Here is a 54,623-nt window from a genome sequence, read left to right as displayed (position 1 = left end):
CCACCCCTCGTCCGCGAAGCCGCCGAGCCCCGAGAACAGCAGGAACACCACCAGCCAGAACAGGAACATCCGCCGCCGCCCCAGCAGGTCGGCCGCCCGGCCGCCGAGCAGCATGAAACCGCCGTAGCCGAGCACGTACGCGCTCACGACCCCGCTCAGCATGCCGGTGGACAGCCCGAGGTCGGCCCGGATGGACGGGAGGGCGACGTTCAGCATCGCCACGTCGATGCCCTCCAGGAAGATGGCCCCGCACAAAACGATCAGTACGCCCCAGGTACGGGCAGGGACAGACACAACAAACCCCCGGTTACTTCTAGGAAGGTCGGTTCTCTCTTGTAACCGCCCCACATCATGCGCCAGCATGGTTTCTTGTGGAAGAAGGCACTTCTCGATCACTCGGTTACTGCGAAGGCACCGTGGACGACGACTACGACGTGCGCCAGTGGGACGTGCGGGAGGACTGCGAGGTCCGCCAGATCCTCGACCGCATCGCTGACAAGTGGTCGCTGCTGGTGATCGCGCTGCTCGACTGCCAGAGCCTGCGCTTCACCCAGCTCCGCCGCGAGATCGACGGCATCAGCCAGCGCATGCTCAGCGTCACCCTGCGCCAGCTCGAACGCGACGGCCTGGTCAGCCGCACGGTCCACCCGGTCGTGCCACCCCGCGTGGACTACGCGCTGACGCCGCTCGGCCGCACCCTGCACCAGACCATCAAGTCCCTGGTCACCTGGACCGAACAGCACCAGGAGGAGATCATCGCGGCGCGTGCTTCCTACGACTCGCGACGCGAGATGATGGAGTCATGACCGTTCCCGAGATCGAGGCCAGCGCCGTTCCCGCAGACGCCTACCTGCTCGACGTCCGCGAGCAGGACGAATGGCTCGCGGGCCACGCGCCCGAGGCCGTGCACATCCCGATGACCCAGATCCAGGGCCGGGTGGACGAGGTGCCCGGCGACCGCACCGTCTACGTCGTCTGCCGGGTGGGCGGCCGCTCCATGAACGTGGCGGCCTGGCTCAACCAGCTCGGGCGCGACGCGGTCAACGTGGGGGGCGGCATGCAGGCGTGGGAGTCCGCGAGCAAGCCGATGGTCAGCGAGACGGGACAGCCTCCGTACGTGGCCTGAACTCGCCCACTATGGCGGTTTCGCCGTCATTGAGGCATGATGAGGGCGCCAACTACAGATCGTCGCGGGAGCTCGGGGTGCCGGGCTGAGAGGGCAGCTACTTGATCCGCTGCCGACCGCCTGAACCTGTCCGGGTAATGCCGGCGTAGGGAGTGTGCGATGACGCATGTCGCCGACGAAGTTCCGCTGACACTCGAAGGCCGGCCGCCGAAGACGCTGGGCGTGCTCGACCAGGGCGCGCTCTGGGCGAACCTCGGCGTCAGCCTCCTCGGCTTCTCCGGGGCGATGTTCCTGGTCAACCCGCTCGGCAACGCCCCGCTCAGCCTGGCGGCGGCGCTCGTGGCGACCGTGGTCGGCAGCCTGATCGGCACGGCCATGGTGGGGCTGTCGGCCATCCCGGGCACGCAGACGGGGCAGCCGGCGATGGTGCTGCTGCGCGGGCTGTTCGGGGCGCGGATCTCCTACATGCCGACGGTGCTGAACATCGTGCAGATGCTCGGCTGGGGCGCGTTCGAGCTCTGGGTGATCGCCACGGCCGCCGGGGCGATCTTTCCGGCGGTGCCGTACGCGGTGTGGGTGGTCGTGGCGGGGGTGCTGACCACCGCGCTGACGATCTGGCCGCTCGGGGCCGTCCGGGTGCTGCGCCGGTACGTCACGATCGGCGTCATCATCGCGATGGTCTGGTTCGCCTGGTTCTTCCTGCGTGAGGCGCCGGCGCAGGAGGGCGGCTCGTGGACCGCCTTCCCCGCCGCGGTCGACTACGTGATCGCGCTGTCGGTGTCGTGGGTGCCGATGGCGGCCGACTTCGCCCGGCACTCGCGCTCCACCGGCGCCGCCTTCACCGGGGTGGTCGGCGGTTACACGCTCGCCCAGGTGGCCTGCCTGGGGCTGGGCGTGTACGCGGTGGCCATCGCGGGCAACGCGGACGCCGTGTTCGGCACGTTCGTCGCGGTGCCGCTGGGCGCGCTGTTCTTCGCCATCCTGGTGCTGCGCGAGACCGACCAGTCCTTCGCCAACGTCTACTCCACCACGGTCTCGCTGCAGAACCTGATGCCGCGCGTGGACCGGCGCGCCTTCTCGGTCGCCATCGGGGTGCTCACCGTCGTGATCGCCCTGCTCGTGGACGTGACGTCGTACGGCGCGTTCCTGGGCGTGATCGGGGCGGTGTTCGTGCCGATGTTCGCGGTGCTGGCCGTGGACTACTTCCTGCTGGGCGGCTCCCGCCGCTGGAACACCGAGGAGAACGCGCCCTCGCGCTGGTCCATGCTGGTGCCGTGGGCGCTGGGCTTCGCCGCCTACTGGCTGACGACCTCGACGCCGACCATCGCGGCGTGGGACGGGTTCTGGGCGTCCGCGCGCGAGGCCATCGGCTTCACCCGGCAGGTGTGGATGAACGGCGCGCTGGGCGGGGCACTGGTGGCCGCGCTGGTCACGCTGCTCATCGGCCTGCTGGTGCGGAAGCCTTCCGTTCGACGTTGAGCAGGTGCTGCTTGGCGGACGCGCCGCCCGCGTAGTCGCCGAGCGCGCCGTCCTCGCGCACCACCCGGTGGCAGGGCACGATCACGCAGACGGGGTTGGAGGCCAGCGCGTTGCCGATCGCCCGCAGCGCGCGCGGCCGGCCGATGCTCTCGCCGATCCGCTCCAGCGTCGTGGTGGTGCCGTAGGGCACGGCCATGGTCTTCTGCAGCACCGTGCGCGCGAACGGCGTGGCCAGCGCCAGGTCCACCGGCGTGGCGAACGTGCGCAGCCGCCCGGAGAAGTACGCGTCGAGCTCCCTGCGCACCGGGTCGAGCCGCCTGGCTTCGGGCCCGATGAAGCTGCCCACATGCCTGGTGACCAGCTCGAACACGTCGTTCTCCGCCTCGAAGCTGCACGCCGCGATGCCCTTGCCCGTCACGGCCAGCACCAGCCTGCCCACGGCGCCGTCGTAGGTGCCGAAGGCGATGTCGGGCGGCGTCTCGCCCCGATAGGTGCTGGAGGTCACCCGCAACAGGGCATCGAGATCGTTGCTCGACATGCCTCGCACCCTCCCACCGCCGGGAATCACCGTGACCGCAGCGTATCGGACGGATCTCCCGACGCACCCACCGCACCGCGTGCACTATGGAGTAGTGGGGGACGAATGGGCCGGTAGTGACGATGAGATCGCACGCGCTGCGCTCGCCAGCTCACCCAACGCCGTCGTGGCGCTCGACAGGGACCAGAGCGTGCTGGTCTGGAACGCCGCGGCGGAGCGGGTGTTCGGGTGGAGCGCGGAGGAGGTGGTCGGGCGCAGGGCGCCCATCGTGCCGGACGAGCTGACCACCGAGCACACCGCCGCCCTGGAGCGGGTACGCACCGGCGAGCCCGTCTCGCTGCGCACCAGGCGCCTGCACAGCAACGGCACCCTGCTCGACCTGCGGGTGGACATCAGCGCGTTGCGCCTGGGCAGCGCCGTGGGCGGCTACGTGTGCGTCTACCACCCGGCGCTGGCCGACCACGTGGCCAGGGAGCGGGTGGCCCGCCGGGCCAGGCTCGTGCGCCGGCTCACCGACGTGGTCGGCGACATCAACTCCGAGCTGGAGCTGTCGGCCGTGCTGGACCGGATCTCGGCCAGCCTCACCGAGCTCACCGGCGCGGACGCGGGCGGGTTCGTGCTCATCGAGGGCGAACGGCTGCGCCTGGTCAGCACGTACCAGCTGCCGGCCTCGATCAGGGGCACCACCACCGAGCTGCGGACGAGCCTGGTGGACAAACTTTTACGCACCGGGAAGACCGTGCTGCTGGAGTCCCACGGGCTGGACGACCTGGTGTGGGCCCGGCTGAGCGGGCTGCACACGATCGCGCTGGGGCTGGCCGCCGTGGGCGGGCGGCCGTACGGCGCGCTCTACGCGCTGTTCGCGAACCGGACGCCGGGCCATCTGGAGCTGGAACTGCTGGAGCTGCTGGCCGGGCACGCGGGCATCGCCGTCGGCAACGCGGTGGCCTACCAGGAGGCGGTGCGGCAGCGGGCGCACGAGCGGGCGGTGTTCGACGCCAGCGCCGACGGCATCGCCCTGCTCGACCAGGCCGGGCGCGTCGTGCGCTGGAACCCGGCCGCGGCCGAGCTGACCGCGCTGCCCGGCGAGTCCGTCATCGGCGGGCCGCCGCCGTTCCCGGTGCCGGGGGCGGGTGAGAAGGGCACCTTCCAGCTCGACAACGGGCGGTGGCTGGACGTGGTCAGCGCCCAGATCGAGGAGACGGGCGAGGTCGTCGTGGACTTCCGCGACGTGACCGCGGCCAAGGAGCTGGAGGAGGCCAAGGACCTGTTCCTGGCCACGACCAGCCACGAGCTTCGTACGCCGATCACGATCGTGCGGGGGTTCGCCAGCACGCTCGACTCGCGCTGGGACAAGATGAACGATCCCGAGCGCCGCTCGGCCGTGCACACGATCGCCGAGCGGGCCAGGTCGCTGGGCGAGCTGATGGACCACCTGCTGCTGGGGGCCAGGGCGGGGGCCGACGAGCTGAAGGTGCGGATCGAGGAGTTCGACCTGGCCGAGCGGATCGAGGGGGCCACTCTGGGGCTGCCCGCGCTGTCGGACAGGCACCGGGTGGAGGTGGACCTGGCCGAGGGGCTGCCGTACGTGCTGGGCGACGCGCTGGCCACCGACATCATCCTCGGCCAGCTCCTGGAGAACGCGTTCAAGTACTCGCCCAGGGGCGGGCTGATCAGCGTCGGGGCCTGGCCGGAGGAGGACAACGTGGTCGTGGTCGTCGACGACGAGGGAGTCGGAATCGCCCCGCCTGACCGGGAGCGGATCTTTGAGCGCTTCGTCCAGGTGGACAGCGGCGACCGGAGACGGTTTGGTGGAGTAGGGCTCGGTCTCTACATCGTCCGCAGCCTCGCCAGGGCACAGGGGGGAGATGTCAGCGCGCATCCGAGGCCGGAAGGGGGCACCAGAATGCGACTCGTACTCAGGTGTGCTGCCCCTATCCGATCCGACACACCGATGCGGTAACGAGGTGGTCACAGTTGAGCTGATCTATCGTCCAATGTGTACAAGCTGTGATCGAGATGCGGTTTCTGGGATCGAGTAACGGGGCATTTCGGTCGTACCGGGGAGTGTTCCCGCGGGGGGCACAGGTAACGGGGAGGTGGGTGTGTCAAGCGTGGTGCTGCTGCCGTACGCGCCGTCCAGCGTTGCCGTCGCCCGCCAGCGTCTGAGCACTGACCTGCAGGACAGTGGGGTCTTTGCCGCCGCGATCGACGATGCCGTGCTGGTGGTGAGCGAGTTGCTGAGCAACGCGCTGCGGCACGCGCATCCGCTGCCGTCGGGCATGGTGAGGGTCGCCTGGCTGCGCAGCGACGATCACATCGAAGTGGCGGTGAGCGACGGGGGAGCGGCCACCGAGCCACGGGCAGGCCGCCCGACCCTGTCCTCACTCGGGGGCCGGGGGCTGGGCATCGTGGAGTACGTGGCGGAGAGCTGGGGGGTCAGGCACGACGGTGACACGACGACCGTCTGGGCCATCCTGCCCGCTCCGAGCCAGTCGATGAACGGGCAGGTGGCGGCCCTGCGAGAGGTCAGTTAGGCAGGCTGGAGCCTGCTGTTGAGCACTGCTCGTTCGGTGACGGCCCATGCCTGCGAGACGAGCAGGTAGAGCCCCGCGGCCAGGGGCAGGAAGAGCACGGCCAGCACCGAGCCGTACGGCAGCAGTCGCATGATCCTCTTCATCAGCTCCGGCTGCTCCTCGGCGATCTTCATCTGCCTGGCGGACAGCCATGCCGCCGCTGCGACCAGCACGATGACCAATACAAAGACCAAAAATGGTGCGCTGACCAGACCGTAATTAGCGATCACCCCCGCGACCTGCTGCCCCAGCGGTGCCCCGAAAAGCTGGTGACCGACGAGCGCGGTCGGATGCGTGGCGACGCTGTACATCAGCCACATGAACGGCAACTGCGCCAGCATCGGCAGGAACCCGGCGAACGGCGAGGTGCCCTCCTTGGCGTAGAGCGCGCTCAGCTCCCTGGACAGCCGCTCCGGGTTACGTGCATGCCGTTTCTGCAGCTCGCGCAGCTTGGGCGCGAGCCTCTCGCGGATCTTCATGGTACGGGCCTGGCGGACGTTGAGCGGCAGCAGCAGGAGCCGTACGGCCAGCGTGAACAGCACGATCCCGAGCGCGGCACTGCCGCCGGACATGCCGATGACGAACGTGACTAGAGAATCGATCATGAGCCCTGTTTCCTCGTAGGGGAATGTCCGGGCTCGCTCGAGGTCGAGAGAGCCCCGCTTGACGTGACATGACGTGGAAGCGGGGCACGCCTAAGGCGCTCGTGGACGCGACCGGCCGGCCGCGTCGGGGTCACGCTGCCGCTGGAAGGCCGTGCGGCGCGCGTAGGACAGCGGGAAGCTCGGCGGCTCCCCGCTGAGGATGGGCAGCAACGTGGCCGCCCACGTGGCCAGCAGCAGGATCGCCACCATGGTGATCCCCACCAGCCACGGATCGAACAGGAACTGCATCGAGCGTCAGTGGGAGCGGGACGACTTGCCCACCACGGCGACGGCCACGAAGACGAGGACCGCGATGACGCCGATGATCAGAGCGAGCTTGATCAGGCCTGCCAGCATCGGCAGCAGGAAATTGAACAGCACGAAGAGACCCAGCAAGGTCCCTATGACGAGCATCACGACTCTACCCATGGGGCCACCGTACGTCCTCGGGGCATGATCCGCGAGCCTTACGAAGCGATGACGCGTACATCACTCCCGGACCGCCCGGCCGTACCGTTGAGGGGTGAACACACGCATCCTGGTGGTGGACGACGATCCGACCGTGTCCGAGGTCGTGGCGCGCTATCTGGAGCGTGACGGGCACGAGGTCGAGTGCGTCGGCGACGGGGCCGAGGCGCTGCGCAGGGCGCTGGCCCGGCCGCCCGACCTCATGGTGCTCGACCTGATGCTGCCCAAGCTCGACGGGCTCCAGGTGTGCAGGAAGCTCAGGGAGCGCTGGCCCGTCCCGGTGATCATGCTGACCGCGCTCGGCGAGGAGATCGACCGCGTGGTCGGGCTCGAGACCGGCGCCGACGACTACGTGACCAAGCCGTTCAGCCCGCGAGAGCTGGCGCTGCGCGTGCAGTCGGTGCTGCGGCGGGCGCGCGGGGCCTCGGTCACCGGGGGCACCGGGGTGCTGCGTGACGGGGACCTGGTGGTGGACGTGGGGGCCCACGAGGTGCGGCTGCGGGGCGAGGAGGTGCTGCTGACGGCCCGCGAGTTCGACCTGCTGGCGCACCTCATGCGCAACCCCCGGCAGGCGTTCAGCCGGTCGGCGCTGCTGAACCAGGTGTGGGGGTGGTCGTTCGGCGACTCCTCGACCGTGACCGTGCACGTGCGGCGGCTGCGGGAGAAGATCGAGCCCGACCCGACCGAGCCGCGCAGGATCGTCACGGTGTGGGGGGTCGGCTACCGGTACGAGCCCATGGACGAGGCCTGATGCCCCGGCCGGGCGACCTGCCCATGATCGTGGCGGTCACCGCCGGGCTGGGGCTGCTGATCGCGCTCTCGGGCATCTGGCTGATGTGGCGGCTGCGTACCAGGTCGATCGGGGCGATGCTGGCCGTGGTCGTGGTGGTCGCCGTGACGGCCACGCTGGCCGGCGTCGTGGCGATCATCAACAAGATGATCATCGAGGGGGCGACCAAGGACTTCGTGCTGAGCGTGGTGGCCGTGGGCGGGCTGGTGGGACTGGGGGTGGCGTTCGTGCTGGCCAGGCGGGTGGTCGGGGAGAGCAGGCGGCTGGTGGAGGCCGTACGGGTCGCGCCGTTCACGGCCCCCCGTGGGCTGCCCGCCGAGCTGCAGACGATCGCGAACACCCTGGAGGAGGCGTACGCGCGGGAGCAGGCCCTGGAGGGCGCCAGGCGCGAGCTCGTCGCCTGGGTGAGCCACGACCTGCGTACGCCGCTGGCCGGGATGCGGGCCATGGCCGAGGCGCTGGAGGACGGGGTGGTGTCCGACCCGGAGACGGTCGCGCGCTACCACGGGCAGATCAAGCTGGAGGTCGAGCGGCTGTCCGCCATGGTGGACGACCTGTTCGAGCTGTCACGCATCCACGCGGGGGCGCTGCGGCTGTCGCGGGCCAGGATCGGGCTCGCGGACCTGGTCGCCGACACGCTGGCCGGCGCGGAGCCGCTGGCCAGGGCCAAGGGCGTGGTGCTCACGGCCGAGGCGTCGGCCGCCGTGCCCGTGGAGGCCGACGCCGGAGCCCTCGGCCGGGCCCTGGGGAACCTGGTGGTCAACGCCATCAGGCACACGCCGTCCGACCAGACCGTGGTGCTGCGGGCCGAGGTGGACTCCTCGGGGATGGCCTGTCTGTCGGTCACGGACTGTTGCGGGGGGATTCCCGAGGAGGACCTGCCGCGGGTGTTCGAGGTGGCCTTCCGGGGGGAGGCGGCTCGTACCCCTACCGCTGACGGAGGGGCCGGGCTCGGGCTGGCCATCGCGCAAGGGATCGTCGAGGCGCACGACGGGGTGATCGAGGTGGTCAACGACGGGCCGGGGTGCCGGTTCGAGATCCGGCTGCCCCTGGTCGGCAGTTGACGTCCCCTCTTTCAAGCCCTCTTTCAGGCGCTCTCCGGCAGGTCCCGGGGCTCGCCGAACGACTCGGCCATCGCCCGGAACGTCGGGCACGGCCAGCGCCACATGCAGCTCCGGCACCGCAGTATCGGGTGGGCGGTGTCGCTCGTGATGCCCCCCGCGTCCCGCGGCTGATGGAGGTCGAGCAACCTGAGCCCGAGCTCCGAGAACCTGAGCAACTCGGTGCGCGCCTCGGCGAGGAACTCCAGGTCCTCGATCGCGAGCCGGGTGCGGATGGGGACGTAGCCTTCGTGGTTCACCAGGCCGCGCAGGCGCCCCGCTTGGTCATGCCATGACGTCGCCTTCTCTGTGCTGATTTGGATGGACTCCAGGCGTTCTCGAAGCCCCTGGCGCTGAGCGTCTTCGGGTTTCTCTGCTTTCATCGATGCGGGGCCCGTCGGTCGTGCCCCAGCCCCTCCTTCTCCACGAAGCGGTGGCGGTTCCCGTGTCACGCTGTCAAGCTTCGCGTACTCTCCGTTTTCATGGAGCCCAAACGGAGGACAAAAACCTGTGGTTCCCCTATCGGCGTGACAACGTGACCGGAAGCGCTCGCGCCGCTAGCCTGCCCATGTGGAGCTCAAGGTCTCGACTCGATCACATGCCGGGTGCGCACTTGTTGCCATCACCGGAGAAATCGACCTCTATACGGCACCCCACCTGCAGTCCGAGTTCACTCGGCTGCTGCAGGACGGGCCCAGCCGGGTGGTCATCGACATGTCCGCCGTGGATTTCTGCGACTCCACGGGGATGAACGTGCTGCTCTCGGCGCTCAAGCGGATGAAAGAGCAGGGAGGGGCGCTGGAGGTGGCCGCGCCGCGTCCCGCCGTACGCAAGATCCTGCAGGTCACGGGGCTCGACTCGGTGTTCACCGTGCATGATGAGGTGCCGCAGGAGTTCCTCATCGCAGAGGGCTCATGACGGGTTCGTACGTCGCCACGGAGGCGATGACCGGTGAGGGGGACACCACGGGCCACGTGTGCTTTCGGTGTGGAGGCGATGACCGGTGAGTGGCGACACGGCGGTCATCATTCCCGCCGTCAACGAGGCCGATCGCATCGCGGCCACCGTCGAGGCCGCCGCGGCCCTGCCCGGCGTCGACCTCGTCGTGGTCGTGGACGACGGCTCGACCGACCAGACCGGCCGGGTGGCCCGCGCCGCCGGGGCCCGGGTGGTGCGTCACAGCCGCAACCGCGGCAAGGCCGCCGCCATGGAGACGGGCGCCGAGGCCGTACGCCTCCTCGACGAGGACACCACCCCGCGCCACCTCCTCTTCCTCGACGCCGACCTCGGCGCGACGGCCCAGGCCGCGGCGCCCCTCATCACGCCCGTACGGGAGGGTGAGGCGGACATGACGATCGCCGTGTTCACCACGAGGGTGAAGCTCGGAGGGCACGGCTTAGTCGTACGGCTGTCCAGGGAGGGCATCCGCCGCGCCACCGGCTTCGACCCGGCCCAGCCGCTCAACGGGCAACGTTGCCTCACCCGGGCCGCGTTCGAGGCGGCGCGGCCGCTGGCACACGGGTTCGGGGTGGAGACGGCGCTGACCATCGACCTGCTGCGCAAGAGGTACCGCGTCGTCGAGGTCGAGGTGGACATGGCACATCGGGCCACGGGGACCGACTGGCGGGCACAGCTGCACCGGGCCCGGCAGTTGCGGGACGTGGCCCGGGCGCTGGCGGTGCGGGAGCCCGTGGTCGTACAGAACCTCGACAAGCTCCGGCATCGACGCTGACGACGCGCCCGTACCGCCCCTACAATTCCGGCATGCCTGACATCGACGAGCAGGGCCGTCCGGAGCCTCCCCTCGACGGCGACGAGCTCGCCACCCTCGTGGGTTACCTGGAGTTCCACCGCGCCACCCTCACCTGGAAGTGCGCCGGGCTGGACGCGGCCGGGTTCAAGGCCACCGTCGGGGTGTCGTCGATGACGCTCGGCGGGATGCTCAAGCACCTGGCGTACGTGGAGGACTACTGGTTCTCCCGGCACCTGCACGACCGCGAGGGCCAGCCCCTGTGGGCGACGGTCGACTGGAAGAGCGACCCCGACTGGGACTGGCACTCGGCCGCCGGGGACACGCCCGAGGAACTGCGCGACCTCTGGCAGGACGCCGTCTCCCGCTCCCGCCTCCTGCTCGACGAGGCGCTGGCGGACGGGGGGGTGGGGCGGATGTCCCGGCGCGCCTGGGCCGATGGGCGGCGGGTCAGCGTGCGGTGGATCCTCGTGCACATGATCGAGGAGTACGCGCGGCACAACGGCCACGCCGACCTGATCCGCGAGTCGGTGGACGGGCTGACCGGCGAGTGATCCGGCTCCCGTAACCGGGTTCCGCAGGTGACTGTGCTTCTTCGCCGGAGGGTGTCCGGCTGTCTTCCACAGGCGGCTGTGCTCTTTCTGGACGCCTCGGCCGGCTGTCCACAAGTGGCCGTGCTCTGCCTGGACGCCTCGGCCGGCTGTCCACAGGTGGCCCTGCTTCGTCGGAAGGCCCCTCGCGAGTGTGCTGGAATTTCCCGGTGACTTCGCGGACGCATCGCCATGAGGCGCGGGGCCGGCCCGCAGGGGCCGCCACGGCGGCGATCTGCGTCTCGATCCTGCTGACGATCACCATCGGCCTCCTGGGGCCGTCGCCGATGGTGCCCGGGCTGGGCGGCCCGGCCTGGCTCCCGCCCTTCTCCCTGGGCGTCGATCCCGAGCCACACCTGGTGATCGCCCTGGCGGCGGCCGCCATCATCCTCGGCGGCCTCGGCCTGCTTGCCGCACTCCTCGCCCTTCGAGCGCCGCTCGGCCTGCGGCGACTGCCCGACCCGCGACGGCTCGTCCTCCTCGGCTGCCTCGCCGCAGGCATCCTGGCGTTCCTGCCTCCCTCAGGCTCCGGCGACCACCTCAACTACGCCGCATACGGCCGGATGGTGACACTCGGCCTCAACCCGTACACCCACGGCGCCGTCCACCTCCCGGGCGACCCGATCGCGGACGCCGTGGAGGAGCCCTGGCGCGAGGAGCCGAGCGTCTACGGCCCGGTGGCCACGGCCGTACAGGCACTGGCGAGCTGGATCGGCGGCGACTCGCTCAAGCTGACGATGTTCGTCCTGGCCCTCGTCAACGCCGCCGCGTTCATCGCGACGGCCCTGCTCATCGACCGCTTCACCAGGGACGACCCCACCAGACGCCTCCGAGCGGCCCTGCTCTGGACGGCCAACCCCCTCCTGCTCTACCAACTCGTCGCGGGCATGCACGTCGACACCCTCGCCATCGCCTGCATGGTGGCCGCGCTCCTGGCCAGGAGCCGCCCCGTCGGCGCGGGCGCCCTGCTGGGGCTGGGGGTCGCGGTCAAGGTCAACGCCGGCCTGGTGGCTCTCGGGCCGGCGTGGGAGCTGCGACGACGCCCCGCCCGCCTGGCCCTCATGGCGGGGTGCGCGGTCGTGGTGGTGGTCGTCGGGTACGCGATCGTCGGTCCCGAGGCGATCGGGCCGATGACCCGTACGAGCAAGGCGATCTCCCATGCGTCCCCCTGGAAGCTGGTCCAGGGCTGGCTCCAGTCGCTCGTGGGCACCGGAAGCGCGTACCGGGGAGAGATCCAGATCGGCTCCCTCCTGCTGCTGGCGCTCACCGCCTGGGCGCTCCTCCGCCTGGCCGCACGCAGAGGCCTGCTGGGCGGAGGCCATGGCGACGCAGGCCATGGCAGCGGGGGGCCTGGCAGCCCGGGGTATGGCGGTGCGGGGCCTGGTGGCGGGCTGGAGGCGCCCGTTGTGGCGGTCGGGCTGGTGGTGGCCTACCTGTTCGCCACGCCGTACATCCTGCCCTGGTACGACGGGCTGGCGTTCGGGCTGCTGGCGCTGGTCGCGGCCTCCGCCCTGGACACGTTCGTGGTCGTGCACCTGCTGGTCCTGTCGCTGGCGTACCTGCCTGCCAGGGTGGAGGGGGTGCCGGCCGATCTCGGCTGGCTCAGCAAGGTGGTCAGGCCTCAGCTCGCCTGGGTGCTGCTGGCTCTGACCGCTGCCCTCCTGGTGTGGGCGTGGCGAGCTGCAGGGCACGTACGCAGGCCGCGAGCGTCAGCGGCACGGCCACCGTCAGGGCCATGGCGGGGATGGCGATGCCGGAGTCGTTCATCAGGAAACCGACGAAGGCGCACGTGAGGGCGCCGAACAGGCCCGCCCTGAACGCCGGCGCCTGCTGGTAGGCCAGGCCCAGTGCGGCGGCGCCCCAGCGCGAGGGCCGGGCCAGCACCAGGAACAGGAAGGCCAGCGCGACCAGCGAGAGGAGGGTCAGCGACCAGTTCCCCACGGTCACCCCGATCATGGCGCCGAACTTGCGTGCGACGACGGTCCACGCCTGGCCGTCGATGATCTGCTGCACGAAGTTGCCCAGGTGGGTCCGCTGGGTCTCCGGCCGCAACCAGTCGACGACCGACAGAGCACCCACGATCGCGGCCCCCACCAGGCCCACCACGACGAGCCTCGGCAACGACACCCGCTTGCCCGACAGCAACATCAGGAAGACGGCCAGACCGACCACGAACGCCGGAACGCCGCCGAAGTCCGCTCCCCACGACGGCCACCCGTCCGCGAAGACCGCGAATCCCCCGTACAACGTGCACAACGCGACGACCACGACCCTGGACACCCCCTTGCCGAGCAGCCACTGAGCGATCCCGGCGAGCCCGAGGACGGTGCCCGTGGCGCAGATGGCGAAGGCGATGTTGCTGAAGCCGTAGAAACGTCCTCCGGTCACGGGCTCGTAGCCGGTGACGGCGTTCACCTGGAGCGTCGAGCCGGTCATGACGTCGATGAGGAGGGCGAGCGAGGTGATGGCGGCGACGGTGGTGAGGGGGCCCAGCACATGTGTCCGCCACGGGCCGGCGAAGGCGACGGCGGTGATGAGACCGGCGATGGCGAGGATCGTGAGGATCACCGACAACATCGGCACCGGCAGGGTCCACCAGGGCACGAGCTGGGCCAGGAACGTGGACACGGCGATGGAGCCGCTGATCACCGCGACGATCTGGACGGACCTGAGCAGCTTGGAGGTGCTCGCATGGTGCGTGGCGCTCGCGTCCCGCATGCCGCTCACGTGCTGCTTGGGGGTGCGGCGGCGTAGGGCGAGGGCGGCGAAGGCGTAGAAGAGGAGCTGGACCGTGACCAGGACGGCGAAGAACGGGCCGCGCACGTCGCGCAGGACCTGGCTGGCGAGGTCTCCGTCCGCGAGCTCCGTCACCGTCTCGGACGTGGTGGCGGGGGCGGGGCCGCCGGGTTGCCAGGGGCGGCCGACCACCTCGCGGGCCGCGGGGAGACCGAGGAGCTGGATGGTGGTGGCGGTGAGATCGGTGATCGCGACAAGGGCGTCCTGGCGGGTGGAGGTCGCGGTGAGGTGGCCATGGGGGAACGGGCGGCCGTCCGGGGAGGGGCCGGTGGCGATGGCGACGTGGAGGTGGGCGTTCGGGGTCACGTCGGAGATGCCTGCCAGCAGGACGGTGGTGCCGGTGGGGAGCCGGCCGATCAGGGTGCCGATCTGCTGGTCCGCCTGCGTCACCGCCGTCTGGCGGGCGGTTGTGGAGAGGGGGGTGGGGACGCCGTACTCGTCGAGGGGTTGCTCGGCCCAGGCGTTGGCGAGGTCGGCGGCGTCGAGGACGATCAGGTTGTAGGGGGTGGGGTCGCCCAGGGTGTCGAGGGTTGGGGCGTATTTGGTGATATTTCCGGACTTGTCGGCTGCGGCCAGGGCGGCGCCCGGGCCGATCGCGGCGGTCTTGCCGCCGCTGTCCGCGACGAGCTGGCCCAGCGTGCCGAGCCTGGCGTCGTAGCCGGTCTCCGCCTGGTACGCCGACAGGGCGCGCCAGTTCGGGATCGTGGCGCCCTGGCCGGTCGGCTGGGGAGTGGGAGGCGCCTGGCAGCCCTTGCCCTCCACGCCGGCTCGCTGGCCTGCCGAGACGGTCAGCCAGCCGGCTGTGGGGCAGGTGATGCCGCGATCCGGGGGCGGGACGGCCCGGGTGGAGAGGGAGGCCGAGGCGCCCTCGGCGACCAGGCGCCACAGGTTCGGGGTTCTGGTCTCGTCGAGGTCGCTCCACTGGAGGCCGGGGACGCCGATGAGGGCCACGCGCCGCTGGGGGGAGGCAACCGACGGTCGTGCTGTCTGTGGGGTGGTGCGGGAGTCTGCGAGGGTGCCGGTGCTCGCGCCCGTTCCGGTGGCGCTCAGGGCGGGGCCGGCGGTGAGGGGGATGAGGGACAGGGCGAGGAAGGCGATGGCGAGGGGCCGGGCGGCTCGGTGGCCGAGGCGTGGGCGCGCCCCGTACCGGCCCTGAGGCGGGTACGGCGTGGCGTTCGGCATGTACGGACCCCCAGTAGTCTGCCCCTCGATCAACAACAGCCACGGTAACGTGCCACACCGTGACAAGTGGCGAGGCGCGGGTGATCCGGCGGCAGTGGTGGGCGTGGGCGATCGTGGTGCTCGTCGTCGCGGCGGCCGTGGCGCCCCTGGTGCACACGTGGCTGACCAACCCCGACGACCAGCGGCTCGTTGACCTGGACGTTTACCGTACCGGCGGCCAGATGCTGCTTGAGGGCCGGCCGGTGTACGACTACGTCACGCCCGCGCCGCAGCTGCTGCCGTTCACGTACCCGCCCATCGCCGCGATGCTGGCCGTGCTGCTGGCGGGGATGTCGTGGGAGACGGCGCAGTGGGTGTGGACGGCCGGGATCTTCGTGGCGCTGGCGGTGACGGTCGGGTTCTCCTTCCGTCGGCTCCTGGAGCGGCAGGACCTTCGGAAGTACGCGCCCTGGTTGTTCGCGCTGCTCATGGTGGTGTGCACGTACCTGATGCCGATCAGGGACCAGGTGCGGTTCGGGCAGGTGGACATCCTGCTGGTCGCCCTCTGCCTGGCCGACTGCGTGGCGAAGCGGCCGTGGTGGCCGAGGGGGTTCCTGATCGGGCTGGCCACGGCGGTCAAGCTGACTCCCGGCGTCTTCCTGATCTACCTGCTGGTCACGCGGCAGTGGCGGACGTTCTTCATGGCGTCGTTCGCGGCGGCGGTGCTCACGTTGCTGCCGTTCGCGGTGATCCCGCAGGACGCGGTGGACTTCTGGTTCTCGGCGCTGCTCGACCCCGAACGGCTCGGCGCGAACGCGGCCACCACCAACCAGTCGATCCGGGGCATGCTGATCCGGTTGTACCTGCCGCAGGAGTGGCTGACCTCGCTGATCTGGCTGGTGATCGTGGCCGTGGTCGGCTGGCACGGGTTCCGGGGGGCGCGGGACGCGTACCAGGCGGGTGATTCGCTGACCGCGGTCGCGCTGGTCGGGCTGATGGCGGTGCTGCTGTCGCCGGTCGCCTGGATCCACCACCTGGCGTGGGTGGTCGTGGTGATCGCGGCCATCGTGGGCGACGGGCGGGACCCGGTCAGGCTGCGGGTGGCTGCGGGGGTGTGGCTGTACTACGTGGTGCCGGTCCCGTGGTGGGGCGTCTCGCTGATAGCCGCCCAGATCCCCGGCGTCAGCCTGGTGCTCGGGAAGATCGTCCAGAACGGGTTCGGGCTGGGCGCGGTGGCCCTGGTGTGGTTGTTGGTGTCCTGGCTTCCGAAACGCCGACAGATCGCTTGACGCAACCATTACCCTCTGTGCCGTGCTCGTTACCACATGGGTGATCGTGGGCGTCGTCGCCGGGGTCAGTGGCGTGTTGATCGGCCATCTGGCGCTGCGCCAGGCCAAGGCCACGGTGGAGGACTGCCAGCGCCTGCTCTCCCGGCAGATCAGTGAGGGCCGGGGAGACCTCAAGGCCGTCAGGGACGTCGCCGTGTGCCAGTACGACGCGCTGTCGGAGATGACCGGCAGGATGTCGTTCTCGGTGGCGATGATCAACGGGCTGGGCGACGGGATCGTGCTGACCTCGATCAACGGGCGCAGCGAGACCCGGACCTACGTGCGTACCGTGGTGGGCGGGAAGGGGCAGCAGCCGCTGTCGCCGGAGGAGGAAGAGGCGGTCAGGGCCGCCAGGCTCGGGCACGGGCCGGTGGTCACCTGCCGGGCCTCCGAGCTGCTGTGAGCCGGCAGGTTCGGCCGCCGGGTGAAACGGCCGCGGGCGCTGTCCACCTGCGGATAGCCTGTAAGCATGCCCAGACTCGCCTATCTCGGACCGGAAGGGACCTTCACCGAAGAGGCCCTGCGGCTTCTCGACCCCACCGCCGAGCGGCTGCCCTGCGCGACCGTCAGCGCCGCGCTCAACGCCGCACGCTCCGGCGACGCCGACGGCGCTGTGGTGCCGCTGGAGAACTCCATCGAGGGTGCGATCACCACGACGCTCGACGAGTTCGCCTGGGGCGAGCCGTTGCTGATCAACGCCGAGCTGCTGCTGCCGGTGCAGTTCTCGCTGCTGGCCAGGCCGGACACCGAGATCCCGCACATCAAGCGGGTCTACACGCATCCGGCCGCCATCACCCAGTGCCGCGCCTTCATCTCGCGCGAGCTGCCCGACGCCGTCGTGGTGGCCGCCCCCTCGACGGCCGCCGCCGCGCAGGAGGTGTCGCTGCCCGGCTCGCCGTACGACGCCGCCATCGCCGCGCGCATCGCCGGTGAGCACTACGGGCTGGTGGAGCTGGTCACCGACATCGGTGACAGGTCCGACACCGTGACCAGGTTCGTCAAGGTGAGCCGCCCGGGGCCGCTGCCCGAGGCGACCGGCTCCGACCGCACCACGCTGGTGGTCTTCCTGGCCGACGACCACCCGGGCGCGCTGCTGGAGATGCTGACCGAGTTCTCCGTACGCGGGGTCAACCTGACGCGCATCGAGTCGCGGCCGACCGGTGACGGGATCGGGCGTTACTTCTTCCACTTCGACTTCGAGGGGCACGTCGCCGACGCCCGGGTGGGCGAGGCCATCGCCGGGCTGCACCGGATCTGCGGCGAGGTGCGCTTCCTCGGGAGTTATCCGCGGGCCGACGGCATGGTGCCGCAGATCAAGCGCGGCACGTCCGACCCGGAGTTCGCGGAGGCGGGCGACTGGCTGGCGAGGATCCGGTCGGGACAGGTCTGAGCCGTACGGGAAGGCACGGGTCCGTACGGAAGGCACAGGACCGGCCGTACGGAAAGCAGGGGCGGGACGCCTCTCCGCGCCGGTAGCCTTTCCTTGTGATTGACCTGCGTACCCTTCGTGAGGACCCCGACCGGCTACGGGCGTCGCAGCGTGCCCGCGGTGAGGACGACTCGGTCGTCGACACGCTGCTCGACCTCGACGAGCGCCGCCGATCCGCGCTGACCTCGTTCGAGTCTCTGCGCGCCGAGCAGAAGAGCATGGGCAAGTCGGTCTCCAAGGCGCAGGGCGAGGAGAAGGCCGCGCTGCTCCAGCGGGCCAAGGACCTCGCGGGCCAGGTCAAGACCGCCGAGTCCGAGGCCGAGAAGCTGGGCGCGGAGCTGGACGACCTGCTCCAGACGGTGCCGAACATCGTCGAGGAGGCGGCCCCGCACGGCGGCGAGGACGACTACGTCGTGCTCGAGACGTACGGCGAGCCCCGCGCGTTCGACTTCGAGCCGAAGGACCACCTGGAGCTGGGCGAGGCCCTTGGCGCCATCGACATGGAGCGGGGCGCCAAGGTCTCGGGCTCGCGCTTCTTCTTCCTCAAGGGCGTCGGCGCGCGGCTGCAGCTCGGCCTGCTCAACATGGCCATGCAGCAGGCGATCGAGGCCGGGTTCACGCCGATGATCACGCCGGTGCTCGTCAAGCCGGAGACCATGCAGGGCACCGGCTTCCACGTGTCCCACGACAAGGAGATCTACCGCCTCCCCGAGGACGACCTCTACCTCGTCGGCACCTCCGAGGTGTCGCTGGCCGGCTACCACGCCCAGGAGATCCTCAACGCCGACGAGCTGCCGCTGCGTTACGCGGGCTGGTCGTCGTGCTTCCGCCGCGAGGCGGGCTCGTACGGCAAGGACACCAGGGGCATCATCCGGGTGCACCAGTTCGACAAGGTCGAGATGTTCTCGTACGTGCGCCCCGAGGACGCCCAGGAGGAGCACCAGCGGCTGCTGGCCTGGGAGAAGGAGATGCTGGCCAAGATCGAGGTGCCGTACCGGATCATCGACACGGCGGCGGGCGACCTCGGCATGTCGGCGGCCCGCAAGTTCGACTGCGAGGCGTGGATCCCCACCCAGGGCCGTTACCGCGAGCTGACCTCGACGTCCAACTGCACCGAGTTCCAGGCCCGCAGGCTCGCCGTCCGCTACCGCGACAAGGACGGCAAGCCCCAGCACCTGGCCACGCTCAACGGCACGCTCGCCACGACCCGCTGGATCGTGGCGATCCTGGAGAACCACCAGCAGGCCGACGGCTCCGTGGTGGTCCCCCAGGCGTTGCGTCCCTACGTGGGGCTCGACGTGCTGGAGCCGGCGAAGTAGCTGCTCGCGCGGCGGGCGTCGTTCCTGATGACGGCGGCGCTCGCCAGCACCACCAGCCCGGTCGCCAGTACGGCGACCGCCACCGCGACCCCGTACGAGCCTGGCGCGCCCCGCGACCACCCCTCGAACGGCAGGTAGGCGCCCAGGTAGACGAGCGGCGCGGCCAGCACCCCGACGGCCGCCGGGAGCGGGCGCGCCCGGCCCACGATGGCCAGCACGAGGCACACCACTCCGCAGGACAGGCCCGCGAGCAGGCCGAAGAGCGAGAACGGCGGTTCCAGGAAGGACATCAAGCCGAACACGGAGTCGGCGCTGAACAGGAGCAGCAGGCCGAGGCAGGCGGCCATCGCGAAGCCCGTGTAGAGCACGGTGAACTGCCGCAGCCCCGCCCCCGCCGCGCCGAACACCATGCAGGCCGCCAGGAAGAGCGCCACGCTCCGCTCGGAGCCGAGGTCGACCTCCGCCGGTTCGGCCCCCGGCCACCCCACGCGCCGCCACGTGTCCGAGGTGTCGCGGACCGTGATGCCGTCCACGCCGTTCGCCACGACGACGATGTGCCCGCCCTCCTGCGGCTGCACGGCCAGCGACAGGGAACGCAGTGCGGACGCGTCGTCGTGCTGCCTGGTCAGGCGCTCCAACTCGTCACCGGACGGGGCCCACACGGTGCGCCAGGTGTTGCCGCTGTCGTCCGACTGCTCGACGCCCAGCCGGTCCTTGAGCACCTGGTAGCACCTGGTGGCCTGGTGGGGCACGCACTGGGCGCTCTGCCCCCTCGCGTCCTCGTCGTCGGTGGTGTCCGTCCACGTGCGGCCGCCGTCAGCGGAGGTCATCCCGCTGCCGAGGTTCGTGTGGACGTGGATCCTGCTCCCGTCCACCTCGACGGCCTCGGCGGAGAGCGGCGGGGCCGCGGCGCCGGTGGCGGTGACGGCGAGCACGGCCAGGGGCATCGTGACGATGATCCGCCACCGGGCCGAGGCGGGATGGTGGAGGGTGCGCCGGCGTACCCACCACGCCAGGGCAAGGGCGGGCAGCGCGAGCAGATCCGTAGGATCGGCCAGGACGCGCGAAGGGCCGGCCACGAGGGTCCAAGCCTGGGAAGCGAGCTCCGCGCCCGTCTCCGTGGTTTTGACGGCCGCGAAGAGGGCGCCGGTGAGCACCGTGGCCACCAGGTCGGCCCGACGCCAGAAGAGCAACGCCAGCAGCGCGGGCGCCGCGACGAGCCCGGCGACGTCGCTGAGCTTGCCCGTGACGAAGCCGGGCCAGGCCTGCTTGAGCAGGTGGTCGTTGACCAAAAGCACGAGTACCCCGGCAACGGTCACGGGGTGACACAACCACGCGTACCTCATACTCAGGTCGATGGCGTGGCGAGGCGGACGGTTCAAGGGTTGTGTGAGTCGAGTCACAGCCGTGACCGATCCGACACCGGATCCGTGATCTTTCTCACCTTCGGGCCCGCCCGCGGCCCGGATACCGGGTGACCGTTATGGCCGGCCCCCGGACAGCAAAAGACCGAGGCCCGCTGGGAGCGAACCCCGGTCTATCTCGCTGCTACAGGTTAGAGGGCCCGGACCTGAGAGGCCTGCGGCCCCTTCTGGCCCTGCGTGATCTCGAACTCGACCCGCTGGCCGTCTTCAAGGCTGCGGTAGCCGTTGCCGACGATCTCGGAGAAGTGAACGAACACGTCCGGCGCACCGCCGTCCGGGGCGATGAAGCCGAAGCCCTTCTCGGCGTTGAACCACTTGACGGTTCCCTGAGCCATAAAAGCTCTCCCTCAGGATGTGAATCTATGGGACCCACACCTCGTGGGTCCCGGTGTGTCGTACAGCAAGCACCCGGGGTGGCTCAGACAAAGTCATGCTGGTTTTCACTACGGGATCAGCTAATACAACGCCATCACATCTAACACCATTCTGGAGCGTTGGTGTTCCCGTCCTCAGGAAGATTTCTGTCAGGCGGCATCACCGGGCAAACTGGAACCTGTTATGCAGAGTCTTCCCGCACCGCGTCTAGTGGCCACCGACCTCGACGGAACCGCGCTGCGTACCGACGGAACCGTGTCTCCCCGCACGGTCGCCGCCTTCGGCAAGGTCGAGGAATCCGGGGCTGTGCTGGCCTTCGTGACGGGGCGTCCGCCCCGGTGGATGGGCGGGGTGGCCGCCGCGGTGCGCCACCGTGGCCTGGCCATCTGCGCGAACGGGGCCCTGATCTACGATCTCCATACCGAACGGATAGTGGAATCTCACCTCATCACCGTGGAGGTACTCGAGGAAGTCGTCGCTCAGCTAAGAGCGAACGTGTCCGAACTCGTATTTTCGGTCGAGTATGAAGCCGGTTTTGCGCATGAGTCCGATTTCCGGCTGGGTGGCCTGGACCGCCGCCTCGGCGCGGTGGAGATCGACTCGGTGACCGCCAAGCCGTGCGCCAAGCTGCTGGCCCTGCACCCCGGCATGGGCGCGGACGAGCTGCAGGCCATCGTGCACGAGCTGGTGGGGCACCTGGTGACGGCCACCCACTCCAGCCGGAGAGGCCTGATCGAGATGAGCGCCCAGGGCGTGACGAAGGCGAGCGCGCTGGCGGCGTTCGCCGCCGAGCACGGCATCAAGGACACGCAGACGGTCGCCTTCGGTGACATGCCGAACGACCTGCCCATGCTGAGCTGGGCAGGTACGTCGTACGCGGTCGCCAACGCACACCCCGACGTGCTGGCTGCGGTCGATCACGTGACCGCGACCAACGACGACGACGGTGTCGCGCGGGTGATCGAGGAGCTCTACAGGTAGGGCCCCGTGCCGCCGTGCGGGCGCTGGCCCTCGTCACCGGGCACACCAGGCACGCCGGGCAGCGCCCTGCGCATCTGCTCGAGCTGGGCCCGAGCGGCCATCTGCTGCGCGAACAGCGTGGTCTGGATGCCGTGGAACAACCCTTCGAGCCAACCCACGAGCTGGGCGTGCGCGATGCGCAGCTCCGCCTCGCTGGGCGGCGTGCCGTTGTCGTCGGTGAACGGGAGCGAGAGCCGCTCCAGCTCGTCGACCAGCTCCGGCGCCAGCCCGTCCTCCAGCTCCTTGATGGAGGACTCGTGGATCTCCTTCAGCCGCTTGCGGCTGGCCTCGTCGAGAGGGGCCGCGCGGACCTCCTCGAGAAGCTGGCGGATCATGCTGCCGATGCGCATCACCTTGGCGGGCTGCTCGACCAGGTTGGTGACCGATCGATCATCTTCGCCGTTATCGCCCTGACCTTGGAAGTCGGGGCCCACCACCACGATGTGGGGGGTGTTGTTGTCCTCAGCATTCATAACACTCACCGTACTAGCAGGATCTTGCCGACGTGCTCCCCCGAATCCAACATTCGGTGAGCTTCCGCGGCCTCGGACATGGGGACCTCCGCGTACACGACGGGGCGGACCGCACCCGCTCCGACCAGGGGCCATACGTTGTCGACCACGCTCCGTACGATGACGCCCTTGTCGTCGACGGGACGGGCGCGCAGCGTCGTGGCGTGCACCGACAGGCGCTTGGACAGCATGGCGCCGAGGTCGATCTCGCCCTTGCGCCCGCCCTGCAGCCCGATGATCACCAGCCGCCCGCCGGTGCGCAGCGCCCGGACGTTGCCCGCGAGGTACTTCGCGCCCATGATGTCGAGGATGACGTCGGCGCGAACCTTGTCGGCGAAGTCCTCCTCGCGGTAGTTGATGACCTCGTCCGCGCCGAGCTCCCTGACGCGCTCGCCCTTGTCCGCCGAGCCGACGGTGGTGACGACGTGCGAGCCGAGCGCCTTGGCGAGCTGCACCGCGAACGTGCCGATGCCGCTGGCCCCGCCGTGCACCAGCAGCGTCTCGCCCCTGCGCAGCCGGCCGACCATGAACACGTTGGACCAGACCGTGCACGCCGCCTCGGGCAGCCCGGCGGCCTCGCGCAGCGACACCTTCTCAGGCACCGGCATGACCTGCTGCCACGGTACGGCTACGCGCTCGGCGTAACCGCCGCCACCGAGCAGCGCGCACACCTCGTCCCCCGGCTTGAACTGCTCCACGTCCGCCCCGACCTCGGCCACCACCCCGGAGACCTCCAGCCCCGGGTACGGCGGCGAGCCGGGAGGCGGGTCGTAGAATCCCTGCCGTTGCAGGACGTCGGCTCGGTTCACCGCCGAGGCGGTCACGTCGACGAGCACGTCTCCGCGCTCGACACGTGGCTCCGGCACCTCGCGCCACTCCAGCACCTCTGGTCCGCCCGGTGTGGCGATCTCAATGGCTCGCATGCGAACCACGGTAGCCGGGCAAAGAAGTTGTGGGTTGCCGGGCTGCGCGGGACCCCATGGCGTTAACCTGCAAGGTATTTGCTGCCCCTTTAGACCCACCCGAGGGGGAACACGGTGGCAAGACACGATCGAGAGGAATCTCTCGAGGAACAGCTGGCCTGGCTGGACGCGATCAAGGAGACGGAGGAGTCGCCTGTCCCTGTCGGCGCCTCCGCCGCTCCCGCCGACGAGCCGGTCGCTTCGCCGTACCCCAAGGACCCGTGGTCGCTGGTGCCCCAGCACCACGACACCCCGACGCCGCCGCTGTTCCGCGCGGCCGTGGACTCCGTGTACGGCGCCGAGGCGGCCGAGGAGGTTCCCGAGCGGGAGAGCGAGGCCGGGGAGTGGCTCGGGGAGGCCACCGTCAAGGTGGAGCCCGCGGCGCCCGCCGACGATCCCTTCCACGCGCCGCTGAAGCCGCTGCCGCGCCCCGACGACACCGACGCCTACCCGTCCCTGTCGTTCACCCCGCCCGGAACCCAGCCCGGGAGCCAGACCGGAAACCAGCTCGGGAACCGGACCGAAACCCCGGCCGGCACTCCGAGTGACACTCAGACCGGCACTCCGGCCGATGCCTCGCCCGAGCAGGCCGCCCCTCAGCCCGAGCGGGCCGAGGAGACGACGTGGCCGCCTTCGGGGGAGGAGACGGCGTGGGTGACGCCGCCTGACTGGCCGCGACCGGCCGCCGAGGAGGCCGCTCCCGCCGGGGAGTCCTCGCGCGCGGAGGAGCCTGCCCACGTGGAGGAGGCCGCCCGCGCGGAGGAGGAGCTTCCCGCGGTCGGCGAGAAGGGCGCCTGGGCCGACACCCAGCCGCGCAACGAGCGGCCGTCCTGGGAGGAGAACGAGCGGCCGTCCTGGGAGGAGCAGGCCGCCGAGGCGGAGCCGTCGCGGACGCTGCCGCGCGCCGACTTCTCGCAAGGGGCCGAGTCGTCACAGACCCGGCCGCGCAGCGACCTCCCGCAGTGGAGCGATCCCGAGGCCCGCGCCCAGGAGCAGCGCCTCACGTGGTCGGAGCAGCAGGACCGTTCCCACTGGAGCGAGCAGCGCTCGGACCAGACCGACCGGAACGAGCGCCCGGCGGATCGCCCCGGCTGGAGCGACGAGCCCGCCGACCGCTCCGGGTGGGGCGATCAGCCTGCCGAGCGCGCGCACCAGCCGGAGCACCGCAAGCAGCAGGACCAGCGGCCGCAGTGGACCGAGCAGCACGAGTGGCGCCCCGCCGAGCGCGAGATCCCGCCGCCCCCACGCCGCCGCCCCGCCCCCACCCCGGTGTTCACCGCCTCACCCAGGCCGCCGATCACCGGCCGCCCCACCGCCGAGAGCCTCGACCCGGAGTCCCTGCTACGCGGACGGCGTAACGCCCCCTCCAAGGGCTGGCGCCGCCTGGTCTACCGGGCGTCCGGCGGCTGGATCAAGCCGGGCGAGTCGCCGGAGGTGCGCCGCCGCCGCGAGCTCGTCACCAGGGCCCGCACCCCGGTCACGGCCGGCCACCACCGCGTGGCCGTACTCAGCCTGAAGGGTGGCGTGGGCAAGACCACGACCACGGTCGGCCTCGGCGCCACCCTGGCCCAGATGCGCGGCGACCGCGTCATCGCGGTGGACGCCAACCCCGACAGGGGCACGCTGTCCGACAAGCTCGTCCTGGAGACCTCGGCCACCGTCCGCGACCTGCTCAACGAGCGGGACCAGGTCAAGCGGTACGTCGACATCAGGGCGTTCACCTCGCAGGCGCCATCCCGGCTGGAGGTGCTGGCCTCCGACCGCGACCCGTCGGTCTCCGAGGCGTTCAGCGGTTCCGACTACCAGGCCGTCTCCCAGGTGCTGGAGAACTTCTACTCGATCTGCATCACCGACTGCGGCACCGGCCTGCTGCACTCCGCCATGGGCGGCGTGCTCGGGCTGGCCGACCAGATCGTGCTGGTCAGCTCCCCGTCGGTGGACGGCGCCAGGGCGGCCTCCGCGACGCTCGACTGGCTGGAGGCGCACCACTACGCCGACCTGGTCAAGAACGCGACCGTGGTGCTGTGCAGCGTCAGGCCCCGGTCGAAGTCGGCGGTGGACATCAAGAAGCTGGAGGCCCACTTCGCCGCCAGGTGCCGTGCGGTGATCAGGGTGCCGTACGACCCGCATCTGGAGGAGGGCGCGGAGATCGACCTTGACCGGCTCCAGGAGCCGACGAGGGAGGCGTACCTGCAGCTTGCCGCCTGCGTGGGCGACGGCTTCGCGGGGCTGCGGGACTGACCCCGGGCGCACTGCCGGTGCGGTCACCGGCAGTGCGCGGCACGTCGTGGTTACGGCGCGGGCAGCTCCCTGACCAGCCTGGAGGTCCACGGGCAGTAGACCAGCCCGGGCAGGAAGGCGCCGCCCGCCTCGTCCAGGTGGTCCTCGACGTAGGGGATCGTGGCGTCGCACACCTCGATCGCCACGTCGAAGAAGTCGACGGTCTCGGGCCGGAAGTGGTAGCTCCAGCGGGCGTTGTACGGGGCGGACTGCTTCGCGATCCGGCCGACGACGTGGGGCCGCTCGTTCGTCACGCCGTTGACCAGGTCGCGCGCATGCTGGATCTTGGCGGGATCGGTGAGCTGGACGACGAACTGCTCCCGGGTGATGTCGGTCATCACGAAGTACGCCGCCGGGGCCGCCGTGGCGGGCGGGGCCGCTGACAGGACGGCGAGGGCGGCGGCCAGGGGAGCGCCGATCTTACGGGTGATACGTCGCACGAGGTACCTCCAGTACGGGGGTTGAGATCCACAACCCTTCGACACGGACGGTAGCGACGTGACTACGCAGTGTGACACTAGCGGGGCGGCCACACACTTCTGGCTTGACCGGGAACGGCTCAGCGTGCCTCACGGCACGTCAGGAACTGGCGGAGGGTGTGGGATTCGAACCCACGAGGCCATCGCTGACCTGGCCGCTTTCAAGGCGGCTGCACTCGTCCACTATGCGAACCCTCCTGTGCGGAAACCACGATAGCGGCTGTGGTGACAGGGGTGTACGTTCAGGAGGTGGCGGATCTCAACGTCGAGGTGCAGCGCGGCGACTGTGAGGCGCTCGTGTGCCTTACCGGTGATCTCGACAAGCTCACGGCGCCACTGCTGAAGGACGCGCTGGTGCAGTTGTTCACCGAGGGCCGCGTGCAGATCGTGATCGACGCCGCGGAGCTGGACTTCTGTGACTCCAGTGGCCTGTGGGTGCTGGTGGAGCACCAGCGCAGGGTCTCCGCGCACGCCGGCTCCTTAGGCATCGTGGGCGTCCACGGGGTGCTGCGGCGCGTGCTCGACGTGACGGGGCTCAAGGCCGCCTTCGACCGCGTCGTCCACGCGGAGCTCTAGGCCGCTCTAGACCCCGAGCTGCGACAGCAGCCACTTCGGGCCCACGGTCTCGGCGCCCAGGCTGCCCACCCGTTCCTTGAGGCCACGGTCGGCCGTGACCACGAGCACGCGCTCCCACGGCTTGGCCTGGCGTACGACGTCCACGATGGCGTCGTCGCCGCTGCCCGTGGCCGCGACCACCTGGATGCCCTCCACGGCCGGCGCGCTGCGCGCGGCGCCCTCCACGACCGCCACCATCCTCGGATACCACTGCGCCAGCACGGGATGGGCCAGCCGCAGCACCGAGACCTCGCGCAGCAGCCTGGTCGCCGCCCCCAGCCGGTCGTTCCACCAGCCGCGTTCGGCTCGGGCGCCGATGATGTTGGCCACGTCCAGCACGATCGTCTCCGGCCTGATCGCCTCCTGGATGTCGCTCCACGTCGCGGCGAACCCGGGATGCAGCCTCCGCTCGGTGATCTCGGGCAGCGCCAGCCAGCGCAGCTCGGTGCTCTCGCGGTTGGCGGGCGCGGCGGCCAGCAGCTCGGCCGATTCGGCGATCACCGTCTCGAACGCCCACCCGCCGTGGTCGTCGAGGTAGACGCCCTGCACCCGCAGGCCGTCACCGGCCAGCGCCGCCTCCTCGCGGGCCTCGCGCAGCGCGCTGGCGACCGCGTCCTCGTGGCTGTCGCGGGCCCCGCCGGGCAGCCCCCAGGTGTTGCCGTGGTGGCTCCACCAGGAGCGCTTCTGCATGAGCACGTACGGCACCCCGGCGTCGTCGTGGTGAACGACGAGCAGCCCCGAGGCTCCGTGCACGCCCCAGTGCCTGTGGCCTTGGGCGCACTCCGTCCAGCCGTCGCCGTCCCTAGCCGTCATGCGGCAATTCTCTCAGCCTCCGCCCTTGGAGAAATGCTGGTAGTCCTTGGCCCCCGACCAGTAGCCGCCCCACTCCCAGCCCACCTGGGCGAAGGCCCTGACGACCTTGTCGCCCGGATTAATCACACCTTTACCCTTAATTGGGCGCTCGGTGAACTTCTTGGCATTTTGGTGTGCTGTGGTGCCGCTTGCGGTGACATATGGGTTCTGCTGGGGATTGATGTCTATTGCTTCCCCGTATGCGTGATTTGACCAGTTGCTCGACCCGGTCGCACGCCGGCAGTTGAAGGCCGAGGTGTTGTTGGCGTCGATCGAGTCGAAGTCGTCCGCCTTGAAGGCGTCCACCAGCTTCATCTGCTCGATGGGCCAGCGCCAGTCGTACAGCTTCTTGAAGACCGTCTCGATGTCGTCGGTGACCGTCCTGCGCACCACCAGCTCGCCGGTGTGCGGCTTGTTGTCGAAGCCCCAGTACGACAGCGTCACCAGCCGCAGGTCCCGGTAGTGCACCGGGCAGCCGGGTCGCCAGGAGTAGGGCAGTTGCTCGCGGGAGACCCGCGAGACCTTCGAGCTGAACGCGGGCGGCCCCGTGGAGGTGGGCGTCGCGGGTGCGGGCGTGGGTGATTCCGGCGCTTCCTGCGCGGGAGCCGAGGTCGCGGGCGCGGGCACGGAGGCCGGCTGGCCCGCGCCGCACGAAACGGTCCCGAGCACCACGAGCGCCAAGGCGGCAGCACGTCTCATCTGGCCACCATATGCGACGTCTGGCCAGGTCAGCGGGCTATCGGCGCCGAGTCGCAGGGTCAGGGCACGACCAGCACCGTACGGTGTGCCCGTTTCGCCAGATGGGCCGCCACCGAACCACGCCAGGGCGAGCGGGAGCGGCCCACGACGATGCCGTCGGCCATGTGCGTGCTGGCCAGCGACTCCAGCGCCCTGGCCGGGTCGCCGCGCAGGCTGACGAACCGCCAGCGCACCCCGGCGCCGCGCAGCTCGTCACGCAGCTCCTCCGCCAGGTCGGCGCCCGAGTCGGGGATGATCGGCGACCCGGCGAAGAACCAGAGCGAGGCGGTGTTCAGCGACTCCACGAACGCGATGAGCAGCGTGGCGTCGTCCCGCCGGGCGAGCCCGGCCGCGTACGCCAGCGCGTTGCGGCTCGGGCCCGACCCGTCGAAGCCGACGACGAGCAGGCCGGCGCCGTCCTTGCCGATCTCGAACTGACCTGCGGGGAGCCGGCCCGCCACGGGCTCCCACTGCGGGTCGATGCCATTGCCGGACACGGCATGACTCGCGTCAGGAGTCGGCGTGCTTGCCGCGGCGGGCCAGGTCGCGCAGGGCGTCGGCCGCGTAGACCACGAGGGCGACGAACGAGAGCGCGGCGATCCCGCCGCCGAGCCACAGGTCGTTGACCGTCGCGTCCAGGTACTCGGCGCCACGCGGCTGGTAGCCGACCGCGAACGGGGCCGCGACCAGCCACAGGCCGGCCAGGAACAGCACGATCAGGGCGGCCACGCCCAGCTTGGCCTTCATCGGTTCTTCTCCACTCCGACCAGGGAAGGCTTGCCGTTCTGGCGGTGCTCGCCAGTGCGGGGGTTGTGGTTCAGGTCCTCGCGCAGCGCCTCGACCAGCGGCGCGAGCAGGCTGGCCAGCTCGGCGGACGACGCCTGCGGCGCGGCGGCCACCGGCACGGGCTCGGGCTCCGGCTCGGGCCTGCGCGGCTTGGGCACGACCAGGCCGCGGACGACGAGCTCCTCGTGGATGGCCAGCACGAAGGCGATCGCGCCCACGAGACCCACGACGGCCACCCCGAGACCGGCGAAGAACTCGGACTGGGTGGCGTTCGTCCAGTCGGCGCCCTCGGGCTGGGTGCCGAGGGCGAAGGGGGCGATCATCAGCCACAGCCCGGCTAGCACGGCCAGGGCCGCCGCGACGGCGCCCACGAACTTGCGAATCATTGCGAGATTCCTCCTGTTACGAGGTCTTTCTGTGGGGGCGTGGCCTGCGCGATCAGAGCGCGCGAGGTGGGCCGCAGCACGTCCTGCACGACCGATCTCGCCCGCTCGCGCTCCGAGCGGTCGTCAGGCGGCGCCATCCTGGCGACGGCGGTGAGGAGCGCGGAGGGTTCACCGTTCACCCGCTCGACGCGCTGGGCGATGAGCTCCAGCAGGAGCCCGGCCAGGACCAGGTCGTCCTTGCCGAGCGGCTTGGCCTCGGGGGCCGCGGGCCCGCCCGACCCGCGCAGCGGCAGCTCCTTGAGGAAGAGCGTGGCCAGGAAGCCGAGCAGCGCGATGGGCACGCCGACCAGGAACACGGTCTCCAGGCCGCGGGTGAACGCCTCCAGCACGATGTTCTTGATCGGGCCAGGCAGGTGCTGGATGGCGTCGGGGCTGCCGAGCTTGACGTCCGAGCCGCCGGGCAGCTTGATGCCCGCCGCCTTGACCATCTCGGCGATCTCGTCCTTGAGCCGGCTCGTCAGGATGGCGCCGAACGCGGCCACGCCCACCGCGCCGCCCAGCGACCTGAAGAAGGACACACCCGAGGTGGTCGAGGCCATGTCCTGCGGCTCGGAGCCGTTCTGCGCGGCCAGGATGAGCATCTGCATGGACAGGCCGAGCCCGACGCCCAGCACCGCCACGTCGAACCCGATCAGCCACTCGCTGGAGTCCACGTGCAGCCGGGACAGCAGGAACAGCCCGATGGCCACGATGAGCAGGCCCGCGACCGGGAAGATCTTCCACTTGCCCGTCTGGGTGACGATCTTCCCGGAGATCACGCCGGCCAGGAACAGCGCCACCACCATGGGCAGCGTCATCAGGCCGGAGTTGGTCGGGCTGAGCCCCTTGACGATCTGCAGGTACTGCGGCAGGTAGATCATCGCGCCGAACATCGCCATGCCGACGAACAGCGAGGCGAGGCTGGTCAGCACGAACGTCGGGTTGCGGAACAGGCGCGGCGGCAGGATCGGGTTGCGTGCGGTCCGCTCCGACAGCACCGCCAGGGCCAGCATGAGCAGGGCGACCGCACCCAGGAAGTACGTCCAGCCGGAGTTCCACTCGAACTCGTTGCCGCCCAGCGTCAGCAGCAGCATCAGCGCGCTCGCGCTGGCCGTGATCGTCGTGGCGCCCCAGATGTCGATCGAGGTGCTGCGCTTGACCCTCGGCAGCTTCAGCACCTTCTGGATCACGAAGAAGGACACCAGCGCGAACGGCACCACCACGTAGAAGCACCAGCGCCAGCCCAGCCAGTCGGCGTCCACGATGAACCCGCCCAGCAACGGCCCCGCGACCGTGGAGATCCCGAAGACGGCTCCCATGTAGCCGGAGTAGCGGCCACGCTCGCGGGGGGAGACGATGTCCCCCAGGATCACCTGGGACAGGGCCGACAGCCCGCCAACACCCAGGCCCTGTACGGCACGTGCCGCGATGAGCTGCCCCATGTCCTGCGACAGGCCCGCCACGAGCGACGCCGCGACGAACAACCCCAGTGCGCTCTGGAAGAGCAGCTTGCGTCCGAACAGGTCGGACAGCTTGCCCCACAGCGGTGTGGAGACCGTCATCGTCAGCATGGTCGCGCTCGCGACCCATGAGTACTGGTCCTGACCGCCTAGCTCCCCCACGATCGTCGGCAGCGCGGTGCCCACCACGGAAGTCGAGATCATCGACGTGAGCATCGCGAGCATGAGCCCGGACATGACCTCGAGGATTTCGCGGTGCGTGTAGGTGCGCTGCTTCGTGAGGGACGCGGTCTGCGCCTGGGCTACCAAGACACAACATCCCCTTCTTACAGTTTTATCCGACTTGAGTATACGCATGTTTACTAGCCGCGCGGCAAGTGGGGTTGCGTTCAGTAGAGTGCGGGCATGAACCCCGAGGTGACTGAGGCCAGGCCGCGCGACCGCGAGGCCACCCGGGAGCGCATCCTGCAGGCGGCTCGCAGCCTGTTCGGCGAGCAGGGCTACGAGCAGGTGACCGTCCGCATGATCGCGGCGGCGGCCGAGGCCAACATCGCGCTGGTGGGCCGCTACTTCGGGTCGAAGGCCGGCCTGTTCGCCGCCGTCCTTCAGGGGGAGCCGACGTTCGGCGAGCTGTTCACGGGCCGTCCGGAGGAGCTGCCCCGCCGGCTGGCCGAGTACGCGGCCCAGCGGATGCGGCAGCCGCCGGAGAGCCCGATCCTGCGCACGCTCGAACGTTCCGCCTACCATCCGGAGGTCCGGACGGCCGCCAGGGAGCGCCTGATCACGGCGGTGCTCAGCCCGCTGGAGGCCACGCTCTCCGGCCCCGACGCGCACGCGCGCGCCCGCATGGCGGTGTCGGTCGTGCTGGGCATCGGGGCGATGCGCCGCCGCGTCGGCCCCGAGGAGCCCACCCCGGCCGACGTGGACCGGCTGACCGCCGTGTTCGAGGCGTGCCTGGCCGGTTGAAAGTTTCACCGCTCATCGCGGCGCTGACCTGCGATGGTCTCTTGGGGATCGATCCGATGTCTTTGTCCGGCCCCGGAGTGCTACCTAGCATCCAGGGTGCCCGCGGGAGCGCTCCCACCCGACGGACGGAGTTATCTACATGTCTCGCAGAAGGCCCATGTGGGCGGTGCTCGTCACGGCGGCCGCCATGGCCGCGGCGGGAGCGGTGGTCATGTCCACCCCCAGCGCGCAGGCCGCCGACTCCGCTTTCTACGTGGATCCGCAGACCAACGCCGCCAAGTGGGTGGCCGCCAACCCGAACGACAGCCGCACCCCGGTGATCAGGGACCGCATCGCCGCCGTGCCGCAGGGGCGCTGGTTCGCCACGTACAACCCCTCGACCGTGCGCAGCCAGGTGGACGCGTACGTCGGCGCCGCCGCGGCGGCGGGCAAGATCCCGATCATGGCCGTCTACGCGATGCCGAACCGCGACTGCGGCGGCCCCAGCGCGGGCGGCGCCCCCGACCACACGGCCTACCGCGCCTGGATCGACGAGATCGCGGCGGGTCTGGCGGGCCGCCCCGCCTCCATCGTGCTCGAACCCGACGCCCTGGCGATCATGACCAACTGCATGAACGCCTCGGAGCAGGCCCAGGTGAAGGCCTCCATGGCCTACGCGGGCAAGCGGTTCAAGCAGGCGTCGTCGCAGGCCAAGGTGTACTTCGACATCGGCCACGACGGCTGGCTGTCCGCCTCGGAGGCCGCCTCCAGGCTGGTCGGCGCGGACGTGGCCAACAGCGCCGACGGCCTCGCGGTCAACACCTCGAACTACCGCGCCACGCCCGGCCTCGTCTCGTACGCGAAGAGCATCATCGCGGCGACCGGCGTGTCCCGGCTGAAGGCGGTCATCGACACCAGCCGCAACGGCAACGGCCCGTCCGGCAGCGAGTGGTGCGACCCGGCGGGCCGCGCCACGGGCCTCTGGAGCACCACGGAGACGGGCGACCCGGCCATCGACGCCTACCTCTGGGTCAAGCCTCCGGGCGAGGCGGACGGCTGCATCGCCAGTGCCGGGCAGTTCGTGCCGCAGCGCGCGTACGACCTGGCCGTCGCGGCGGGCGGCACCTCCACGCCGACCGTCACCCCCACGATCACCCCGACGACCGGGCCAGGGGGCTGTACCGCCACGTACAAGGTGACGAGCCAGTGGTCGGGTGGCTTCCAGGGCGAGGTCACCGTCAAGAACACCGGCTCGGCGCAGACCAGTTCCTGGCGGGTCGGCTGGACGCTGCCGGGCGGCCAGACGATCTCGCAGCTCTGGAACGGCACCCTGTCCGGCTCCAGCGGCGCCGTCAGCGTCACGAACCTCAACTGGAACGGCACGCTGGCCGCCGGCGCGAGCACCACGTTCGGCTTCCTCGTCAACGGGCAGAGCGGCACCCCCTCCACGGTGACGTGCACCTCGTCATGAAATAACGCGCCTTTCGCGGCTGTTGTCCACTGCCAGGTCAACCGGTCTGCGAAAGGCGCGTACTTATGGCTCTGCCGCTGTCCATCCTGGATCTGGCGCACATAGGCGAGGGCGAGACCGCGGCGGACAGTTTCGCCGCCAGCGTCGCCCTGGCCCAGCGGGCCGAGGAGCTCGGATACCGGCGCATCTGGTACGCCGAGCACCACAACATGGACAGCATCGCCTCCTCGGCCACGAGCGTGCTCATCGCCCACGTCGCCGCCCACACCCGGACGATCCGCCTGGGAGCGGGCGGCGTCATGCTGCCGAACCACTCGCCGCTCACCATCGCCGAGCAGTTCGGCACGCTGGAGACGCTGCACCCGGGGCGCATCGACCTCGGGCTCGGCCGGGCGCCGGGCAGCGACCAGCAGACGATGCGGGCGCTGCGCCGCAGCCCCGCCTCCGCCGACTCCTTCCCGCAGGACGTGCTGGAGCTGCAGGGCTACCTGACGGGCGAGACCCGCATCCCCGGCGTGCACGCCACGCCGGGCAAGGGCACGGACGTGCCGCTCTACATCCTCGGCTCCTCCCTGTTCGGCGCCCAGCTCGCCGCCATGCTGGGCCTGCCGTACGCGTTCGCCTCGCACTTCGCGCCCGCCGCGCTGGAGGAGGCCGTCGCGGTCTACCGGCAGGAGTTCAAGCCGTCGGCACAGCTCGCCGAGCCGTACGTGATCGCCGCGCTGAACGTGATCGCGGCCGAGACCACCGAGGAGGCCGAGGAGCAGTTCCTGGACTCCAAGCGGCTCAGGGTGAGCAGGTTCCTCGGGCGGGGGCGCACGTTCACCACCGAGGAGGCCGACATGATCCTCGACTCCCCGGCCGGGCAGCAGCTCGTGCAGATGGCCAAGTACTCGGCGGTCGGGAACCCCGCCGAGGTGAAGGCGTACGTGGAGCGGTTCGCCGAGCACGCCCGGGCCGACGAGCTGATCGTGGCGTTCTCGGCGCCCGACAGGAAGGCCTGGATGCGCTCGGCTGAACTGCTGGCCGACGTGCTGATCAGCGACTAGTCAGTCCGCGACCAGGCGGGAGCGGCTGCCCTCGTGCTCGCGCTGCCGCCGCACCACGTACGTACCGGGCGCGCATCCCGAGCCCCCGTGTTCGGGATGCAGCAGGTAGACGGGAGCGGTGGCGTCGAACACGCCGATCGCCAGGCCCTGCCCGTCCCGGACGAGCCTGGTCCAGCGGCAGGTGCCCGGCTCGGCGACGAGCGTGTGCGGGTTGCCACCGGCGGCGCCGCGCAGCAGCTCCACGCCCTCGGCGGGGACGGGCTGCCACCTGGCGTCGCCCCACACGGTGACGTCGACCTCGCGCATCGGGATGACGATCAGGTCGCCCTGGGCCTGGAGGCCGTCCAGGACGGGGATCCGTACGGACTGTTCGAGGTGGTCGAGGACGGTGAGCCCGGTTCTGCTGGTGAGCTCGGCAAGGGTCATGTTCATCTGGATCACCTTCAGGTTCTGCGCAGGAGTCGGGAGTACTGCTCGGCGGACAGCCCGTACGTCCAGCCGGCGGCGGCGAGCGGGTCGGTGAAGTGGCCGGGCACGGTCAGCCCGTACCGGCGGCGCCGGCCGTCGCGCTCGACGGAGCCGTTCACCGCGACGAGCACCTTCGTCTCCCGCCGCATGTCGTAGAGCCGCAGCTCGGAGCCGGGGTTGCCGGGGTCGGGCGCCGTGCCGACCAGCCTCAGCCCGGCCTGCTCGACGTACTCGGGCCAGCCGAGGCGCTCGATGGCGCACCGCCTGACCTCGACGTTGGTCTCGGCCGCGATGCGTTCGGCGGTCGGGCCGGCGATCACCCAGGCCGGTACGCGGGTGCCGTGCCAGGAGTGCAGGGCCCAGCCGTCGGCGTAGCGCAGGGCCGGGCCGTCCGCGTGGTGCAGCCGCACCTGGCCCTCATCGCCCGACACCTCCGTGTGCAGGGCGACGGGCCGCTCGGACACGACGCACACGTGCTCGGCCGGCCACCACCAGTGGCACGACGCCGCCACCGTCGCCCACAGCTCCCACTGCCGGAGCTGCTCGGCGGTGAACACCACCCCGGCGACCCGGCGCAGGGCGTCGTAGTGGGCGATCCAGGGGACGAGCTGGCTCTCGTACCAGCGGTTGCTCCAGGAGAACTCCCCGGTGTGGGCCCGCTGGAGCGGCTGGAGCAGGCAGGCGCCGGTGCTGGTGAGCAGCGGGGACTGGACCGTACGCCTGATGAGCTGGTCGAGCGGTTGCTGCAGCCCTCGCACCTTGGCGTCGAGGCCGCGGCGCAGCTCGTTCCTGAGCGCGATGAGCCGGGGCGGCAGCGGCCATTCGGCCACCCGTTCCAGGCTCTCCGCGCGGCCCAGCCCCGGTGGCACGGTCGCCAGCGCGGTGAGGGGTGAGGCGGCCCAGTGGAAGCGGGGCGGCGGCAGCCCGATCAGGTCGTACAGGGAGGAGATGGCCGCCTCGGCGGCCGGACGGTCGGCGGGCAGCGTCGAAAGCGCTCGGCCCAGCCATTGCTCGCGGATCTCGGCAGCTTCCCGCTGCGCGTGAGCGCTCACCGATCGAGGGCGGTGGCGCCCTCCCTTCGCATGATCATGTGACCGATGGTGACAGACGGCCCGGGCCGCTGTCCACCCCCGTTCACTCCTGCGGCGGGTGCCGGAGCTGGTACGGGCCCGTGGTCTCGGAGGTCGGCGCGGGTGACAGGCCCGCGGCCAGGAGCTGGGTCCGCAGCGTGACCACCGTCCGGTCGAGCGCCCTGATCTGCGCCTGCAGGCGGCGGATCTGGTCGCGCATCGCCGTGGAGGCGTTCTGCTCCTCTGCCAGGTCGGTGCTCACCTGGGCGGCCTGGCTCTGCATGCGGGTGAGCTGCTTCTCCAGCTGGTCGAGCGCGTCCTCGTAGATCGTCTTGGCCCGCAGGAACGCCTCGGCGTCCACCTTCGAACGTTCCAGCTCCGCCTGCCGCTCGACCTGGAGCAGCGCGGTCTGGTGGGTCTTCCTGTTGGCGTCGGTGGCCGAACGGAAGGCGAGGTAGGCCACCCCGAGCGGTACGGCGCCGATGGCCACCTGGATGAGGATGTCAGTCAGCATCGCCGCCCCGCATGGGCCTGATCACTCCGGTGTAGGCGATGCCGTCGTCGCCGTGCCAGGCGTTGACGGTCAGCGCGATGGGGAACTCGCTGCCGTCGCGCCGCAGCCCGACCAGCGGGATGATGTGGCCCGCCAGCTCGGACACGCCGGTGACGCGTACCCTGGCCAGGCCCTCCACGTGCCGGTCGCGCAGGCGCGGCGGCATGAGGATGGTCAGCGGCCGGCCCACCGCCTCCTCGGTGCTCCACCCGAACAGCTTGGCGGCCTGCGGGTTCCACGACTGGATGAGCCCGTCGGCGTCGGCGACGACGACCGCCGCGCCGCCCGTCGGCCGGTCCGCCGTGACGGCCTCGGGCCAGGTCGCGATCAGCGCGATCCAGCCGCCGAACGCCAGCCAGACCGCGGCGCCCACCCAGCCGCGCGGGTTGTCGCCGGTGAAGGTCGAGATCAGGTACACCAGGCCGTACAGCATGAGCAGCGCCGTGGCGGCCGCGAAGGCGAGGCGGTCGGAGCGCAGGAACATCTGCACCAGGCACAACGTGCCCGTGGCGCACCAGGCCACCGCCCAGACCTCGAGCGGGGCGATGGCGGCGAGCACGGCGTAACCCGGGGCCGCGCGCTGGCCGGGAGGAGCGAAAGCCAGGGAGGCGGCGATGGCTAAGCAGAGCAGGCCCACGAAGGCCAGCGAGGCGCCGCGGCGGCCGATGCGGTGCAGGACGCGCGCCAGGACTCCGTTACTCACGGTCGCTAGATTAATGCATATAGTTAGCTTTGGCGGGTGGTTGTCTCGACGGAGACGTTCCAGCCGTCGATCCGCACGCGGCGCCGGTCCTCCGGCACACCGTCCCACTCGCCGCGTACCACCCGTTCCTCGCCGGGCAGCAGGTCGAAGGCGTTGTCGTCCCACCGCACCCAGCCCGGCTCCGCGGCCGGGCGGGCGTCGAGCAGGCGCAGGAACACGGCCGCCGGCCCCTCCTCGTGCCGCAGGCGCAGCGTCCAGGTCGGGCCCGTGGTCTCCAAGGTGGTCGTCACCCTGGCGGGCGGCAGGGTGAGCAGGTCGCCGAAGCCGGCGTCCGCGGTCAGCAGGTACCGGTTCGAGGCGGTGCGGTCGCCCGCGCGTACGGACAGGTCGAGCAGGAACAGGCCCGTCAGGCCCGGGCGGCGCAGCTCCCCGATCCGGCCCTCGGCGGGCGCGGTCCAGCTCCGCTCGGCCACCACGCCACCGTCGAGGCGCAGCACGCGCGCGCTGACCTGCGCCGCTCCCGGGCCCCACCAGGCCCAGACGGTCGCGTCGAGGTCGGTGACGCGCGGCGCCCCGAGCGCCGCGCACACGTGCATCGGCCGGTACGCGCGCCGCACGTAGTGGTAGGCCGCCTTCGGCTCGCCGAAGTAGTCCACGGCCGCCGTGCACCACCCGTTGGGGAAGGACTCGTTGAGCTGCCAGGGCAGCACGCCGCGGCTCCGCGACCGGCGCCGGCCGGCCTCGATCGCGTACCGCAGCCCGTCGGCCTGCAGGAGCTGGCTGGCCCTGGACATCGTGGCCAGATCGCCGATGCCGCCGCCGAACGCCTCCTGGACCAGCGGCTCGTTGTTCCACCAGCGGCCCAGGTGGTTCCAGACGGGGTCGCGGTGGGTGGGGAGCCGGCGGGCGGCGGCGGGCACGACGGACTCGATCGCCCGCAGGTTGCTCATGCCCTCCACGCCGAACTCGCTCAGCAGCAGGGCGCGGCCCTCGTCGTAGAGCCGGTAGTGGTCGTCCAGGCCCTGGTGCTCCCAGGGGCCGTGCACGTCGTGGTGCTCGGGCCCGGTACGCACGCTCTCCAGGGTGTTGCCGAACACCGGGCCCGACGGGGACGTCGGCAGCCAGTGCCGGTCCGGGTCGAGCCGGGCCACCACCTCGTGCAGGGCGGCCAGCACCGGGGAGTCGGCGTCCGCCAGCGGCACGCCGTCGGCGCGCTGCAACTCGTTGCCGCCGCACCAGATGGCCAGGCTCGGATGGTTGCGGCGGGCCGGGACGATGCGCTCGGCCTCGGCCGCCATCCGGGCCACGAACGCCGCGTCGTCGCTGGGCAGGCTGCGCATCCCGGAGCTGGACTGGGCGAACTCCTGCCAGACGAGGATGCCGTACTCGTCGCACAGGTCGTAGAAGTCCTCCGTCTCGATGAGGCCGCCGCCCCAGACCCGCAGCATGTTCACGCCGGCGTCGCGGGCCAGGGTGAGCAGGTGGCGGAGCTTGGCCCGGCCGGTGGCGCCGTAGAGGGCGTCGGCGGGGACCCAGTTCCAGCCCTTGATGGCGGTGGGGGTGCCGTTGACGGTCAGGCGGTAGGGGAGGGTGCCCGGGTCGCCGGTGAAGCGGACGTCGCGGAAGCCGAGGCGGAGGCGGTGCTCGTCGCCGGTGGGGAGGGTGGTGGTGAGCGTGTAGAGGTCCGGGCGGCCCGTGCCGTTGAGGTGCCAGGGCCGAGGGTCGTCCACCTGGAGCACGGCGCCGTGGCGGGGGACCGTGGCCTTGGCGGCGATCGAGCCGTCCGGGGCGCGCAAAACGCATTCGGCGGTGCCGTCCGGTCCGTCCACGTCCAGCTCGACGGTGACGCGGCCGCCGGGTGCGGGGCGGGCCCACACGCCGGCCAGGCGGGACGGGCCCGTCGTACGCAGCCGGACCTGGCCCCACAAGCCCTGGTGGACGAGGCGGGGGCAGAAGTCCCAGCCGTACCCCATGCGGCCCTTGTGCACGCGGACCTTGTCCGTGTAGCCGACCTGCGGCTCGCTGACCGGGGCCGGCTCGACGACGACGGCCAGCGTGTGCTCGCCGTCCCCCAGGTGCCCGGTGACCTCGACGACGAGGGGGACGTACGTGCCCTCGTGGGTGGCGAGGAGGTGCCCGTCGAGGTAGACGGCCGCCGCGTAGTCGATGCCGTCGAACTCCAGGAACGCCCGTTCCCCCGGCGCGAGCGCGGGCGGGCGCAGCCGGGTGCGGTACACCCAGGTCCGCTGCGGCACCCACTCCGAGAGCAGGCTCTGCGTGCCGACGTACGGGTCCGGCACCTGGCCGGCGGCCAGCAGGTCGGCCAGCACGCTGCCGGGCACCCGGGCGGGCGACCACCCTCCGTGACCGGCTCCTTCGCGGGCGTGCAGCTGGGCCCGATGCAGTTGCCAGTCGTCGCCGAGGAAGCCCCGAAGCTCCCATCCCTGGTCGAGAACGGTAACGCCGGTCATGAGCTCCCCTGGTGTGGCATCGTTCCCAGGTGATCCTAGGATGCGCCGTTATCGCACGACAACGGGGGCTGGACCGGCTGCGGGCAGGCTCGTTAGAGTGACCGTATGACTACAGTGGGTCACGATGTAGAAGCGCTCCGCACCGCGTTCCCCGACTGGTCGTTCTTCTTCAGCGACGAGGGGGTGCTCTACGCGACCAGGCGCGGAGTCCGGCTCGACGACACCGACATCCTCAAGGGCCTGCATCAGACGGTGAGTGCGAACGACGTGGAGACGGTCGTCGACCTCCTGGAGGACCAGGCGCGTGTGGCAGCGATGTCATAGCCCCCTGGCCGGGTCGTGAGGGCTGGTGAAACCAGGTGAGGGCGCCGTGAAACCGCCGCCCCCGACAGTGGAGCCATGAACATCGCAGAACTCGGACGCACCGGGGGCGGCGATCTGGCCGTACGTACGGAAGGGCTGGCGAAGTCGTTCGGCGAGCACCGTGCCGTCGACGGGATCGACCTGCACGTACGCCCCGGTGAGATCTTCGGCGTCCTCGGCCCGAACGGCGCCGGCAAGACCACGACCCTACGGATGCTCGCCACCCTCCTGACGATCGACGCGGGCCGCGCCGAGATCTTCGGCGTGGACGTGGCCGGCAACCCGCACGTGATCCGCCAGCTCGTCGGCGTCACCGGACAGTACGCCTCGGTCGACGAGAACCTGACCGCCCGCGAGAACCTCTGGCTCTTCAGCCGCCTCCAGGGCATCGCCGCGCCGCGTGCCCGCAGCATCGCCATCGACCTGCTGGGCCAGTTCGGCCTGGAGAAGGCCGCCGACAAGCCCATCGCGCAGTTCTCCGGCGGCATGCGCAGGCGCCTCGACCTGGCGGCCAGCCTGATCACCAGGCCGCCGCTGATCTTCCTCGACGAGCCCACCACCGGCCTCGACCCGCGGACGCGCGGCCAGATGTGGGACACCATCCGCGGCCTGGTCGCCGGCGGCTGCACGGTGCTGCTGACCACGCAGTACCTGGACGAGGCCGACCAGCTCGCCGACCGCGTCGCCGTCATCGACCACGGCCGCAAGGTCGCCGAGGGCACTCCTGACGAGCTGAAGGCCGCGGTCGGCAACTCCACCCTCCAACTACTCCTCGCCGAGCCGGGCGAGGTGCCCGCCGCCATGGAGGTCGTGCGGCGCGTGCTCGGCTCCGAGCCGGTGCTCAGCCCGGAGCAGGGCCGGCTCAACGTCGCGCTCGAACAGGCCGACCTGGCCGCCGACGTGCTGATCGCGCTGCGTACCGCCGGGGTGTCGATCTCCTCGGTGAGCGTGGCCAAGCCCAGCCTGGACGAGGTGTTCCTGGTCCTCACCGGCCACGAGACCGACGGGGACGGCCAGAACGGTACGGAGGAGAGCCGATGACCACCACGATCGCACCCGAGCGCGAGACCGTCAGAGCCGCCGACCGCGTGGCCGCCGCCCGGCGGCGCGTCTCCCCGGGCGAGACCGTCGGCCAGACGCTGACGATGGCGTGGCGGGCGCTGAAGAAGATGCGCAGGAACCCCGAGCAGTTCTTCGACGTGGCGTTGCAGCCCATCCTGTTCACCGCGATGTTCGCCTTCATCTTCGGCGGCGCCATCGCGGGTGACGTGGAGAGCTACCTGCCCCTGATGATCCCCGGCATCCTCGCCCAGACCGTGCTGACCACGTGCATGGCCACGGGCACCCAGCTGCGCGAGGACATGGAGAAGGGCGTCTTCGACCGGTTCAAGTCATTGCCGATCGCCCGGATCGCGCCGCTCGCCGGGCCGATGGTGGCCGACCTGCTGCGGTACACGATCGCGGCCACGCTGACCTTCGGCATGGGCCTGGTGATGGGCTACCGCCCGGGCGGCGGGATGGGCGGCGTGCTCGCCGCGATCCTGCTCGCCATCTTCACCGGCTGGTCGCTGGCGTGGGTCTTCACCTGGGTCGGCACGATCGCCCGCAGCGCGCAGGCCGTCCAGGGCATCTCCATGATGATCCTGTTCCCGCTGACGTTCCTGTCGAACGCGTTCGTGCCCGTCGAGACGCTGCCCGGCTGGCTGGCGGCGTTCGTCCGGATCAACCCCGTCTCACACCTGGTCACGGCCGCCCGGGACCTCGCCAACAGCGCGGTCGTCAGCGGCGAGGTGGCCTGGACGCTCCTGGCGTCGCTGATCGTCATCGCGATCTTCGCGCCGCTGTCGGTGCGCAGCTACAAGCGGCACATGTGACCCGCCCCTGTCGCGTACCTGCTCGACGAGCTCGCGTGCCTCGCCGAGCAGGTCCGAGCCGCGCCGGTCGCCGTACTCGGCCCGCCTGGCGTCGATCGCCCCCGGCGCGGCCCGCTCCGCGTACGGCTCGATCCGTTCGAACGCCATGCTCGGCGTGGTGCTGTTGTACGCGAACCGCTCGGCCAGCACCAGCAGCCCGATCGCGTCGCCGGGAGGCATGGCCTCCCGCAGCAGCCCCCAGGCGCCGAGCGCGAAGAGCATCGCACCGCACAGCGGGTAGTCGAGGGCGGGATCGTTCACGTCCAGCGCGTTGTAGCCGCAGATGGTGGCGAACAGCTCCGCGCCGTACCGGACGTCCTCCGGCTGGGCGTGGTACGCGTACGCCGTCAGGGTGGCCGACTCGGCCACGAGCATCCACGGCGTGAACTCCGTCATCGGCACCCCGGGCAGGCGCAGGCCGCGCGCCCGGCGGACGGCCGTGCGGTACTCCTCCAGCGCGGCGGCCGTCTCCCCGCGGGCGAGCGCAACCTCGGCCGCGCACAACGAGACCATCGCCACCCCGCCGAGCACGACCTCCCTGTCGGTGATCCGCTCGATCGCGGCCAGCTCGGCCTGCGCGGTGCCGAGATCGCCGTCGGCCAGCGCGGACGTCAGCAGCAGCGCGCGGAGCTGCGTCTCGTCGTCGGCGGCGCCGAGCCGGCTCAGCACCGGGATGGCGACCCGCGCGTGCTCCACCGCCCGCCGCCGGTCGCCGAGCTGCATGACCAGGTGGGCCAGCACGGAGTGCATGATCGCCGCGAACCACGGCCCCTCGTCCTTCGAGACCAGCGTCAGCATCCGCTCGGCCGCCTCGATCGCGCCGTGCACGTCCCCCGCGTTCTCCAGGACGTGCACACTCGCGTACGTCGTCGCCCTGGCCACGTCCGGGTCGGGGCTGCGGCGCAGCTCCGCCAGCCGGCGGTGCATCTCGGCGCCGTCGGTCGCGTGGCTGGCGAGCGCCACCTGGGCCATCGCCGCGATGCGGGCATCCGTCGCGTCGCTGGTGGGCAGCTTGCGGAGCAGGTCGCGCAGCGCGTCGTCGCGGCGGTCGGTGGTGACGATGACGTTCATCAACGTGATCAGCATGGCGACCCTGGTCACCTCGACGAGGTGCTCCGGCGGCCACCAGCCCGTGATCACCTGGATGATCGCATCCCGGTGGGCGATGATCCGGAGATGGTCGCCGCGGATCGACCACAGCGCGCCGACCCCGGCCAGCAACTGGACCGTCGTGACCTGGTCGCACTCGCCGAGAGCCTGCCGGAGCAGGTCCGCGAGGTTGCCCTCCTCGGCGCGCAGCGCGTCGGCCGCCTCCAGCTGCGCCGGGCTGAACAGCAGGGAGGCGTGCCGGAGCGCGTACTCCGTCGCCCAGGCCCGCTGCGCCGCCCTGGCCGGCTCCTGCTCGCCCGCCTCCTCCAGCCGCATCCGGCCGAACTCCCTGACGGTCTCCAGCATCCGGTAGCGCAGGCCGTACGCGGTCTCGCGGACGCTCAGCATCGACTGCTCGGTCAACGCGTCCACGACGTGCAGGGCGTCCGGGCCGAGCACGTGCTCGGCCGCCTCCAGCGTGAATCCGTCGCCGAACAGCGACAACCACCGCAACGCGCGCCGCTCCGGCTCCGCCAGCAGGTTCCACGACCAGTCGATGACCGCCAGCAGCGTCTGGTGCCGGTCGGGAGCCGTACGGTTCCCGCCGCGCAGCAGCGCGAACCGGTCCGCCAGCCGCCGCGCGATCTCCTCCACCGACATCACCCGCACCTTGGCCGCCGCCAGCTCGATCGCGAGCGGCAGCCCGTCGAGGCGGGCGACGACCTTCCCGATCACCCCGTCGTGGAGCCGCACCCCGGGCCGGGCGGCCGTGGCCCGCTGCCGGAACAGCTCGACGGCGTCGCCCTCGGGCAGCTCGCCGAGCAGGTAGACCCGTTCGGCGGGGATCGACAGGGGGGCGCGCGAGGTGGTGAGCACCCGCAGATCCCGCGTCGTCACGGTCAGGAACCCGACCAGATCGGCCACCGCGTCGATCACGTGCTCGCAGTTGTCCAGGATCAGCAGCGCCGGCGCCTGGTCGAGCTGCTGGGCGATCCGCGCGCGCACGTCGGCCCGCTGCTCGGCGGTCAGGGCGTGACGTCCCCGTACGGAGTCCCGCACCCCCAGCGCCGAGCCCACCTCGCCCACCACCCCCTCGGGCGAGGAGACGCCGACCAGCTCCACGAAGTGGGCGACGGGCTGCGCCGCCCTCCTGCCGGCCACGTGGGCCAGCCGCGTCTTGCCCAGCCCGCCCGGGCCGATGATGGAGACCACCCGATGGGACTGCAGCAGGGCGTGCACCGCCCGGATGTCGTCGTCGCGGCCGAGCAGCGACGAGCCGTCGAACAGGATGCCCTGGCGCACCGGCCGATCGGCGACCAGCAGCTCGCCGTACACGCGGGCCAGCTCGGGCCCCGGCTCCGTGCCGAGCCGCGCGACCAGCCCCGCGCGGTACCGCTCGTAGCGCTCCAGCGCCGCGGCGGCGCCTCGCACCGCCGCCTCGCTGCGCAGCAGGCAGGCCAGCAGCTCCTCGTCGTGCGGGCGCTCGCCGGCGGCCTCCTCCAGCAGCGGCAACGCGCTCTCGTGCGCGCCGCTCCGCCCCCGCGCGACCGCCGCCACCCGCCGCGCCTCGGCCGCCCACTCGCCCGCGACGCTCCTCAGCTCGGCCAGCGCGCCCGTGGCGCCGTCCATCCCGCCCGCCGCCAGCCCCATGGCCTCCTCGGCGCGGCTCCGCGCCCCCGCCACGTCGTCCGCGCCCAGCGCCGCCCGCGCCTCCTCCACCAGCAGGCCCAGCCGCAACGCGTCCACCTGCTGCGCCGCCAGCCCGAGCCGGTACCCCCGCGGGATCCGCTCCACGACGCCGGCGCCGGTCGCCGCCCTGGTCCGCGAGACGACCACCTGCAGCGCCTTCGTCGGGTTGGCCGGCGCCTCGTCGGGCCACAGCTCCTCGACCAGCCGCTCGTCACCGACCCCCGCCCGGCCGTTCAGGGCGAGCACGGCCAGCAGGGTGTGCGCGCGATCGCCGACCACGCGGACACCCTGCCAGCGGACGCCGTCGAGCAGGACCAGTTCGGGGGACACACCATCAGCTTACGGACCGGCCCGCAGCCGGTGGCCCGGCTCGCCCTGGATGCCGCGGCGATCTCACGCCCTGCCTGATGCCACAGATGACACGACTTTCCGCCCGTGGCCGGCCGGGTGCTCGGCTACCTGCTCAACTGCAGGCCGCCCCAGCAGACGATCGCGCAACTGAGCGAGGCGCTGCTCGCCGGCCGCAGCGCGATCACCGGCGCGGTCACGCTGCTGGCCGGCCACAACGCCGTGCGCCGCTTCCGCTCGGCGGGTCAACGGGTCGACCACGTCAGCCTCGACCCCAGGGCACTGGAGCCCAAGGGCTTCTCCGCATCGCCCTACCAGGAGCAGGCCGCGCTCGCACGCATGGCGCTCGACCTGCTCGCCGACGACGACGCCGAGCGGCGCGCCATCGTGGAGGAGGCCGCCGCCTTGGCGTCGGCGTCAGCAAGATCATGACAGTCCGGAGTGTTGTCGGTCCTCATGGCTACTCTCCCGCGTATGGCAGTCCCCGAGATCATCCCCATCGTTTACGAACCGGACTATCACACCGGCACGATCGGCCATTGGGAAGGCGGCCAGTTCTTCGGATCCGTCATCGCCGCCTTCCGTGAGGGCTACACCCGCACCGACGACTGGCGGACGCACAAACGCTGGTACGCCGTTCTGCACACCTTCGACGCCGCCGGCCACCACCTGGACTCTCGCATCGAGCACACCGGTGCCGAGGACGACCATCGGGCAAGCGTCGACCTCGCCCGCGAGAGACTGAAGCACTGGCTCGACGCGCTTCCGGGACTTCGCTTCGACGACATCGCCATCCGGCCCTTCCAGCACACGTTCGACGGGGTGCTGTTCGGCCTGGTCATCGAAACCTTCGAAGGCGAAGAACACGCCGAGTTCTACCCGAACAACATCGGCTTCTACGAACCATGGGACGGCATGTACGACACCTGACCATCTGATCTGTAGGGAACGGCAGCAACCACGTTCGCAGCCTCCTGCCCTGCTGAAGCGGGGGACGCGAGTTGATGCCATGTGATCGCGTGAGGCGGTGTTGCTTTACGCCCTGCTGTACAGCACTCCTCCACGAAATGCACGAACGTGGGGCATGGCCCCCATCAGCGGTGATCCAAAAGAGACCTTGAGACGAGATCGTCTGGAGTGCCGACCCGGTATGGGGGAGGATCGAGAGAGGACGCTCGGATGAGACGATGGGCCGCCACGTTGACCGTCGCGATGACCGTGTCCGTCGCGGTCACCGAACTCAGCACAGCCGCGCATGCTCAGACGACCCCTGCCGGCCCGGCCGACGCACTCAGGCGTCAACTGGTCGAGAGCCGTGGCGTGACCATGTCAGAGGTCTTCACTTCGAGGGAAACCGGGGAAAGTAGGAGTTACCGCAAGAAGACCCGCGTCCAGTTCGGCAAGGGCACGGTGACGGCTACCGACGTCAGGGACGTCGCCAGCCCCGACTTCCCTCAACCTGCGCCACGGTTCCTCACGCTCAAGGGCCGGAGGTACTGCCAAGGCTGGATCTGCCCCGCTCCCGAGGGAAAGACCTGGGTCCTCCTCTCCGAGAACGAGAAGATCCGTCCCTTCCTGGAGTCCGGCGGGATCGACCTCGCTCATCCGGCAGCGCTGAACGCGGTACTGGCCACGACTGAGTCCAAACGTCGTGGAGGCACCTACGACAACACCCGCACCACCATCTACCAGGGAACAATCGCCTTCGGCGACCTCTACAAGGTGTCACCCGCGTTCCGCGACCAACACGATGGGACGCCCACTGGGAAGTATGCGAAGACAAACCTCTCGTGGCAGCTCTGGCTCGGAGAGGACCAACTGGTACGCAGAGTCCGGACCTCCTGGTCCGAACAGCTCGGCAAGCGCTCGATTTCCCACGTCGTCGACGCCCGCCTAACTGGCTGGGGTGCCAAGACCGACATCGCAGTTCCCTCCGCAGATGAGACAGCGGGACCGGACGATTGGAGGAATTCTCCATCCTGAACCTCCGCGCCGAGCGGTGAGCGCTCTTCTCCTGTAACTGGCACCCCTGACTTCCTGCTTGCAGACGGGAGCCGGTCAGGAGCTGTAGGGGCTTCCTCCCTGCTCCGGCATGTGATGACGGGCGTCAACACGAGGCGCTGTACGGCCCTGTTGCTGTAACCCTCTGCTGTACAGCAACCACCTCGTCAGCGGTCTTCCTCATCCAGCCGACGCCACGATCCGGTCGAACTGCTCACCTTTCGCTTTCAAGTGCGTCAATCAGCCTGTTCCTGAGCGGTGACCAGGCGGCATGTGGTCGCTCATGGCGCCGACCATGTGTGATCGGCAGCCGGCGTTGCCGTCACCGGCCGGCTACTGAGGCTTGATGTGGAGGCGTGCACTGGGCAGTAGGGCCTTGAGGTCATGATCCTGGAAGGTGGGCATCGAAGACCTTCCTTCCTCGATAAGCCTAGAGGAGCAACTCCGGATCTCCCGGCAGCTCACCAGAGTCGGAGGTCAACTGCTGCGCTGGCAGACGACCATGACGGAGGACTCGACCGTCTCTCTGCCGCTCTTCGGCCTGAGCGTTTCGGCGCTCAAGCACCGTCAGCGCGTCCAGGAGGAGGCACGGAAGGTGGCAGGGGACGAGTGGAAGACCTCGGACTTGACGTTCACGACCCCAACAGGCACGCCGATCGAGCCGCGGAACTTCAACCGACCTTCGAAAGCCACTGCCGCCGAGCGGGTGTCCCGCGCATCCGTGTGCACGATATCCGGCACACCTGCGCCTCGCTCCTGGCCGCCCTCGACGTCCACCCACTGTGGCCATGCGCATCCTGCGCCACTCGCAGATCTATCTCGATGACCGTGGACATTTACACTCAGATCCCCAGTCCCGAAACCCGTAAGCCCCTTGACCGGCTCAATCAGAGCCTCGACCGCTCAAGCGAGACATAACTAATCTCTCGGTCCCACACTTAGGCCCTCTGGGGGTATCCCAGAGGGCCTAAGCGTGTGCTCAGGATCTCGTCATAACCGAAGGGATACACCGGACTGGCTACGGTGGTCATTTCGCTTTTCGCTGCTTGTGGTTCAAAAGAATGGGGCTTCCGGCGAGGCGCCAGTGCACTAGGCCGGACGAGGCGGAGGGCGAATGACGCACCCTGTGATCTGTGAGCGGGCCAAGGGGCATTACTGCGGATGCTCCGCCTGCGGAGGGGCGCAGCACGGCTGGACCAACGGTCTCTCGTTGGCCCGAGACCCCTCTCCCGTTGCTCGTCAAAAGGCGAGAGATGACAGTGACCTTGCCTGGGCCGGAACTAGGCCTCCGATAGGGCGACGTAAGCCATCCAAGGACAGACAGGCGGCAGCCACCGATAGCGCCACAGTCGACCTCGTTGACTGGCTATCCGAAAACCCGGACACCATCAACCGCATCCAGGAAATCGGAGACATCCTTGCTGGCCCCGTAATCCAGGAGCTCGATGAGAGGTTCGGCGGTAGCAAGCCGCGAGAGGCCAGAAGACAACTTAACAGTCATTTCTGGTGCGATCTTCTCGTCGCCGTAGCCGAGGCCATCGAAAAGTTTTCGAAAGCCATCGACCGAATCCCGGAGTACGTGACAACGGTCATCCTGCAGTCCCGGAAGGCCGAGGGCCGAAGCGCTCTCCTCGACGCACAAGGCCGTCCAGGACGGCGCCCTTCTTCCCCTGGCGAAGGAGGGACTGCTGGAGACCAGCAGGGAGCGGCTTGAGCAGGTCTTCCCTGCGGATTGGGTCCGCCGCCTACGAGAGGGTCTCCACGGTGCCTGAGTAGAGCGGCCGGCGTCCCGATGGCCTGAGCTGCACGCGTGGGATCGGCGGTGTCGGGCTGCGTTGCTGTACGACGCTGCTGTAAGGCCACGAAAAAGGCCCTCCGGGATGATCCCAGAGGGCCTTTGACCTGAAGCGCGGCCGAGAGGACTCGAACCCCTAACCTTCTGATCCGTAGTCAGATGCTCTATCCATTGAGCTACGGCCGCTCGCTGCGTAAGCAAGCATAGCGGGTTTCGAGGAGTGCCTCGAACCAGAATCGGCAATCATGGGGCCGCGGGTTCCAGCCGGGGGTGGTTGAAGGGGTGGTGGTGTGGCGTTGAGCTGGGGCGGGTGGGCCCCTGGAGAGGGGTGGGGGGCCCACGGGTGATCTAGGCGTCGAGCTTCTTCGCCAGGCGTTCGACCACCAGCGCCAGGTCGGTGAGTCTGCGGTAGACGGTGTGGTGCTGGTCCTGGATCTGGGAGCGGAACTTGGTGAAGTGGTCGTCCGAGTGCCTTCTGAAGCCTCCGATCTCGTCGTTCAGGGCGGAGAGGTCCTGGGACAGCTCGGACTGAAGGCCCTTGATGGTGGTGTTCAGGCGGGTGACGTCCGTCGGGGTCGGTGGGGTTTCGGGTTGTATGTCCTCCGGTGGGGTGCAGTTCTGGGCCGGGATGCTCATGCGCCGGCGTCGTACCCTCGTGCGGCGGCCGGAGGCTCTGCTGCCGGAGCGCACGCTTGCTTCGAGGGCGTCTACACGGAGTTTCAGCTTGCGAATCTCCGCCTCTATGTCCACGAACCCCTACCCTTGCGGTAGCTGGAAGGGACCCCTTGTCCCGAGAGTGGTCGGGCCCGGGTGGTCCCACGAACTGTGAGCACATCGTCGCAACGAGTGTGCGGTTGTGGAAACCCTTGGCGGGGTGCGGGTGGAGATTTATGCCCCCTCGGTGTTATTGGATCCGCGCCGGAGTGAGATCTCTCCTCGATGGGCTGAGGGCGAAGGGCGCGGTTCAGGGCTGAAGGGCTTGTAGTGCCGTAACCGGCGCGTTCTTGGGCATGGCTGCTGGAACTTGGGCGCTTGCTGCTGTGGATAACTCGCCGCCTGTGGATACATCGAAGGGTGTATCCACAGGAGGACCTTCGTAGGAGGGAGGGGCGGGCGGGAGGTGGTGGGATGAGGGCATGAAACAGGTGGTGCTGGGGGCCGGGCTCGCCTTCGCGGTGGGGCTGGTGCTGATCGCGGGCGAAGCCCATCTCGAACGGGGTGTGCCCACGTGGGTGCTGGCCGTGCCCTTGGCGTTCACCTGTGCGGGGGTTCTGGTGCGGCAGCGGGCGCCGCTGGCCTGTCTGGGGCTGGGGGTGGTCGGGATCGTGATCGACGGGTTCGTGGGGCCGTCGCTGGGGACGGTTCTGGTCTTCACCGACAATCTCTACGCCGCCGCTCTGTACGGGCCGGCTCGATTCTCCCGGGTGCTGCTCGGGGTCACCGGGGTGCTGGCGGTGGTGGCGGGGGCCGTGGCGGGGTTCCTGGCGGAGGATTGGCGGGTGCTGGCCGTCATGGGGGTGCAGGCCGGGCTGGTGCTCATCACGCCTGTCACCACCGCGGTGGTGCTGCGGGAGCAGCGTGATCGGGCCGCGGCCGAGAGGGCACGGGCCGAGCAGGTGGCTCACCTCGCGGAGTTGGACCGGCAGGCGGCCGTGGCCGCCGAACGTACGCGGATGGCGCGCGAGCTGCACGACATGATCGCCAACCACTTCAGCGCCATCGCCATCCAGTCCACTGCCGCGCTCTCGCGTAAGGACCTGGATCGGGAGACCGTGCGGAAGGTGATGGAGTCCGTACGGGAGAACAGCGTCAAGGGCATGGCCGAGATGCGGACCATGATCGGGCTGTTGCGGCAGGAAGGCGACGAGGGGGAGAACGAGGCCACCCGGCCGCGGCTGGCCGACGCGGAGACCCTGCTCGAACGGGTGCGGCGGGCCGGGATGACGGTGGAGATGCGGGTGGAGGGGGAGGCTCGGGAGCTGCCGGCGGCCGTTGATCTCGCGGGGTACCGGATCTTGCAGGAGGCGCTCACCAACGCGCTCAAGCACGGGGATTCTCCGGTGTCGGTCGCTGTCGTTCATGAGGGCGAGCGGGTCTGCCTGAGCGTCGAGAACGCTCTTGGAGAACGGGGGCGGCGGGCAGAGCTGCCGGGGGCCGGGGCGGGGCTCATCGGCATGCGGGAGCGGGTTTCGCTCGTTGGAGGGTTCTTCGATGCGGGTGAGGTGTGGGACGGGGAGCGGGGGGACGGTGGTGTGGGGCGGTGGCGTGTTCTGGCGGTTCTTCCTACGGCTGTGGACGTGACTCGTTCGGGGATTTCCGGTGAGGGGGAGGGCGGCGGTGGTGCCGGGTCCCGGCATGGCGAGGGTGGTGCGGGGAGAGGGGCTTGGTTCGGGGTGGGGGATGGCGGTGCGGCGAGAGGGGCTTGGTCCGGGTGAGGGGCTCGGTGGGTCGGGCGGATGAGTGGTGTGGTGAGTGAGGCGGCTTCGGGCTGAGGTAGGTCTTCGGCGGGCCGGTGGTGACAGGTGTAGTGGGCTTGGTGGAGGTGGCTGGTGACCATCAGGGTGCTGGTGGCTGACGATCATGCGGCGGTTCGGGGCGGGATCGTGCTGATCCTGGGTGGGGCGGATGACATCGAGGTCGTGGGGGAGGCGGGTGATGGCGAGCAGGCCGTGGTCATGGCGCGGGAGTTGCGGCCCGACGTGGTGCTGATGGATGTACGGATGCCTCGGCTCGACGGGATCTCCGCCACCCGGGAGCTGGCGGGTGTTTGTGATGTGCTGATTCTTACGACGTTCGACGTCGATGAGTACGTGTTCGGGGCGTTGCGGGCCGGGGCGGCTGGCTTTCTGCTCAAGAACGCTGACGCGGAAGCTCTGATCGAGGCGGTCCGGGTGGTGGCCCGGGGAGATGGGCTGATTTCGCCGGGGGTCACGCGGAGGCTGATCGCCGCGTTCGCCGAGCAGATGCCGGTGCGCCGGGCGGTGGGCGAGGAAGCGGCTGGGCCGGCTGGGCTGACGCCTCGGGAGAAGGAGGTGCTGGCTTGTATCGGGCGGGGGTTGTCCAACGCTGAGATCGCCAAGGAGCTGGACATGGCGGAGGCCACGACCAAGACGCATGTCAGCCGGGTGTTGAACAAGCTGGGGTTGAAGAGCCGGGTGCAGGCGGCGATCTATTACTCGGAGGGGGTGTAGACCGTCGGTGGAGTGAGGTCTGACCGGGTGGGGCGGTTTACGAAGTGCGGTGTGCGGCCGGGTGTGGTGAGGTGTTGATCCGATGGCAATCGTGGGTGCCTAGTCTGATCATGACTAGAGGGGTAGACCAAGCCAATGAGTACAACGCCACCACCTCCGCCGTCCGAGGAGCCTGAGAACGGATCAGGGGCGGAGGCGGTGCCGGAAGAGGGATCGGCGTCCCCGCCGCCGCCTCCGGACGGGGAGCGGGGCAGCATGCCGTCTGCGGGTGGGGAGCGGGGCAGCATGCCGCCTCCACAGGGGGAGCCGGTCATCATGCCTCCTGCGAGTGGGGAGCAGGTTCAGGTGCCGCCTCCGGGTGGAGAGCCGGTCGCCGAGCCGCCTCCGCGTGGGGAGCCGCAGATCATGCCGCCCCCGTCCGGTGGGCCGGGGCCCAGGTCGGTGCCGGATCAGGGCGTTGGGGCCGGTTCTGGGGAGCAAGGTCGTGGGCATGTCGGTCGGCCGGCGTTCCTGCCGCCGGACGCCGGGCCCGGGCAGCAGCCCTCCCGCGAGGAACCGCCTCGTGGGAGCACCTTCTCGTGGGAGCCGCCGTCCGGTCGGTCCGCCCAAGGCGAGCCGCCGTCCCAGGGCGGCCCGCCGTCGTACGAGGGCGGCACGTCCCAGGGCGGTCAGCCGTCGTATGGGGATGGCGCGTCACAGCCGTCCTACGGAGGTGCCTCGCCTCAGGGGGGTCAGCCGTCGTTCGGGGGTGGCGGGTCTCAGGGTGGCGAGCCGTCGTACGAAGGTGGAGGGCCGCAGGGGCAGCCGCCGTACGAAGGTGGAGGGCCGCAGGGGCAGCCGCCGTACGGGAACGGACCGCAAGGTGCCCCGCCCCAAGGACAGCAGCCGTACGGAGGCCAGCCCTACAACCAGCAGCCGCCCCCCGGAGGCCGGCCACCCTACGGCAGCCCCCCGCCGCACCTCCACCCGGGCGGCTACGGCCCACCCCCACCCCCACCCCCGGTCACCAGCTCGACAGGCATGCTCATCGGCATGCTCTTCGCCGGCCTGGGCATCTACAGCATCCTCAACACCGTGGTCGGCTTCTTCATCTTCGTCGCCGCCATGGACGCCAGCGGCAGCGCCACCCCCTACCTGGCCGCCGGCGCGGCCTTCCTGGCCCTGGTCGGCCTGGGGGCAGGGATCGGGCTGTGCTTCGTGCGCCGGCCTTGGAGCAGGGGCCTGGGGCTGGGCCTCATGATCGGCTGGGCGCTGTGGTCGATCCTGTCCGCAGGGTTCTGCACCGGTCTCAACCCGGGCCTGTACGCCTGACCGCCATGCCCTATCACGAGATCTTCGTCGGCCTCGGCGTGGCGGTGGCGGCCGTCGTCTTCGTACGGGAGGCCCGCAGGCGGGGCGCGCTCAACGAGCAGTCCCTGATAGCCGTCACCGGCGCGCTGGTGGGCGGCGCGATCGGGATGCGGCTGGCGGGCTGGCTGGAGACGCTGGAGCTGGAGACCCTCTGGTTGTACGGCTCGCGAAGCATCCTGGGCGGCCTGACCGGCGCGTACATCGGGGTCCTGGTGGCCAAGCGGATCATCGGCTACCGGGAGCGGACCGGCGACCTGTTCGCCCCGGCGGTGGCGCTCGGCATGGCGGTGGGCAGGATCGGATGCCACCTGACGGAGGCGCCCGGCAGGCCCACCGACCTGCCCTGGGGCGTGCACGCCCCGCCGACGACCCCGGAATGCCCGGGCTGCCTGACGGGTCAGGCGATGCACCCGTCGTTCATCTACGAGATCATCTTCCAGCTCGCCGCGTTCGCCGCGCTCATGTGGGCGCGCAAGCGGCTGACCCGTCCGGGCGAGCTGTTCACCCTGTACGTCGCCGCGTACGCCGCCTTCCGCTTCCTCGTCGAGTTCACCAGGGCCAACGAGACGGTGTGGCTGGACCTGACCAGACCCCAGTGGTTCCTGATCCCGGGCATGCTGCTGCTCGCCGCCAGGCTCGGGTACGGCTGGCGGCGCGGCTACTACACCCCCCTCTTCGCACGAAAGACCCCCCTCTTCGAATGAAAGCGAAAGGTCACGACATGAGCGCAGGGATGAACCTGCGGGGCGACCGCATCCTCAGGTACGTCAACGCGTTCTGCCCGAGCTGCCACGGCCGCGCCCTCGACAAGGTCGAGCGGCTGAGCGGCTATCTGGCCGAGCGCGACGGCCGCGTGTGGCTGGAGCGCGGATGCCGCGAACACGGATTCATCCGGACTCTGTACGACGAAGACCCGGAAATCCTGAAGTACCTGGAGGAATGGACCGCCCCCACCAAGCAGCACATCCCCGACACCACCGGCAACTTCGCGCCGATTCCCTCCGCCTACCTCCATGGCCTGCCCGAGCTCCAGACCCAGCACACCTGCATCCTCCTCGAGGACATCGCAGAGACCTGCAACCTGCGCTGCCCCACCTGCTTCGCCGGCAGCTCGCCCGACCTGACCGGCGTC

The 54,623-nt window shown here is 70.4% G+C and carries 56 protein-coding genes, 2 tRNA genes, 2 pseudogenes and 1 riboswitch (2 of these 61 cut by a window edge); of the genes and pseudogenes, 32 read left to right on the top strand and 28 right to left on the bottom strand.

The window, feature by feature from the left end:
• Positions 1-255, bottom strand: the 5' portion of a protein-coding gene (locus HD593_RS57290; RefSeq protein WP_246547301.1) for an MFS transporter. It extends 1,116 nt beyond the left edge of the window; the window shows 255 of its 1,371 coding nt (coding positions 1-255); the start codon lies at positions 253-255; the stop codon falls past the left edge of the window.
• A gap of 161 nt (positions 256-416) precedes the next feature.
• Between HD593_RS57290 and HD593_RS57285 the strand changes: the two genes are divergently transcribed.
• The 3 genes from HD593_RS57285 (at position 417) to HD593_RS57275 (ending at position 2,605) form a co-directional block, all read left to right on the top strand.
• Positions 417-806 (top strand): winged helix-turn-helix transcriptional regulator, encoded by a 390-nt coding sequence (locus HD593_RS57285; protein WP_312904406.1) that lies wholly within the window; start codon positions 417-419, stop codon positions 804-806.
• Positions 803-1,126 (top strand): rhodanese-like domain-containing protein, encoded by a 324-nt coding sequence (locus HD593_RS57280; RefSeq protein WP_185111206.1) that lies wholly within the window; start codon positions 803-805, stop codon positions 1,124-1,126. The genes HD593_RS57285 and HD593_RS57280 overlap by 4 nt, the downstream gene beginning before the upstream one ends.
• Before the next feature lie 54 nt (positions 1,127-1,180).
• Positions 1,181-1,295: riboswitch (TPP riboswitch) on the top strand.
• Positions 1,286-2,605: a purine-cytosine permease family protein gene (locus HD593_RS57275; RefSeq protein WP_185111205.1), complete on the top strand. Its 1,320-nt coding sequence runs from the start codon at positions 1,286-1,288 to the stop codon at positions 2,603-2,605. Its footprint overlaps the riboswitch before it by 10 nt.
• Here the strand turns inward: HD593_RS57275 and HD593_RS57270 are convergent.
• On the bottom strand, positions 2,565-3,143 hold the full coding sequence (locus tag HD593_RS57270; protein WP_185111204.1) for a methylated-DNA--[protein]-cysteine S-methyltransferase: 579 nt from the start codon (positions 3,141-3,143) through the stop codon (positions 2,565-2,567). The two genes, HD593_RS57275 and HD593_RS57270, sit on opposite strands and share 41 nt — an antisense overlap.
• Positions 3,144-3,237: 94 nt before the next feature.
• Here HD593_RS57270 and HD593_RS57265 point away from each other — a divergent pair, with 94 nt between their 5' ends.
• Both HD593_RS57265 and HD593_RS57260 read left to right on the top strand, forming a co-directional pair.
• Positions 3,238-5,106, top strand: a complete 1,869-nt coding sequence (locus HD593_RS57265) for a PAS domain-containing sensor histidine kinase (RefSeq protein ID WP_312904405.1) — start codon at positions 3,238-3,240, stop codon at positions 5,104-5,106.
• Positions 5,107-5,248: 142 nt separating this feature from the next.
• Complete coding sequence (locus HD593_RS57260) at positions 5,249-5,680, top strand: ATP-binding protein (protein ID WP_230465692.1); 432 nt, start codon at positions 5,249-5,251, stop codon at positions 5,678-5,680.
• Here the strand turns inward: HD593_RS57260 and HD593_RS57255 are convergent.
• The 3 genes from HD593_RS57255 to HD593_RS57245 all read right to left on the bottom strand — a co-directional run bounded on the left by HD593_RS57255 (position 5,677) and on the right by HD593_RS57245 (position 6,792).
• A complete protein-coding gene (locus HD593_RS57255; protein WP_185111202.1) occupies positions 5,677-6,324 on the bottom strand; it encodes a YidC/Oxa1 family membrane protein insertase in 648 nt (215 codons plus the stop codon). The genes HD593_RS57260 and HD593_RS57255 overlap by 4 nt on opposite strands.
• A gap of 90 nt (positions 6,325-6,414) precedes the next feature.
• Positions 6,415-6,612: a DUF6412 domain-containing protein gene (locus HD593_RS57250; RefSeq protein ID WP_185112787.1), complete on the bottom strand. Its 198-nt coding sequence runs from the start codon at positions 6,610-6,612 to the stop codon at positions 6,415-6,417.
• 6 nt (positions 6,613-6,618) lie between these two features.
• Positions 6,619-6,792: a hypothetical protein gene (locus HD593_RS57245; RefSeq protein ID WP_155128785.1), complete on the bottom strand. Its 174-nt coding sequence runs from the start codon at positions 6,790-6,792 to the stop codon at positions 6,619-6,621.
• 94 nt (positions 6,793-6,886) lie between these two features.
• Here HD593_RS57245 and HD593_RS57240 point away from each other — a divergent pair, with 94 nt between their 5' ends.
• Positions 6,887-7,582: a response regulator transcription factor gene (locus HD593_RS57240; RefSeq protein ID WP_185111201.1), complete on the top strand. Its 696-nt coding sequence runs from the start codon at positions 6,887-6,889 to the stop codon at positions 7,580-7,582.
• Entirely contained in the window at positions 7,582-8,685 is a 1,104-nt protein-coding gene (locus HD593_RS57235) for a sensor histidine kinase (protein ID WP_185111200.1), read from the top strand. Before HD593_RS57240 ends, HD593_RS57235 begins: the two co-directional genes overlap by 1 nt.
• A gap of 23 nt (positions 8,686-8,708) precedes the next feature.
• On the opposite strand, the gene HD593_RS57230 is transcribed toward HD593_RS57235, so the two are convergent.
• Positions 8,709-8,981 carry a hypothetical protein gene (locus tag HD593_RS57230; protein WP_246547298.1) on the bottom strand — a complete coding sequence of 91 codons (273 nt, stop codon included), beginning with the start codon at positions 8,979-8,981 and terminating at the stop codon, positions 8,709-8,711.
• A 310-nt stretch (positions 8,982-9,291) separates the two neighbouring features.
• Between HD593_RS57230 and HD593_RS57225 the strand changes: the two genes are divergently transcribed.
• The 4 genes and pseudogenes from HD593_RS57225 to mptB all read left to right on the top strand — a co-directional run.
• Positions 9,292-9,639 carry an STAS domain-containing protein gene (locus tag HD593_RS57225; RefSeq protein WP_148443648.1) on the top strand — a complete coding sequence of 116 codons (348 nt, stop codon included), beginning with the start codon at positions 9,292-9,294 and terminating at the stop codon, positions 9,637-9,639.
• An 85-nt stretch (positions 9,640-9,724) separates the two neighbouring features.
• Positions 9,725-10,453, top strand: a complete 729-nt coding sequence (locus tag HD593_RS57220) for a glycosyltransferase family 2 protein (protein ID WP_185111198.1) — start codon at positions 9,725-9,727, stop codon at positions 10,451-10,453.
• A 32-nt stretch (positions 10,454-10,485) separates the two neighbouring features.
• Positions 10,486-11,025, top strand: coding sequence for a DinB family protein (locus HD593_RS57215; protein ID WP_185111197.1), 540 nt, complete (start codon positions 10,486-10,488; stop codon positions 11,023-11,025).
• Positions 11,026-11,348: 323 nt separating this feature from the next.
• Positions 11,349-12,347 (top strand): annotated as a pseudogene (gene mptB / locus HD593_RS63070) (polyprenol phosphomannose-dependent alpha 1,6 mannosyltransferase MptB); the annotation flags it as partial.
• A 328-nt stretch (positions 12,348-12,675) separates the two neighbouring features.
• Here the strand turns inward: mptB and HD593_RS63065 are convergent.
• A complete protein-coding gene (locus tag HD593_RS63065; protein WP_246547296.1) occupies positions 12,676-15,039 on the bottom strand; it encodes a hypothetical protein in 2,364 nt (787 codons plus the stop codon).
• 59 nt (positions 15,040-15,098) lie between these two features.
• Between HD593_RS63065 and HD593_RS57205 the strand changes: the two genes are divergently transcribed.
• The 4 genes from HD593_RS57205 to serS all read left to right on the top strand — a co-directional run bounded on the left by HD593_RS57205 (position 15,099) and on the right by serS (position 19,094).
• A complete protein-coding gene (locus HD593_RS57205) occupies positions 15,099-16,307 on the top strand; it encodes a glycosyltransferase 87 family protein (RefSeq protein WP_185111196.1) in 1,209 nt (402 codons plus the stop codon).
• Between the two features lie 22 nt (positions 16,308-16,329).
• Entirely contained in the window at positions 16,330-16,749 is a 420-nt protein-coding gene (locus HD593_RS57200; RefSeq protein WP_312904404.1) for a DUF4446 family protein, read from the top strand.
• Between the two features lie 66 nt (positions 16,750-16,815).
• The gene (gene pheA, locus HD593_RS57195) at positions 16,816-17,736 is read left to right on the top strand and encodes a prephenate dehydratase (protein ID WP_185111195.1); all 921 of its coding nucleotides are present in this window, start codon (positions 16,816-16,818) and stop codon (positions 17,734-17,736) included.
• Positions 17,737-17,831: 95 nt separating this feature from the next.
• On the top strand, positions 17,832-19,094 hold the full coding sequence (serS, locus tag HD593_RS57190) for a serine--tRNA ligase (RefSeq protein ID WP_185111194.1): 1,263 nt from the start codon (positions 17,832-17,834) through the stop codon (positions 19,092-19,094).
• On the opposite strand, the gene HD593_RS57185 is transcribed toward serS, so the two are convergent.
• The gene (locus HD593_RS57185) at positions 19,058-20,392 is read right to left on the bottom strand and encodes a hypothetical protein (protein WP_185111193.1); all 1,335 of its coding nucleotides are present in this window, start codon (positions 20,390-20,392) and stop codon (positions 19,058-19,060) included. The genes serS and HD593_RS57185 overlap by 37 nt on opposite strands.
• Positions 20,393-20,649: 257 nt before the next feature.
• Entirely contained in the window at positions 20,650-20,853 is a 204-nt protein-coding gene (locus tag HD593_RS57180; protein ID WP_080043977.1) for a cold-shock protein, read from the bottom strand.
• Between the two features lie 250 nt (positions 20,854-21,103).
• On the opposite strand from HD593_RS57180, the gene HD593_RS57175 reads away from it, so the two are divergent.
• Positions 21,104-21,874: an HAD family hydrolase gene (locus HD593_RS57175; protein WP_312904403.1), complete on the top strand. Its 771-nt coding sequence runs from the start codon at positions 21,104-21,106 to the stop codon at positions 21,872-21,874.
• On the opposite strand, the gene HD593_RS57170 is transcribed toward HD593_RS57175, so the two are convergent.
• Positions 21,865-22,386, bottom strand: a complete 522-nt coding sequence (locus tag HD593_RS57170; protein ID WP_185111191.1) for a bacterial proteasome activator family protein — start codon at positions 22,384-22,386, stop codon at positions 21,865-21,867. The genes HD593_RS57175 and HD593_RS57170 overlap by 10 nt on opposite strands.
• Positions 22,387-22,391: 5 nt before the next feature.
• Positions 22,392-23,348, bottom strand: a complete 957-nt coding sequence (locus HD593_RS57165) for an NAD(P)H-quinone oxidoreductase (protein WP_185111190.1) — start codon at positions 23,346-23,348, stop codon at positions 22,392-22,394.
• A 114-nt stretch (positions 23,349-23,462) separates the two neighbouring features.
• Here HD593_RS57165 and HD593_RS64915 point away from each other — a divergent pair, with 114 nt between their 5' ends.
• Positions 23,463-25,628 (top strand): nucleotide-binding protein, encoded by a 2,166-nt coding sequence (locus tag HD593_RS64915; RefSeq protein WP_312904402.1) that lies wholly within the window; start codon positions 23,463-23,465, stop codon positions 25,626-25,628.
• A 50-nt stretch (positions 25,629-25,678) separates the two neighbouring features.
• Here HD593_RS64915 and HD593_RS57155 read toward each other — a convergent pair whose 3' ends face one another.
• Together HD593_RS57155 and HD593_RS57150 are read right to left on the bottom strand one after the other, a co-directional pair.
• A complete protein-coding gene (locus HD593_RS57155) occupies positions 25,679-26,107 on the bottom strand; it encodes a BP74-related protein (protein WP_185111189.1) in 429 nt (142 codons plus the stop codon).
• A gap of 147 nt (positions 26,108-26,254) precedes the next feature.
• Positions 26,255-26,344, bottom strand: a tRNA-Ser gene (locus HD593_RS57150).
• A 24-nt stretch (positions 26,345-26,368) separates the two neighbouring features.
• Here HD593_RS57150 and HD593_RS57145 point away from each other — a divergent pair.
• Entirely contained in the window at positions 26,369-26,722 is a 354-nt protein-coding gene (locus tag HD593_RS57145; protein ID WP_185111188.1) for an STAS domain-containing protein, read from the top strand.
• A gap of 6 nt (positions 26,723-26,728) precedes the next feature.
• Here the strand turns inward: HD593_RS57145 and HD593_RS57140 are convergent, their stop codons facing one another.
• From HD593_RS57140 to HD593_RS57115, 6 genes are read right to left on the bottom strand one after another with little or no spacing between them, the layout of a single operon-like run.
• Positions 26,729-27,574, bottom strand: coding sequence for an NUDIX domain-containing protein (locus HD593_RS57140; RefSeq protein WP_185111187.1), 846 nt, complete (start codon positions 27,572-27,574; stop codon positions 26,729-26,731).
• 12 nt (positions 27,575-27,586) lie between these two features.
• Positions 27,587-28,312, bottom strand: coding sequence for a M15 family metallopeptidase (locus HD593_RS57135; RefSeq protein WP_185111186.1), 726 nt, complete (start codon positions 28,310-28,312; stop codon positions 27,587-27,589).
• A gap of 59 nt (positions 28,313-28,371) precedes the next feature.
• Positions 28,372-28,848, bottom strand: a complete 477-nt coding sequence (locus HD593_RS57130) for a universal stress protein (protein ID WP_185111185.1) — start codon at positions 28,846-28,848, stop codon at positions 28,372-28,374.
• 13 nt (positions 28,849-28,861) lie between these two features.
• A complete protein-coding gene (locus tag HD593_RS57125; protein ID WP_185111184.1) occupies positions 28,862-29,098 on the bottom strand; it encodes a hypothetical protein in 237 nt (78 codons plus the stop codon).
• Positions 29,095-29,523 carry a hypothetical protein gene (locus HD593_RS57120; protein WP_185111183.1) on the bottom strand — a complete coding sequence of 143 codons (429 nt, stop codon included), beginning with the start codon at positions 29,521-29,523 and terminating at the stop codon, positions 29,095-29,097. The genes HD593_RS57125 and HD593_RS57120 overlap by 4 nt, the downstream gene beginning before the upstream one ends.
• A complete protein-coding gene (locus HD593_RS57115; protein ID WP_246547294.1) occupies positions 29,520-31,379 on the bottom strand; it encodes an MDR family MFS transporter in 1,860 nt (619 codons plus the stop codon). The genes HD593_RS57120 and HD593_RS57115 overlap by 4 nt, the downstream gene beginning before the upstream one ends.
• Positions 31,380-31,427: 48 nt before the next feature.
• Between HD593_RS57115 and HD593_RS57110 the strand changes: the two genes are divergently transcribed.
• The 3 genes from HD593_RS57110 (at position 31,428) to HD593_RS57100 (ending at position 34,487) form a co-directional block, all read left to right on the top strand.
• The gene (locus HD593_RS57110) at positions 31,428-31,988 is read left to right on the top strand and encodes a TetR/AcrR family transcriptional regulator (protein ID WP_185111181.1); all 561 of its coding nucleotides are present in this window, start codon (positions 31,428-31,430) and stop codon (positions 31,986-31,988) included.
• Between the two features lie 139 nt (positions 31,989-32,127).
• Positions 32,128-33,438 (top strand): glycoside hydrolase family 6 protein, encoded by a 1,311-nt coding sequence (locus HD593_RS57105; RefSeq protein ID WP_221525447.1) that lies wholly within the window; start codon positions 32,128-32,130, stop codon positions 33,436-33,438.
• A 65-nt stretch (positions 33,439-33,503) separates the two neighbouring features.
• A complete protein-coding gene (locus tag HD593_RS57100; protein WP_185111180.1) occupies positions 33,504-34,487 on the top strand; it encodes an LLM class flavin-dependent oxidoreductase in 984 nt (327 codons plus the stop codon).
• Here HD593_RS57100 and HD593_RS57095 read toward each other — a convergent pair whose 3' ends face one another.
• From HD593_RS57095 to HD593_RS57075, 5 genes are all read right to left on the bottom strand, one after another.
• Entirely contained in the window at positions 34,488-34,919 is a 432-nt protein-coding gene (locus HD593_RS57095) for a hypothetical protein (RefSeq protein WP_185111179.1), read from the bottom strand.
• 11 nt (positions 34,920-34,930) lie between these two features.
• Positions 34,931-36,007: a DUF6745 domain-containing protein gene (locus tag HD593_RS57090; protein ID WP_185111178.1), complete on the bottom strand. Its 1,077-nt coding sequence runs from the start codon at positions 36,005-36,007 to the stop codon at positions 34,931-34,933.
• 82 nt (positions 36,008-36,089) lie between these two features.
• Positions 36,090-36,539 carry a hypothetical protein gene (locus HD593_RS57085; protein ID WP_185111177.1) on the bottom strand — a complete coding sequence of 150 codons (450 nt, stop codon included), beginning with the start codon at positions 36,537-36,539 and terminating at the stop codon, positions 36,090-36,092.
• Positions 36,529-37,281, bottom strand: a complete 753-nt coding sequence (locus tag HD593_RS64910; protein ID WP_185111176.1) for a PAS domain S-box protein — start codon at positions 37,279-37,281, stop codon at positions 36,529-36,531. The genes HD593_RS57085 and HD593_RS64910 overlap by 11 nt, the downstream gene beginning before the upstream one ends.
• 23 nt (positions 37,282-37,304) lie before the next feature.
• Positions 37,305-39,752: a glycoside hydrolase family 2 protein gene (locus HD593_RS57075; protein WP_185111175.1), complete on the bottom strand. Its 2,448-nt coding sequence runs from the start codon at positions 39,750-39,752 to the stop codon at positions 37,305-37,307.
• A 105-nt stretch (positions 39,753-39,857) separates the two neighbouring features.
• Between HD593_RS57075 and HD593_RS57070 the strand changes: the two genes are divergently transcribed.
• The 3 genes from HD593_RS57070 to HD593_RS57060 all read left to right on the top strand — a co-directional run bounded on the left by HD593_RS57070 (position 39,858) and on the right by HD593_RS57060 (position 41,989).
• Entirely contained in the window at positions 39,858-40,076 is a 219-nt protein-coding gene (locus HD593_RS57070; protein WP_185111174.1) for a hypothetical protein, read from the top strand.
• 75 nt (positions 40,077-40,151) lie between these two features.
• On the top strand, positions 40,152-41,156 hold the full coding sequence (locus HD593_RS57065) for an ATP-binding cassette domain-containing protein (protein ID WP_185111173.1): 1,005 nt from the start codon (positions 40,152-40,154) through the stop codon (positions 41,154-41,156).
• Positions 41,153-41,989: an ABC transporter permease gene (locus tag HD593_RS57060; protein WP_185111172.1), complete on the top strand. Its 837-nt coding sequence runs from the start codon at positions 41,153-41,155 to the stop codon at positions 41,987-41,989. The genes HD593_RS57065 and HD593_RS57060 overlap by 4 nt, the downstream gene beginning before the upstream one ends.
• Positions 41,990-44,041: 2,052 nt before the next feature.
• On the opposite strand, the pseudogene HD593_RS63050 reads toward HD593_RS57060, so the two are convergent.
• Positions 44,042-44,863: pseudogene (locus tag HD593_RS63050) on the bottom strand (BTAD domain-containing putative transcriptional regulator); the annotation flags it as partial.
• 378 nt (positions 44,864-45,241) lie between these two features.
• On the opposite strand from HD593_RS63050, the gene HD593_RS57050 reads away from it, so the two are divergent.
• The 3 genes from HD593_RS57050 to HD593_RS57040 all read left to right on the top strand — a co-directional run bounded on the left by HD593_RS57050 (position 45,242) and on the right by HD593_RS57040 (position 47,137).
• Positions 45,242-45,586, top strand: coding sequence for a hypothetical protein (locus tag HD593_RS57050; RefSeq protein WP_185111171.1), 345 nt, complete (start codon positions 45,242-45,244; stop codon positions 45,584-45,586).
• 42 nt (positions 45,587-45,628) lie between these two features.
• On the top strand, positions 45,629-46,084 hold the full coding sequence (locus tag HD593_RS57045) for a hypothetical protein (RefSeq protein ID WP_185111170.1): 456 nt from the start codon (positions 45,629-45,631) through the stop codon (positions 46,082-46,084).
• A 249-nt stretch (positions 46,085-46,333) separates the two neighbouring features.
• Entirely contained in the window at positions 46,334-47,137 is an 804-nt protein-coding gene (locus HD593_RS57040) for a hypothetical protein (RefSeq protein ID WP_185111169.1), read from the top strand.
• 1,384 nt (positions 47,138-48,521) lie between these two features.
• On the opposite strand, the gene HD593_RS57035 is transcribed toward HD593_RS57040, so the two are convergent.
• The 3 genes from HD593_RS57035 to HD593_RS57025 all read right to left on the bottom strand — a co-directional run bounded on the left by HD593_RS57035 (position 48,522) and on the right by HD593_RS57025 (position 49,586).
• Positions 48,522-48,797: a hypothetical protein gene (locus HD593_RS57035; protein ID WP_185111168.1), complete on the bottom strand. Its 276-nt coding sequence runs from the start codon at positions 48,795-48,797 to the stop codon at positions 48,522-48,524.
• Between the two features lie 266 nt (positions 48,798-49,063).
• Positions 49,064-49,136: transfer RNA gene (locus HD593_RS57030), tRNA-Arg, on the bottom strand.
• 162 nt (positions 49,137-49,298) lie between these two features.
• Positions 49,299-49,586 (bottom strand): hypothetical protein, encoded by a 288-nt coding sequence (locus HD593_RS57025; RefSeq protein WP_185111167.1) that lies wholly within the window; start codon positions 49,584-49,586, stop codon positions 49,299-49,301.
• 500 nt (positions 49,587-50,086) lie between these two features.
• Between HD593_RS57025 and HD593_RS64145 the strand changes: the two genes are divergently transcribed.
• The 5 genes from HD593_RS64145 to HD593_RS57000 form a co-directional block, all read left to right on the top strand.
• Entirely contained in the window at positions 50,087-51,385 is a 1,299-nt protein-coding gene (locus tag HD593_RS64145) for a sensor histidine kinase (RefSeq protein WP_221525446.1), read from the top strand.
• Between the two features lie 114 nt (positions 51,386-51,499).
• The gene (locus tag HD593_RS57015; protein WP_185111166.1) at positions 51,500-52,141 is read left to right on the top strand and encodes a response regulator; all 642 of its coding nucleotides are present in this window, start codon (positions 51,500-51,502) and stop codon (positions 52,139-52,141) included.
• Between the two features lie 1,032 nt (positions 52,142-53,173).
• The gene (locus tag HD593_RS57010) at positions 53,174-53,452 is read left to right on the top strand and encodes a hypothetical protein (RefSeq protein ID WP_185111165.1); all 279 of its coding nucleotides are present in this window, start codon (positions 53,174-53,176) and stop codon (positions 53,450-53,452) included.
• Positions 53,453-53,457: 5 nt separating this feature from the next.
• Positions 53,458-54,195: a prolipoprotein diacylglyceryl transferase gene (locus HD593_RS57005; RefSeq protein WP_185111164.1), complete on the top strand. Its 738-nt coding sequence runs from the start codon at positions 53,458-53,460 to the stop codon at positions 54,193-54,195.
• Positions 54,196-54,212: 17 nt separating this feature from the next.
• Positions 54,213-54,623: the 5' portion of a radical SAM protein gene (locus HD593_RS57000; protein ID WP_185111163.1), read on the top strand. The gene runs 1,107 nt beyond the window's last position; 411 of the gene's 1,518 nt are visible here — the first part of the coding sequence; it begins with the start codon at positions 54,213-54,215; its stop codon lies beyond the right edge, outside the window.

The sequence above is a fragment of the Nonomuraea rubra genome (assembly GCF_014207985.1).
GTDB lineage: Bacteria > Actinomycetota > Actinomycetes > Streptosporangiales > Streptosporangiaceae > Nonomuraea > Nonomuraea rubra.
This window is presented reverse-complemented; position numbering and strand designations above follow the sequence as displayed.

What these genes read in the sequence shown, in the direction of transcription:
- HD593_RS57280 (WP_185111206.1), top strand. Translation starts at nt 803, where the DNA reads ATGACCGTTCCCGAGATCGAGGCCAGCGCCGTTCCCGCAGACGCCTAC.
- HD593_RS57275 (WP_185111205.1), top strand. Translation starts at nt 1,286, where the DNA reads ATGACGCATGTCGCCGACGAAGTTCCGCTGACACTCGAAGGCCGGCCG.
- HD593_RS57270 (WP_185111204.1), bottom strand. Translation starts at nt 3,143, where the DNA reads ATGTCGAGCAACGATCTCGATGCCCTGTTGCGGGTGACCTCCAGCACC.
- HD593_RS57255 (WP_185111202.1), bottom strand. Translation starts at nt 6,324, where the DNA reads ATGATCGATTCTCTAGTCACGTTCGTCATCGGCATGTCCGGCGGCAGT.
- HD593_RS57250 (WP_185112787.1), bottom strand. Translation starts at nt 6,612, where the DNA reads ATGCAGTTCCTGTTCGATCCGTGGCTGGTGGGGATCACCATGGTGGCG.
- HD593_RS57245 (WP_155128785.1), bottom strand. Translation starts at nt 6,792, where the DNA reads ATGGGTAGAGTCGTGATGCTCGTCATAGGGACCTTGCTGGGTCTCTTC.
- HD593_RS57235 (WP_185111200.1), top strand. Translation starts at nt 7,582, where the DNA reads ATGCCCCGGCCGGGCGACCTGCCCATGATCGTGGCGGTCACCGCCGGG.
- HD593_RS57215 (WP_185111197.1), top strand. Translation starts at nt 10,486, where the DNA reads ATGCCTGACATCGACGAGCAGGGCCGTCCGGAGCCTCCCCTCGACGGC.
- HD593_RS63065 (WP_246547296.1), bottom strand. Translation starts at nt 15,039, where the DNA reads ATGCCGAACGCCACGCCGTACCCGCCTCAGGGCCGGTACGGGGCGCGC.
- pheA (WP_185111195.1), top strand. Translation starts at nt 16,816, where the DNA reads ATGCCCAGACTCGCCTATCTCGGACCGGAAGGGACCTTCACCGAAGAG.
- HD593_RS57180 (WP_080043977.1), bottom strand. Translation starts at nt 20,853, where the DNA reads ATGGCTCAGGGAACCGTCAAGTGGTTCAACGCCGAGAAGGGCTTCGGC.
- HD593_RS57170 (WP_185111191.1), bottom strand. Translation starts at nt 22,386, where the DNA reads ATGAATGCTGAGGACAACAACACCCCCCACATCGTGGTGGTGGGCCCC.
- HD593_RS57165 (WP_185111190.1), bottom strand. Translation starts at nt 23,348, where the DNA reads ATGCGAGCCATTGAGATCGCCACACCGGGCGGACCAGAGGTGCTGGAG.
- HD593_RS57140 (WP_185111187.1), bottom strand. Translation starts at nt 27,574, where the DNA reads ATGACGGCTAGGGACGGCGACGGCTGGACGGAGTGCGCCCAAGGCCAC.
- HD593_RS57135 (WP_185111186.1), bottom strand. Translation starts at nt 28,312, where the DNA reads ATGAGACGTGCTGCCGCCTTGGCGCTCGTGGTGCTCGGGACCGTTTCG.
- HD593_RS57125 (WP_185111184.1), bottom strand. Translation starts at nt 29,098, where the DNA reads ATGAAGGCCAAGCTGGGCGTGGCCGCCCTGATCGTGCTGTTCCTGGCC.
- HD593_RS57120 (WP_185111183.1), bottom strand. Translation starts at nt 29,523, where the DNA reads ATGATTCGCAAGTTCGTGGGCGCCGTCGCGGCGGCCCTGGCCGTGCTA.
- HD593_RS57115 (WP_246547294.1), bottom strand. Translation starts at nt 31,379, where the DNA reads ATGCGTATACTCAAGTCGGATAAAACTGTAAGAAGGGGATGTTGTGTC.
- HD593_RS57110 (WP_185111181.1), top strand. Translation starts at nt 31,428, where the DNA reads ATGAACCCCGAGGTGACTGAGGCCAGGCCGCGCGACCGCGAGGCCACC.
- HD593_RS57105 (WP_221525447.1), top strand. Translation starts at nt 32,128, where the DNA reads ATGTCTCGCAGAAGGCCCATGTGGGCGGTGCTCGTCACGGCGGCCGCC.
- HD593_RS57100 (WP_185111180.1), top strand. Translation starts at nt 33,504, where the DNA reads ATGGCTCTGCCGCTGTCCATCCTGGATCTGGCGCACATAGGCGAGGGC.
- HD593_RS57095 (WP_185111179.1), bottom strand. Translation starts at nt 34,919, where the DNA reads ATGAACATGACCCTTGCCGAGCTCACCAGCAGAACCGGGCTCACCGTC.
- HD593_RS57085 (WP_185111177.1), bottom strand. Translation starts at nt 36,539, where the DNA reads ATGCTGACTGACATCCTCATCCAGGTGGCCATCGGCGCCGTACCGCTC.
- HD593_RS57075 (WP_185111175.1), bottom strand. Translation starts at nt 39,752, where the DNA reads ATGACCGGCGTTACCGTTCTCGACCAGGGATGGGAGCTTCGGGGCTTC.
- HD593_RS57070 (WP_185111174.1), top strand. Translation starts at nt 39,858, where the DNA reads ATGACTACAGTGGGTCACGATGTAGAAGCGCTCCGCACCGCGTTCCCC.
- HD593_RS57065 (WP_185111173.1), top strand. Translation starts at nt 40,152, where the DNA reads ATGAACATCGCAGAACTCGGACGCACCGGGGGCGGCGATCTGGCCGTA.
- HD593_RS57060 (WP_185111172.1), top strand. Translation starts at nt 41,153, where the DNA reads ATGACCACCACGATCGCACCCGAGCGCGAGACCGTCAGAGCCGCCGAC.
- HD593_RS57045 (WP_185111170.1), top strand. Translation starts at nt 45,629, where the DNA reads ATGGCAGTCCCCGAGATCATCCCCATCGTTTACGAACCGGACTATCAC.
- HD593_RS57040 (WP_185111169.1), top strand. Translation starts at nt 46,334, where the DNA reads ATGAGACGATGGGCCGCCACGTTGACCGTCGCGATGACCGTGTCCGTC.
- HD593_RS57025 (WP_185111167.1), bottom strand. Translation starts at nt 49,586, where the DNA reads ATGAGCATCCCGGCCCAGAACTGCACCCCACCGGAGGACATACAACCC.
- HD593_RS64145 (WP_221525446.1), top strand. Translation starts at nt 50,087, where the DNA reads ATGAAACAGGTGGTGCTGGGGGCCGGGCTCGCCTTCGCGGTGGGGCTG.
- HD593_RS57010 (WP_185111165.1), top strand. Translation starts at nt 53,174, where the DNA reads ATGCTCTTCGCCGGCCTGGGCATCTACAGCATCCTCAACACCGTGGTC.
- HD593_RS57005 (WP_185111164.1), top strand. Translation starts at nt 53,458, where the DNA reads ATGCCCTATCACGAGATCTTCGTCGGCCTCGGCGTGGCGGTGGCGGCC.